The sequence below is a fragment of the Spirillospora sp. NPDC052269 genome (assembly GCF_040679435.1).
Lineage (GTDB): Bacteria > Actinomycetota > Actinomycetes > Streptosporangiales > Streptosporangiaceae > Spirillospora.
In genome coordinates, this window is record NZ_JBFAUU010000006.1 from 429704 (window position 1) to 485663 (window position 55960).

The 55960-nt window shown below is 72.1% G+C and carries 53 protein-coding genes and 1 pseudogene (2 of these 54 cut by a window edge); 21 read left to right on the plus strand and 33 right to left on the minus strand.

From position 1 onward, the window contains the following. The 4 genes from AB0L06_RS15775 to AB0L06_RS15790 form a co-directional block, all read right to left on the minus strand. Positions 1 to 39: the 5' portion of a ribonuclease J gene (locus AB0L06_RS15775; RefSeq protein WP_500231699.1), read on the minus strand. Its footprint begins 1650 nt before the window's first position; only the first 39 of its 1689 coding nucleotides appear in the window; it begins with the start codon at positions 37 to 39; its stop codon lies off the left edge, out of view. After that, positions 36 to 959: a 4-hydroxy-tetrahydrodipicolinate synthase gene (dapA, locus tag AB0L06_RS15780; protein ID WP_500231700.1), complete on the minus strand. Its 924-nt coding sequence runs from the start codon at positions 957 to 959 to the stop codon at positions 36 to 38. The genes AB0L06_RS15775 and dapA overlap by 4 nt, the downstream gene beginning before the upstream one ends. 135 nt (positions 960 to 1094) lie before the next feature. Further along, the gene (locus tag AB0L06_RS15785) at positions 1095 to 1310 is read right to left on the minus strand and encodes a hypothetical protein (RefSeq protein WP_500231701.1); all 216 of its coding nucleotides are present in this window, start codon (positions 1308 to 1310) and stop codon (positions 1095 to 1097) included. 52 nt (positions 1311 to 1362) lie between these two features. Then, entirely contained in the window at positions 1363 to 2466 is a 1104-nt protein-coding gene (locus AB0L06_RS15790) for a hypothetical protein (RefSeq protein WP_500231702.1), read from the minus strand. Between the two features lie 111 nt (positions 2467 to 2577). Here AB0L06_RS15790 and AB0L06_RS15795 point away from each other — a divergent pair, with 111 nt between their 5' ends. Continuing rightward, positions 2578 to 2766: a hypothetical protein gene (locus AB0L06_RS15795; protein ID WP_500231703.1), complete on the plus strand. Its 189-nt coding sequence runs from the start codon at positions 2578 to 2580 to the stop codon at positions 2764 to 2766. On the opposite strand, the gene AB0L06_RS15800 is transcribed toward AB0L06_RS15795, so the two are convergent. Next, positions 2763 to 3734, minus strand: coding sequence for a DMT family transporter (locus AB0L06_RS15800; protein WP_500231704.1), 972 nt, complete (start codon positions 3732 to 3734; stop codon positions 2763 to 2765). The genes AB0L06_RS15795 and AB0L06_RS15800 overlap by 4 nt on opposite strands. Between AB0L06_RS15800 and AB0L06_RS15805 the strand changes: the two genes are divergently transcribed. From AB0L06_RS15805 to AB0L06_RS15825, 5 genes are all read left to right on the plus strand, one after another. Continuing rightward, positions 3733 to 5127, plus strand: coding sequence for an aminotransferase-like domain-containing protein (locus AB0L06_RS15805; protein WP_500231705.1), 1395 nt, complete (start codon positions 3733 to 3735; stop codon positions 5125 to 5127). The two genes, AB0L06_RS15800 and AB0L06_RS15805, sit on opposite strands and share 2 nt — an antisense overlap. Positions 5128 to 5211: 84 nt before the next feature. Then, complete coding sequence (locus tag AB0L06_RS15810; RefSeq protein WP_500231706.1) at positions 5212 to 5829, plus strand: CGNR zinc finger domain-containing protein; 618 nt, start codon at positions 5212 to 5214, stop codon at positions 5827 to 5829. 21 nt (positions 5830 to 5850) lie between these two features. After that, positions 5851 to 6423 carry a GNAT family N-acetyltransferase gene (locus tag AB0L06_RS15815; RefSeq protein ID WP_500231707.1) on the plus strand — a complete coding sequence of 191 codons (573 nt, stop codon included), beginning with the start codon at positions 5851 to 5853 and terminating at the stop codon, positions 6421 to 6423. A gap of 34 nt (positions 6424 to 6457) precedes the next feature. After that, entirely contained in the window at positions 6458 to 8140 is a 1683-nt protein-coding gene (locus tag AB0L06_RS15820; protein WP_500231708.1) for an MFS transporter, read from the plus strand. Between the two features lie 60 nt (positions 8141 to 8200). Continuing rightward, positions 8201 to 9067 carry a 1,4-dihydroxy-2-naphthoate polyprenyltransferase gene (locus AB0L06_RS15825; protein WP_500231709.1) on the plus strand — a complete coding sequence of 289 codons (867 nt, stop codon included), beginning with the start codon at positions 8201 to 8203 and terminating at the stop codon, positions 9065 to 9067. Here the strand turns inward: AB0L06_RS15825 and AB0L06_RS15830 are convergent. Continuing rightward, positions 9031 to 10035 carry a hypothetical protein gene (locus AB0L06_RS15830; RefSeq protein ID WP_500231710.1) on the minus strand — a complete coding sequence of 335 codons (1005 nt, stop codon included), beginning with the start codon at positions 10033 to 10035 and terminating at the stop codon, positions 9031 to 9033. The genes AB0L06_RS15825 and AB0L06_RS15830 overlap by 37 nt on opposite strands. Positions 10036 to 10168: 133 nt before the next feature. Continuing rightward, positions 10169 to 10858, minus strand: a complete 690-nt coding sequence (locus AB0L06_RS15835; protein ID WP_500231711.1) for a uracil-DNA glycosylase — start codon at positions 10856 to 10858, stop codon at positions 10169 to 10171. A gap of 118 nt (positions 10859 to 10976) precedes the next feature. Between AB0L06_RS15835 and modA the strand changes: the two genes are divergently transcribed. The 3 genes from modA (at position 10977) to AB0L06_RS15850 (ending at position 14826) form a co-directional block, all read left to right on the plus strand. Next, positions 10977 to 11756, plus strand: a complete 780-nt coding sequence (gene modA, locus AB0L06_RS15840) for a molybdate ABC transporter substrate-binding protein (RefSeq protein WP_500231712.1) — start codon at positions 10977 to 10979, stop codon at positions 11754 to 11756. 152 nt (positions 11757 to 11908) lie between these two features. After that, on the plus strand, positions 11909 to 14059 hold the full coding sequence (gene ftsH, locus AB0L06_RS15845; protein WP_500231713.1) for an ATP-dependent zinc metalloprotease FtsH: 2151 nt from the start codon (positions 11909 to 11911) through the stop codon (positions 14057 to 14059). A gap of 83 nt (positions 14060 to 14142) precedes the next feature. Beyond that, positions 14143 to 14826, plus strand: coding sequence for a Uma2 family endonuclease (locus AB0L06_RS15850; RefSeq protein ID WP_500231714.1), 684 nt, complete (start codon positions 14143 to 14145; stop codon positions 14824 to 14826). Here the strand turns inward: AB0L06_RS15850 and AB0L06_RS15855 are convergent. The 7 genes from AB0L06_RS15855 to AB0L06_RS15885 form a co-directional block, all read right to left on the minus strand. Then, positions 14823 to 15401 (minus strand): transglutaminase-like domain-containing protein, encoded by a 579-nt coding sequence (locus tag AB0L06_RS15855; RefSeq protein ID WP_500231715.1) that lies wholly within the window; start codon positions 15399 to 15401, stop codon positions 14823 to 14825. The two genes, AB0L06_RS15850 and AB0L06_RS15855, sit on opposite strands and share 4 nt — an antisense overlap. Then, on the minus strand, positions 15398 to 16144 hold the full coding sequence (gene dapB, locus AB0L06_RS15860; protein WP_500231716.1) for a 4-hydroxy-tetrahydrodipicolinate reductase: 747 nt from the start codon (positions 16142 to 16144) through the stop codon (positions 15398 to 15400). Before dapB ends, AB0L06_RS15855 begins: the two co-directional genes overlap by 4 nt. 70 nt (positions 16145 to 16214) lie before the next feature. Then, a complete protein-coding gene (locus AB0L06_RS15865) occupies positions 16215 to 16592 on the minus strand; it encodes a phage holin family protein (protein ID WP_500231717.1) in 378 nt (125 codons plus the stop codon). Between the two features lie 65 nt (positions 16593 to 16657). Continuing rightward, positions 16658 to 17989 carry a M16 family metallopeptidase gene (locus AB0L06_RS15870; protein ID WP_500231718.1) on the minus strand — a complete coding sequence of 444 codons (1332 nt, stop codon included), beginning with the start codon at positions 17987 to 17989 and terminating at the stop codon, positions 16658 to 16660. Between the two features lie 84 nt (positions 17990 to 18073). Continuing rightward, positions 18074 to 20395 carry a polyribonucleotide nucleotidyltransferase gene (locus AB0L06_RS15875; RefSeq protein WP_500231772.1) on the minus strand — a complete coding sequence of 774 codons (2322 nt, stop codon included), beginning with the start codon at positions 20393 to 20395 and terminating at the stop codon, positions 18074 to 18076. A 339-nt stretch (positions 20396 to 20734) separates the two neighbouring features. Continuing rightward, complete coding sequence (gene rpsO, locus AB0L06_RS15880; protein ID WP_500231719.1) at positions 20735 to 21004, minus strand: 30S ribosomal protein S15; 270 nt, start codon at positions 21002 to 21004, stop codon at positions 20735 to 20737. Positions 21005 to 21336: 332 nt separating this feature from the next. Continuing rightward, positions 21337 to 22296 (minus strand): bifunctional riboflavin kinase/FAD synthetase, encoded by a 960-nt coding sequence (locus AB0L06_RS15885; protein WP_500231773.1) that lies wholly within the window; start codon positions 22294 to 22296, stop codon positions 21337 to 21339. A gap of 158 nt (positions 22297 to 22454) precedes the next feature. Here AB0L06_RS15885 and AB0L06_RS15890 point away from each other — a divergent pair, with 158 nt between their 5' ends. Genes AB0L06_RS15890 through AB0L06_RS15900 form a run of 3 tightly spaced genes read left to right on the plus strand, consistent with a single transcriptional unit; the run spans position 22455 to position 25076 of the window. Continuing rightward, a complete protein-coding gene (locus tag AB0L06_RS15890) occupies positions 22455 to 23411 on the plus strand; it encodes an endonuclease/exonuclease/phosphatase family protein (RefSeq protein ID WP_500231720.1) in 957 nt (318 codons plus the stop codon). A gap of 26 nt (positions 23412 to 23437) precedes the next feature. Continuing rightward, the gene (locus AB0L06_RS15895; protein WP_500231721.1) at positions 23438 to 24007 is read left to right on the plus strand and encodes an MFS transporter; all 570 of its coding nucleotides are present in this window, start codon (positions 23438 to 23440) and stop codon (positions 24005 to 24007) included. A gap of 40 nt (positions 24008 to 24047) precedes the next feature. Then, positions 24048 to 25076 (plus strand): SCO family protein, encoded by a 1029-nt coding sequence (locus AB0L06_RS15900; protein WP_500231722.1) that lies wholly within the window; start codon positions 24048 to 24050, stop codon positions 25074 to 25076. A gap of 21 nt (positions 25077 to 25097) precedes the next feature. Here AB0L06_RS15900 and truB read toward each other — a convergent pair whose 3' ends face one another. The 8 genes and pseudogenes from truB to rimP all read right to left on the minus strand — a co-directional run. Continuing rightward, positions 25098 to 25970 (minus strand): tRNA pseudouridine(55) synthase TruB, encoded by an 873-nt coding sequence (gene truB, locus AB0L06_RS15905; RefSeq protein ID WP_500231723.1) that lies wholly within the window; start codon positions 25968 to 25970, stop codon positions 25098 to 25100. Continuing rightward, a complete protein-coding gene (locus AB0L06_RS15910) occupies positions 25967 to 27019 on the minus strand; it encodes a DHH family phosphoesterase (RefSeq protein ID WP_500231724.1) in 1053 nt (350 codons plus the stop codon). The genes truB and AB0L06_RS15910 overlap by 4 nt, the downstream gene beginning before the upstream one ends. Next, positions 27016 to 27489 (minus strand): 30S ribosome-binding factor RbfA, encoded by a 474-nt coding sequence (rbfA, locus tag AB0L06_RS15915; protein WP_500231725.1) that lies wholly within the window; start codon positions 27487 to 27489, stop codon positions 27016 to 27018. The genes AB0L06_RS15910 and rbfA overlap by 4 nt, the downstream gene beginning before the upstream one ends. Before the next feature lie 38 nt (positions 27490 to 27527). Further along, positions 27528 to 27824, minus strand: a complete 297-nt coding sequence (locus AB0L06_RS15920) for a DUF503 domain-containing protein (protein WP_500231774.1) — start codon at positions 27822 to 27824, stop codon at positions 27528 to 27530. Positions 27825 to 28052: 228 nt separating this feature from the next. After that, complete coding sequence (gene infB, locus AB0L06_RS15925; protein ID WP_500231726.1) at positions 28053 to 31160, minus strand: translation initiation factor IF-2; 3108 nt, start codon at positions 31158 to 31160, stop codon at positions 28053 to 28055. Positions 31161 to 31269: 109 nt separating this feature from the next. Continuing rightward, positions 31270 to 31572, minus strand: a complete 303-nt coding sequence (locus AB0L06_RS15930; RefSeq protein ID WP_500231727.1) for a YlxR family protein — start codon at positions 31570 to 31572, stop codon at positions 31270 to 31272. A 4-nt stretch (positions 31573 to 31576) separates the two neighbouring features. Further along, on the minus strand, positions 31577 to 32713 hold the full coding sequence (gene nusA / locus AB0L06_RS15935; protein ID WP_500231775.1) for a transcription termination factor NusA: 1137 nt from the start codon (positions 32711 to 32713) through the stop codon (positions 31577 to 31579). Between the two features lie 208 nt (positions 32714 to 32921). Then, positions 32922 to 33521: pseudogene (rimP, locus tag AB0L06_RS15940) on the minus strand (ribosome maturation factor RimP); the annotation flags it as partial. Between the two features lie 182 nt (positions 33522 to 33703). Between rimP and AB0L06_RS15945 the strand changes: the two are divergent. From AB0L06_RS15945 to AB0L06_RS15955, 3 genes are all read left to right on the plus strand, one after another. Continuing rightward, positions 33704 to 34246, plus strand: a complete 543-nt coding sequence (locus tag AB0L06_RS15945) for a hypothetical protein (protein ID WP_500231728.1) — start codon at positions 33704 to 33706, stop codon at positions 34244 to 34246. Continuing rightward, positions 34243 to 34731, plus strand: coding sequence for a ferritin-like domain-containing protein (locus AB0L06_RS15950; protein ID WP_500231729.1), 489 nt, complete (start codon positions 34243 to 34245; stop codon positions 34729 to 34731). Before AB0L06_RS15945 ends, AB0L06_RS15950 begins: the two co-directional genes overlap by 4 nt. A gap of 98 nt (positions 34732 to 34829) precedes the next feature. Then, a complete protein-coding gene (locus tag AB0L06_RS15955) occupies positions 34830 to 35225 on the plus strand; it encodes a hypothetical protein (RefSeq protein ID WP_500231730.1) in 396 nt (131 codons plus the stop codon). Positions 35226 to 35286: 61 nt separating this feature from the next. Here the strand turns inward: AB0L06_RS15955 and AB0L06_RS15960 are convergent, their stop codons facing one another. Both AB0L06_RS15960 and AB0L06_RS15965 read right to left on the minus strand, forming a co-directional pair. Next, entirely contained in the window at positions 35287 to 35976 is a 690-nt protein-coding gene (locus tag AB0L06_RS15960) for an HAD family hydrolase (protein ID WP_500231731.1), read from the minus strand. 98 nt (positions 35977 to 36074) lie between these two features. Continuing rightward, positions 36075 to 37538 (minus strand): hypothetical protein, encoded by a 1464-nt coding sequence (locus AB0L06_RS15965; RefSeq protein WP_500231732.1) that lies wholly within the window; start codon positions 37536 to 37538, stop codon positions 36075 to 36077. 311 nt (positions 37539 to 37849) lie between these two features. Between AB0L06_RS15965 and AB0L06_RS15970 the strand changes: the two genes are divergently transcribed. The 4 genes from AB0L06_RS15970 (at position 37850) to AB0L06_RS15985 (ending at position 42822) form a co-directional block, all read left to right on the plus strand. Then, a complete protein-coding gene (locus AB0L06_RS15970; RefSeq protein WP_500231733.1) occupies positions 37850 to 39016 on the plus strand; it encodes a lysylphosphatidylglycerol synthase transmembrane domain-containing protein in 1167 nt (388 codons plus the stop codon). A gap of 103 nt (positions 39017 to 39119) precedes the next feature. Then, the gene (locus tag AB0L06_RS15975; RefSeq protein WP_500231734.1) at positions 39120 to 40187 is read left to right on the plus strand and encodes an LLM class flavin-dependent oxidoreductase; all 1068 of its coding nucleotides are present in this window, start codon (positions 39120 to 39122) and stop codon (positions 40185 to 40187) included. Next, complete coding sequence (locus AB0L06_RS15980; protein ID WP_500231735.1) at positions 40184 to 41236, plus strand: hypothetical protein; 1053 nt, start codon at positions 40184 to 40186, stop codon at positions 41234 to 41236. Before AB0L06_RS15975 ends, AB0L06_RS15980 begins: the two co-directional genes overlap by 4 nt. Before the next feature lie 41 nt (positions 41237 to 41277). Then, positions 41278 to 42822 (plus strand): AMP-binding protein, encoded by a 1545-nt coding sequence (locus tag AB0L06_RS15985; protein WP_500231736.1) that lies wholly within the window; start codon positions 41278 to 41280, stop codon positions 42820 to 42822. Between the two features lie 7 nt (positions 42823 to 42829). Here the strand turns inward: AB0L06_RS15985 and AB0L06_RS15990 are convergent, their stop codons facing one another. Continuing rightward, positions 42830 to 46663 carry an nSTAND1 domain-containing NTPase gene (locus tag AB0L06_RS15990; protein WP_500231737.1) on the minus strand — a complete coding sequence of 1278 codons (3834 nt, stop codon included), beginning with the start codon at positions 46661 to 46663 and terminating at the stop codon, positions 42830 to 42832. Positions 46664 to 46940: 277 nt separating this feature from the next. Between AB0L06_RS15990 and AB0L06_RS15995 the strand changes: the two genes are divergently transcribed. Beyond that, positions 46941 to 47405: a hypothetical protein gene (locus AB0L06_RS15995; protein ID WP_500231738.1), complete on the plus strand. Its 465-nt coding sequence runs from the start codon at positions 46941 to 46943 to the stop codon at positions 47403 to 47405. Between the two features lie 68 nt (positions 47406 to 47473). On the opposite strand, the gene AB0L06_RS16000 is transcribed toward AB0L06_RS15995, so the two are convergent. Together AB0L06_RS16000 and AB0L06_RS16005 are read right to left on the minus strand one after the other, a co-directional pair. Next, on the minus strand, positions 47474 to 47872 hold the full coding sequence (locus AB0L06_RS16000; RefSeq protein WP_500231739.1) for a Zn-ribbon domain-containing OB-fold protein: 399 nt from the start codon (positions 47870 to 47872) through the stop codon (positions 47474 to 47476). Continuing rightward, on the minus strand, positions 47869 to 49029 hold the full coding sequence (locus AB0L06_RS16005) for a thiolase C-terminal domain-containing protein (protein ID WP_500231740.1): 1161 nt from the start codon (positions 49027 to 49029) through the stop codon (positions 47869 to 47871). The genes AB0L06_RS16000 and AB0L06_RS16005 overlap by 4 nt, the downstream gene beginning before the upstream one ends. 257 nt (positions 49030 to 49286) lie before the next feature. Here AB0L06_RS16005 and AB0L06_RS16010 point away from each other — a divergent pair, with 257 nt between their 5' ends. Further along, on the plus strand, positions 49287 to 49853 hold the full coding sequence (locus tag AB0L06_RS16010) for a flavin reductase family protein (RefSeq protein ID WP_500231741.1): 567 nt from the start codon (positions 49287 to 49289) through the stop codon (positions 49851 to 49853). Between the two features lie 9 nt (positions 49854 to 49862). Here AB0L06_RS16010 and AB0L06_RS16015 read toward each other — a convergent pair whose 3' ends face one another. From AB0L06_RS16015 to AB0L06_RS16040, 6 genes are all read right to left on the minus strand, one after another. Next, a complete protein-coding gene (locus AB0L06_RS16015; protein WP_500231742.1) occupies positions 49863 to 51101 on the minus strand; it encodes an ROK family transcriptional regulator in 1239 nt (412 codons plus the stop codon). Next, positions 51098 to 51856: an ATP-binding cassette domain-containing protein gene (locus AB0L06_RS16020; RefSeq protein ID WP_500231743.1), complete on the minus strand. Its 759-nt coding sequence runs from the start codon at positions 51854 to 51856 to the stop codon at positions 51098 to 51100. The genes AB0L06_RS16015 and AB0L06_RS16020 overlap by 4 nt, the downstream gene beginning before the upstream one ends. 239 nt (positions 51857 to 52095) lie before the next feature. Further along, positions 52096 to 53358: a sugar ABC transporter permease gene (locus AB0L06_RS16025; RefSeq protein WP_500231744.1), complete on the minus strand. Its 1263-nt coding sequence runs from the start codon at positions 53356 to 53358 to the stop codon at positions 52096 to 52098. An 11-nt stretch (positions 53359 to 53369) separates the two neighbouring features. Then, positions 53370 to 54155 (minus strand): ATP-binding cassette domain-containing protein, encoded by a 786-nt coding sequence (locus AB0L06_RS16030; protein ID WP_500231745.1) that lies wholly within the window; start codon positions 54153 to 54155, stop codon positions 53370 to 53372. Between the two features lie 107 nt (positions 54156 to 54262). Then, positions 54263 to 55345 carry a sugar ABC transporter substrate-binding protein gene (locus AB0L06_RS16035; protein WP_500231746.1) on the minus strand — a complete coding sequence of 361 codons (1083 nt, stop codon included), beginning with the start codon at positions 55343 to 55345 and terminating at the stop codon, positions 54263 to 54265. A 398-nt stretch (positions 55346 to 55743) separates the two neighbouring features. Then, positions 55744 to 55960 carry the 3' portion of a hypothetical protein gene (locus AB0L06_RS16040; RefSeq protein WP_500231747.1) on the minus strand. Its footprint extends 83 nt past the window's final position, so only the last 217 of its 300 coding nucleotides appear in the window; the start codon falls outside the window, past its right edge; it ends in the stop codon at positions 55744 to 55746.

Consider the following 55960-nt stretch of genomic DNA (forward strand, 5'->3'; position numbering starts at 1 on the left):
TGGCGGCGGAGTCGACAGTTCAGGGTGAGGATGGCTCACCTAGTGACCTCCGGCACGTGCACTCCCCCAATCGTGAGGTCCTCTGCGAGGCGCGCTGCGAATTCGGAATCGGCCTCGGCCAACGGGAGCCGCAGCGCGCCACCCCCGGGCAGGCCCAACATCTGCAGGGCGGCCTTGACGGCTATCGCGCCCTGGGTGCGGGTCATGATGGCGGTGATCACGGGCAGCAGGCGCCGGTGGATCTCCAGCGCGCGTCCGTGGTCTCCCGCTCGGTACACGTCGATCATCTCATGCAGGTCGGCGCCCACGACATGCCCGACCACGCTCACGAAGCCGGCCGCGCCCATGGCGAGCCAGGCGAGGTTCAGCGCGTCGTCGCCGGAGTAGAACACCAGGTCGGTGTTCGCCATGACCGTCGAGCCCGCGAACAGGTCGCCCTTGGCGTCCTTCACCGCGACGATCCGCGGGTGGTCGGCGAGCCGGATCAGCGTGTCGGTCGCGATCGGCACCCCGGCCCGGCCGGGGATGTCGTACAGCATCACGGGCAGCCCGGACGTGTCCGCGACCGCCCGGAAGTGCGCCAGCAGGCCCGCCTGCGGCGGCTTGTTGTAGTACGGCGTGACCACGAGCAGCGCGTGGGCCCCGGCGGCCTCGGCCTGCCGGGCCAGGGCGAGGCTGTGCCCGGTGTCGTTGGTGCCGGCACCGGCGACGACGGTGGCGCGGTCGCCCACGGCCTCGACCACGGTCCGCACCAGGCGCTCTTTCTCGGCGTCGCTGGTGGTGGGGGACTCTCCGGTGGTCCCGTTGACGACCAGGCCGTCATGGCGCTGCCGGTCGACCAGGTCGGTCGCCAGGCGGGCGGCGCCGTCGTAGTCGACTCCGCCGTCCGGCAGGAACGGCGTGACCATCGCGGTCAGCATCCGCCCGAACGGCGCGTCACTCGTTGTGCTGGGTGCCATGCACCGAACGGTACCGTTCCGGCCACCCGGCTTTGACCCGCAGGTGGGGAGAAGCCGCCCGCCACACGCTCGGGGGTACATGTGGTGGGCGGCCTCCCCCTCCACATCGCGGCACGCAAATGCCGCGTTACGGGGTCAGTCAGACCAAACGCGTCCTCGTCCGGCGAGTTCGCGCGCGCCGAGTTCCCGCACCCGTCGACGGAGCTCCTCGACGCTCGCCGCCTGGACGAGGTCGTTGCCGCGGACGGCCCACCACCGGCCGGATCCACCCCGGCCGAAGTGCCATCCGTCGAACTCGGAGGTCAACCGGTCCAGCCGGTCGTCGCCGCGCGGGATGTGCTTGTCGCTCATCGGCGCCCCCACTTTCCGTCACCATCCGCCAGTAGGGCGATACGCACGATGACTACCCCGGGGACGCCGCCCTATACAGGGCTTCTGACCTGCGGAAACAGGCGTTTGGGTACGTAGCCCGCGGGGTGGCGGAAGCGTCTACTTTCTCTGTCCCCGGCGTCAGCCAGTTCGCCCTGTAACGCGCCCATTGGGCGGAACTCGTCGTCCAGTCCGCGTAGATCCCGACCCCGAACGGACGGCGCGGGGCCCGGGGCAGGTCCCCCACTCCGCGCCGGACGCCGCGCAGCGCGACCTCCAGGTTCTCCGCCCAGCCGGTCACCGGCCGGTACGTCGGGACGCCCATGAACACGGTCGTCCGGTCGCCGATCAGGCGGAGCACCCGCTCGGTGTGGCGCGCGAAGTGCCATCCGGCGAGGGCCTGGGTGGGCATCTCGGTGTCGTAGGTCATGATCGCGACCTGGTCGGCCAGGTCGGCGACGTCCCGCAGGAACTTCTCGGTCGGACGCGGCGGGTAGTGGCCGAATCCGGTGCGAGGGGCCAGTGCCTTGAAGACGGGCTGGAGACCGTCCGCCAAGGGGGGCTGTTCCAGGGCGGCCGAAACGATCCGTCCGCGGGCGTGGGTCAAATCACGCGTGCGCGCGAGGAGCCGCAGGAACGCGGTGTCGTCCGGGTAGATCGGCTCGAAGTCGTAGTGGATCCCGGCGAATCCGAGGCCGAGGAGCGCGGCGTCCACCTGGAGGATCCGCTCCTGCACGCGCGCGTCGCCGATCTCGATGACGCCGTGCCCCTCGACCATGCGGATCTGCCCCAGGTACGCCTGCGCCCGGACGTCCGGCGCGTACGTCTTCAGGGCCTTGATCAGGGCAGGAGCGTTCTTGTACTTGTCCGGCGGGATCGTCCCGTCGGCCTCGAACGGGCCCGCGTGGAAGTACACGTCGGTGATCCGGTTCTCGTGCAGCAGCCGCGCGAACGCGCGGTACTCGGCGTCGGTGTGCGTCTCCCCGACCCACTGGTGCCGGGCCCACAGGGCGTTGGTCCCCGTGCCGGACGCCTCGGGCTCGCCCTGCCACCAGGCCCAGGCCCCCGCCCCGATCAGCAGGACCAGCCCGAGGGCATAGGCCGCGCACCAACCCGTCCACCGCATGATCCGCCGCATTTCGCCCATCATTCCCGACGGAGGACGACACGGCGCGCCGCTACCACCAAGATCCAGTGACCGGGTGCACACTTCTGGTAGGCGATCGACTCCGCGAAGGAGGCGCAGGTCATGACCACACGATCCACCCGCCGGACCCGCGCCCGCGAGCCCCGCCCCCTGCTCACCACCAGAACCCTGCTCATCCTGGCTCTGGCCGGAGGCGCGGCGGGCATCGCCGCCGCCTTCCCCCACACCGCGGTCCCGCTGACGCTGGCCGCGACGGTCATCACGCTGCTCGCCCAGATCGTCCGCGACTAGCCCGGACGTCCAGGCGCGTGGGACGCCACGGGCCGCCGTCCGACGCGGGCGCGCTGGGTCAGGGCCACACAGACCAGGACGGCGACGGCGGTGAGGCCGGTCAGGGCGTCCACGGACTCGCCGAGAAGCAGGGCCGACCAGGTCAGGTTCAGCAGGGGCTGGGCGAGCTGCACCTGGCTGGCGCGCGCGATCCCGGCGCGGCCGAGGCCCGCGTACCAGGCGAAGAAGGCCAGGTAGGCGGAGAACACCGAGACGTAGGCGAAGCCGCCGATCGTGTCGGTGGTCCAGTGCGGGTGGGTGGTCGCGAGCAGCCAGACGGTCACGGGGACGGAGATGGGCGCGGCGAAGACGAGGCCCCAGGAGATCACGCGCCAGCCCGGCATCTCACGGGCGAGGCGTCCGCCCTCGCAGTATCCGATCGCGGCGGAGACGAGGGCCCCGAACAGCAGAAGGTCGGCGGCGGTGACGCGGCCTCCCGCGCGTTCGAGCGCGAAAGCGGTGATGCACACAAGGCCGGTAGCACTCGCCACCCAGAAGGCCAGAGAGGGTCGCTCCCCCGCTCGCACGACCGCGGCGACGGCGGTCGCGGCCGGCAGCAACCCGATCACCACGGCCGCATGCGACGACGATGCGCCCTGGTGCAGCGCCAACGTGCTCAGCACCGGAAACCCGAAAACGACCCCTGCGGCCACGGCGATCAGCGCGGGAACCTGGCGCGCCGTCGGTAGCCAACGTCCCGAGGTCCGTCCCTTCCTGGTCAGGCGCGGGTGGACGAAGAGGAGGGCGGCGACGGCCAGGACGGTGGCGACGGCGGCGCGGCCGACGCCGAGGAGGTACGGGTCAAGGCCGCGCAGCGCGAATGCCGAACTGGGAAGGGTGAGCGAGAAGCCCAGGACGCCGAGCGCGGCGAGACCGAGGCCTTCGACCGCTATCGACCTGACACTGGTAGCGCTATTCTTATCCTTCATGAATCACGATAGCAGTGCGCTTTCTCTTACCGAAAGGCTGCGGTCCGAGGTGACCGCGCTGCGTCCCGGCCAGCGCCTGCCGTCGAGCCGGAAGCTCGTGGAGAGCCATCGGGTCAGCCCGGTCACGGTGTCGCGGGCGCTCGCGCTCCTGGCGGCGGAAGGGCTGGTCGTCACGCGTCCGGGCAGCGGCGCCTACGTGGCCGAGCGGCCGCAGGCGACGCCCGCGCCCGCCGACTTCGGCTGGCAGGCCGTGGCGCTCGGCGACCGCGCCGTCGACCCGTCCGGGGTGACCTGGCTCCTGACCCCGCCGCCCGAGGGCGCGATAGCGCTCAGCGGCGGATACCTGCATCCGACGCTGCAACCGCTACGCGCACTGTCCACGGCCGCCGCCCGCGCCGCACGGCGCCCGGACGCCTGGGAGATCCCGCCGATCGGCGGGATCCCGGAGCTGCGCGCCTGGTACGCGCGGACGATCGGCGGCTCGGTCGCGCCGTCCGACGTGTTGATCAGCAATGGCGGGGCGCAGTCGCTCACGACCGTCCTGCGCGCGATCGCGCCGCCCGGATCGCCGATCCTGGTCGAGTCTCCGACGTACCTGGGCCTGCTGGCCGTGGCGCGTGCCAGCGGCCTGCACCCGGTGCCCGTCCCGGCGGACGAACACGGCCTGCGCCCCGACCTGCTGGCCGAGGCGTTCGAGCTGACGGGGGCGCGCGTCCTGTACTTCCAGCCCGCCTACCAGAACCCGAGCGGCGCGACGCTGGTGGCCGAGCGGCGCGCGGCGGTCCTGGCGGCGGCCCGGGCGGCGGGCGCGTTCGTCGTCGAGGACGACTACGCCCGCCACCTGGGATTCGGGGCGCCCGCCCCGGCCCCGCTGGTCTGCGATGACCCGGACGGGCACGTCGTGCACATCGCGTCCCTGACCAAGGCGACCGCGCCGAGTCTGCGGATCGCGGCCGTGGTCGCGCGCGGGCCGGTCGCCGAACGGATCCGCGCCACACAGCTCGTCGCGGAGTTCTTCCCGGCACGTCCGCTCCAGGAGACGCTGCTGGAGCTCGTCACCTCCCCCGGCTGGCCCCGCCACCTGCGGACCGTCCAGGCCGCCCTGCGCTCCCGCCGGGACGCCCTCGCCGCCGCCCTCGCCCGCGACCTCCCGGCCCTGGGCCACTCCCGGCCGGACGGCGGCATGCACCTGTGGGTCCGCCTCCCGGACGGCGCCGACGACGAGGCCCTGGCCCGCGACGCGCTGCGCGCGGGCGTCCTGGTCAGCGCCGGACGCCCGTTCTTCCCCGCCGAGCCGCCAGGGCCGTTCCTCCGCGTCAGCTACGGCGCGGCCTCGTCCGAGGCCGAACTGTCCGAGGGCGTCCGGCGTCTGGCGACCGTCCTGCGCCCCTGATCACGCGGCCCTGAGCGTCGCAACCGGTGATCCCGGGACGGCGGTGTCGGCGCTGGTACTCTGCGTGAGAAGGCAGGAGACCCGATGACCGACACTTCCCGCGACGCGGCCGCGCTCCTGCGGGACTTCGTGAACACGCTGGACGTCGAGACCGGCGCCGACGAGATCGAGACGCCCGGACGGCTCGCCGCCTGGCTGGACGAGAACGGCCTCACGCAGGCCCTCCCGGCGGTCCAGGCCGCGACGGCAACCGGCGACGATCTCGTTCTCGCTCGTGACCTGCGCGAAGGACTGCGCGCGGCGATGCACGACCACCACGGTCCGTCCGATCCGTCCGGTCCCCGGTTCCCGCCGGGGCTCGAGGACGCGCTCACCGCCCTCCCTCTGCGGGTCACCCTGGACGGCGGGCGGCCCCGGCTCGTCCCGCTCGGCTCGACGGCCGTCCGCGAGGGGCTGGCCCGGATCGCCGCGGCGATCATGGACGCCGTCGCGGACGGCTCCTGGCCCCGCCTCAAGGTCTGCCAGGAGAGCACCTGCCGCTGGGCCTTCCTCGACACGTCCAAGAACCGCTCGCGGGCCTGGTGCTCGATGCGGGTCTGCGGGAACCGGACCAAGACCCGCGCCTACCGGGCCCGGCTCCGCACGCCCGACCACGCCGACCCCGGCCACCGCGAAAATGATCAAACCGCCCGGGAGCACTAGGCTGCTGGGCGGAGGTGGCGGATGGCTGACGTCGGGGTACGTCCGGCACGGCGCGCGGACGCCGGGGCCGTGGCCGACATCCAGGTGCGGGCCTGGAGGCGGGGATACGCGGAGCTGCTGCCCGCGCCCGTCCTGGAGCAGGTGACGAGCCCGCAGGCCCTGGACGCCTGGCGGGAGAGCTGGACCCAGGCGGTCGTCTCGCCGCCGAGCCCCCGGCACCGGCTGCTGGTCGCGGTGGCGTCCGACCTGGTCGTCGGGTTCGCGGCGCACGGCCCGGCCGAGGACGGCGACCTCGACACCGCGACGACCGCCGAGTTGCTGACCCTGCTGGTCGATCCCGTCCACGCGCGGGAGGGGCACGGCAGCCGGCTGCTCGCCGCGACCGTCGACCTGCTCCGTGAGGACGGCTTCCAGACCCTGGTGTCCTGGGCGTTCGAGGGCGACGAGGTGCTGCGGCGGTTCCTGGGCTCGGCGGGCTGGGCCCCCGACGGGACGGCCCGGGACCTCGACATGGGCGAGCCGGTCCGCCAGATCCGGCTGCACACCGACATCACGCCCGCCGAGGACGAGGCGTCCACGAGCCGGGGCGGGTGAAGGGCACCCCGGCGGCGGGCATATTTTTGAACCCGTGCCCCGACTCGCCCCCATGACGCCGCCGCTCGCCCCGGCCGCGGACGCCGGAACCGCGCGCCGCGCGATGTTCGCCGCGGTCGTCATCAGCCTCGGCGTCTCGCTGATCGTGGTGGACGCCACGATCGTCGGCGTGCTGCTCCCGCAGCTGGTCGCCGACCTGGGGCTGAGCACCGCGAGCGCGGAGTGGGTGACCTCGGTCTACGCGCTGGTGTTCGCGGCGCTGCTGATCCCGTTCGGGCGCGCGGGCGACCTGTTCGGACGGCGCCGGATGATCGTCCTCGGCGTGGCGGTGTTCACCGTCGCGAGCGTCCTGGCCGCGCTGTCGACCGACTCGACGACGCTGATCGGCGCGCGGGCGCTGCAGGGCGTCGGCGCGTCCATGGTGATGCCCGCCACACTCTCGACGCTGAACGCGATGTTCACCGGCAAGGAGCGCGCCCACGCCTTCGGGATCTGGGGCGCGACGATCGCCGGGATGTCCGCGCTCGGCCCGCTGGTCGGCGGCGCGCTCGCGTCCGGCGGGACGTGGCGCTGGGCGTTCGGCGTGAACCTGTTCTTCGGCGCGGTGCTGATCTGGGGCGTCCTGAAGGTCGTCCCGGAGACCCGCGCGGCGGAGGCGGGCGGGCGGCTCGGCATCGACTGGCCCGGCGCGGCGCTGTCCGCGGCGGCGTTCGGCCTGCTGGTCTGCGGGATCATCGAGGGCCCCACGTTCGGCTGGTGGACGGCCACCCGGCACGTCGCGGTCGGCGGGCTCTCGCCGATCCCGCTCATGATCGCCGCCGGCCTGGCGCTGCTGGTCGCGCTGGCCGTGGTCGAGCGGGCCCGCGCCGCCGCCGGACGGCCCGTCATGCTCGACCTGACGCTGTTCTCCATCCCGAACTTCCGGAACGGCAACCTGTCCTCGGCGCTGATCAACGTCGGTGAGCTGGGGCTGCTGTTCGTCCTGCCGCTGTTCCTGCTCGGAGTGCACGGCAGCGCGCCGCTGGAGATCAGCCTGGCGATCCTGCCTCTGGCCGCCGGGGCGTTCGGCTCCGGGGCGGTCGCGCACGTGCTCGCCAACCGGTACGGGCCGCACCGGGTCGTCCAGGGCGGGATGGTGCTGGAGGTCCTCGCCGTCCTCGCGCTCGCGGCCGCCCTGTCCCCCACGACCGGCGGGCTCGGGCTCGCGCCGTGGATGCTGCTGTACGGCCTCGGCCTCGGCCTGACCTCCGCGCAGCTCACCAACGTCTCCCTCGCCGACGTCCCGCCGGACCGCGCCGGGCAGGCGTCCGGCACCCAGTCGACGGCCCGCCAGATCGGCGCGGCGCTCGGCGTCGCGGTGATCGGGACGGTGTTCGCGACCACGCTCGGGCACGCCATGTCCGGACGCCTCGACGGCGACGGCCTGCCCGCCGCGCAACGCGACGCGATCACCCACGACCTGCGGCACAGCGCCGGGACCTACGCCCGCGACCTGCACCGGACGTCCGGCATGGACGAGGTCGCGCACGCCGCCGACGCGAGCCTCGCCGACGCGTCCCGGGCGGGCGCGCTCGCCACGGCGATCATCCTCGCCGGGGGGCTGCTGCTCTCCCTGCGGCTGCGTCCGGCGGGCGCCTCCCGGACCTCCTCGGACGACGAAACCGCAGCTCAGGAGCCCTTGGCCGGACACGCCCAGGCGGCGGCGCCCGAGCATTGATCTTCATCGGCGAGAATCGACTACCGTCCCCTTGCACCCTCGAGAACTAGCGGTATCACTGTGGCCACGCTCTCCCAATGGGTCGCCGGGTCCCGGCCCCGCACCCTTCCCACCTCGCTCGTGCCCGTCGTCGTCGGAACCGGCGTGGCGATCGGCGCGGGACACGCCGTGTGGTGGCGTGCCCTGCTGGCCGCCGTCGTGGCGCTCGTCCTGCAGATCGGGGTGAACTACTCCAACGACTACAGCGACGGCGTGCGCGGCACCGACGAGGTCCGCGTCGGGCCGCTCCGCCTGGTCGGGTCGAAGGTCGCCAAGCCGAAGCAGGTGCTCGCCGCGGCGCTCGGCAGCTTCGCGGTCGCGGCCGTCGCGGGCCTGGTGCTCGCCGCCGTGTCGTCCTGGTGGCTGCTGCTGGTCGGCGCGTTCGCGATCCTCGCCGCCTGGTTCTACACCGGGGGCAAGAACCCGTACGGGTACCGGGCGCTCGGCGAGATCTCGGTGTTCGTGTTCTTCGGGCTGGTCGCGGTCGTCGGCACCGTGTACGTCCAAACCGAGACGCTGCCCTGGGAGGCGTGGGCGGCCGCCGTCCCGATCGGGCTGCTGGCCTGCGCGCTGCTCGTCGTCAACAACCTGCGGGACCTCCCGAACGACAAGGAGTCCGGCAAGCGGACCCTCGCTGTCGTCCTCGGCGGCCCCTGGACGCGCATCCTCTACGCGGCGTGCTGCGCGGTGCCGTTCATGATGGTCCTCGCTCTCGCGGCCCCGCACCCGTGGGTGCTGATCGCACTGCTGGCCGCGCCGTTCTCGGTGCCGCCGACGCAGAAGGTCGTCCAGGGCGCCAAGGGCAAGGACCTCATCCCGGTGCTGGGCATGACCGCCCGCCTCCAGATCGTCTACGGCGTCCTGCTGGCGGTCGGGCTCGCGCTCTGACCGTCCGCCCCCGCCCCGGCGGCGCGTTCCGCGATCAGGGACGCGCCGGCCAGGGCGATCACCAGGCCACCGAGCAGGCCCGCCAGCGCGTCCAGGTTCTCCAGGGTGGTCGTGTCCGGGTCCACGGCCATCGTGGACGTGAGCAGGCCGTAGCCGAAGCCCGCGCCGCCGCCGATCCACGTCGCGACCAGCGGGACGAGCAGCCGCCCGCGCCGCCGCTGGACGAGCGCCAGCGCCCCTACGGCCCCGGCGAGCGCGATGGCGGCGTCCACGAACTGGATCACCTGCTGCGTGGTGCTGAGGTCGGCCGTGCGGCCGCCGTCGCCGCCGAACGCCCAGTAGAGGTCCACGACCGCGACGAAGGCCATCGGGACCGCCGCCGCCCAGGCGAGGAACCGGCGCATGACGTCGGTCGGCCCCGCCGGGACGTCCCGCGCGGTCAGCCTGAACACCTCGGGCCAGCGTGCCTTCGCGTAGAAGAGGAACGCGACCGTCAGCCCCACGGCCTGCGTGATGAAACCGCCGTAGACCACGACGAACACCCACGGATCAAGGGCGGACGCGCCCGCGCTCGACGTCGGTGAGCCCTCGCCCATCGCGAACTGCACGATCGTGCCCAGCGGAAGGCCCAGCGCGAGCGGGGCCAGCAGCCCCGTTCCGACCCAGATCGGGACCACGACCAGCCAGGACGGCAGACGCCGGCCCCACCCGTAGGTGAACGCGAACGCGATCAGGATGGTCGTGGTGTCCAGCGCGAAGGTGATCGCGTTGACGACCACCACCGCGGTGCTGTGCATTCCCTCGGTGTCGTTGACGCCGAGGTTCCCGCCGAACATCCAGATCGCCTTCAGCACGATGTACGGAACGCACGCCGCGCAGGTCAGGTACGCGATGGCCAGGCGCAGCGCGCCTGGTGACCCGTGCCGTCCCCCCGGGGCGGACGGCACGGGCTGAGCGATGGTCGTCATGGCTCCGAGCATCGCGAAGGCCGCCCTGCCGCACCTCCCGCCCGCAGGGGAACCGCTTCCCCCGGACGGGGGAAACGATCACCCGTCGCCGCCCCGAAGGGGGCACCAAGGCCTCGAGGGGCCGCTCAGGGCGTCAGGAGGCGGAGCCGAGGTCCCAGTCGATCTCGGGCTCGCCCGCGTCCGCGAGGGCCTTGTTGACGGCGCTGAACGGCTTGGTGCCCCAGAACTTCTTGGCGCTGAGCGGGCTCGGGTGCGCCGACTCGATCACGACGTGCTGGTCGCCCGTGACAAGGCGGGCCTTCTTGCGCGCGTACGCGCCCCACAGCACGAACACGACCCGCTCGGACTTGTCGTTCAGCGCGCGGATGGCCGCGTCGGTGAACTCCTCCCAGCCCTTGTTCGCGTGCGACCCGGCGTCCGCGGCGCGGACGGTCAGGACCGCGTTGAGGAGCAGGACGCCCTGGTCGGCCCACGGCGTCAGGTCGCCCTGCGTGTTGACCGGGACGTCGAGGTCGCTCGCCAGCTCCTTGTAGATGTTGCGCAGCGACGGCGGCGGCTTCACGCCCGGCTTCACGCTGAAGGACAGGCCGTGCGCCTGGCCGGGGCCGTGGTACGGGTCCTGCCCGAGGATGAGCACCCGGGCCCGGTCGTACGGGCAGTGCCGGAAGGCGTTGAACAGGTCCTCACGCGGCGGGTAGATCGTCTGCTCCTCGTACTCGCCGGCCACGAACTCGCCGAGCGCGGCGGTCCTGGCCGGGTCGAGCAGGGGGTCGAGGCGCCCCCGCCAGTCGCCGGGCAGCTGCTCCATCAGGTCGAACGTCATCGGGGGACTCTCCAGCCGGGTTTCGCGAGGATCACTGGGCAGAACCCTAGTCCGGGGCACTGACACGCCCGGCGCGAATCACCGGGGCGAAGCGGAACCGACCCTAGGATGACGGCATATGCCCGACTCCCCCCGTTGGCGGAGGCTCCTCGCCGGTCCGTCCCTGATCGCCGCGCTCGCCACCCTCCTGTCGGGTTGCGGCGGCTCGTCCGGCCCGGTGACGCTGACCGTCCTGGCCGCGTCCTCGCTGACCGGCGTGCTGGACGAACTGGGCGGCACCTACCACCAGACGCACCCGTCCGTGCGGTTCCGGACGGCCTACGGCGGCTCCCAGGAGATGACCGCGAAGGTCGCCGACCACCAGCACGCCGACGTCCTGGTCACCGCGGACGAGGCGTCCCTCAAGGACGCGGAGGTCGCGCCGCGGCTGGCGGGCCGTCCGCGGATCGTCGCCGGGAACTCGCTGGCCATCGCCGTCCAGCCCGGGAACCCGAAGAAGCTGCGCTCGCCGTTCGACCTGGTCAGGCCGGGTCTGCGGGTGGTCACGGGCGGGCCGATCGTCCCGGTCGGACGGTACGCGCAGCAGTTGTTCGCGCATGCCGGGCTGACCGTCCGGACGTCGTCGCAGGAGATCAGCTCACGGGCCGTGCTGGACCGGATCCGCACCGGTGAGGCGGACGCGGGCGTGGTGTATGTCACCGATCTCCGTTCCGCCGGCGTGGCGGCCGGGATCGTGCCGATTCCGGCGGCGATGAACGTCACGGCGTCCTATCCGGCGGTGGCGGTGCGCGGTGGACACACGAAGCAGTCGGAGGCGTTCATCACATGGCTGACATCTGCGACCGCTCGTTCGTTGTTCCAGAAGTACGGGTTCGCCGCTCCGGCGGCGAGCGGGTGACATCCCGGCGGACGCCGGTGCGCGCCCGCTCGCGACGGCGCGCCGGGCCCGTTCCGACGGCCTCCGGTCCGGGTTTTCCGGGTCGCTGACCAGGGAAGATCTTGTTCCGCCCCCCGGGTTCGGGGCGCGCTGAGGATGCTAGGGGAGCAAAGGTGCCGTCCAATCCAGCGGAGACGCCGCCGGGCCGGCCGGAGAGGGCTCGTCCGGACGGACGGCCCGAGCGAAGGCAGCCCGACCGGAGGCAGGCCGTTCCGCCCCGCGACAAGCCCGACCAGCCCTGGCGGGCCGAGGGCGTCAAGCACCGGCCCGAGAACAAGAACGGCGACGCCGGGGACGGCAAGGGCGGCGGCGGGGGCGGGGGCGGTTTCCGGCCGGGCCGCAACACGATGATCTTCTGGGGCCTGCTCCTGCTGGTGTTCGCGCTGAGCTACACCTCCATGAACATCGCGGGCCAGAAGGAACGCGCCGACATCCCCTACACCGCGTTCACCCAGCAGGTCGCGTCGGGCAACGTCAAGGACGTCTACACCAAGGGCCTGGAGATCCAGGGCAAGCTGAAGCAGGCCCAGCAGATCCCCGGCCAGGGCGACAAGAGCAAGACCTACTCCGACTTCAAGACGCTCCGCCCCGAGTTCGCCAACGACAACATCTTCGGCGAGATGGTGAGCAAGGGCGTGGTCGTCGAGGCCAAGCCCGTCACCGAGGGCCGCGGGCTCCTGGCGAACCTGCTGCTGTCGCTGCTGCCCACGCTGCTGTTCGTCGGCCTGTGGATCGGCGCGATGATCTGGCTGCAGCGCCGCATGGGCGCCGGCGGACGCGGCGGAGGCATGCTCGGCGGCTTCGGCCGCTCCCCCAAACCCGTCACACCGGACGAGAAGCGCGCCACGTTCGCCGACGTCGCCGGGATCGACGAGGTCGAGGCCGAGCTCGAGGAGATCGTCGACTTCCTCAGGGACCCCGACAAGTACCGCCGGATGGGCGCCCGCGCCCCGCGCGGCGTGCTGCTGACGGGCTCGCCCGGCACCGGCAAGACGCTGCTCGCGCGCGCCGTCGCGGGCGAGGCCGACGTGCCGTTCTACTCGGCGGCGGCGTCGGAGTTCATCGAGATGGTCGTCGGCGTCGGCGCGGCCCGGGTGCGCGAGCTGTTCACCGAGGCCCGCAAGACCGCGCCGTCCATCATCTTCATCGACGAGATCGACACGATCGGCCGCACCCGCAGTTCCAGCGCCAGCATGGGCGGACATGACGAGCGGGAGCAGACCCTCAACCAGATCCTCACCGAGATGGACGGGTTCTCCGGCTCCGAGGGCGTCGTGGTGATCGCCGCGACCAACCGTCCGGACATCCTCGACCCGGCGCTGCTGCGCCCCGGACGGTTCGACCGGCAGATCACCGTGTCCCCGCCCGACCTGGACGGCCGCGTCGCGATCCTCAAGGTGCACACCCGGGACGTCCCGATCGCCGCCGAGGTCGACCTCACCGAGCTCGCCAAGATGACCCCCGGCATGACCGGCGCCGAGCTGGCGAACCTGGTGAACGAGGCGGCCCTGATGGCGGTCAAGCGCGGCCACACCGCCACCGACAACGCCGACTTCCACACCGCGCTGGAGAAGATCCAGCTCGGCACCCGCCGCTCGCTGGTGATGCCCGAGGAGGAGCGCCGCCGCACGTCCTTCCACGAGTCCGGCCACGCGCTGCTCGGCATGCTCTACCCGGGCGCCGACCCCGTCCGCAAGATCACGATCGTCCCGCACGGCCGCGCCCTCGGCGTCACCGTCTCCACCCCGGAGAGCGACCGCTACGCCTACGACGAGCGGTACCTGCGCGGCCGCATCATCGGCGCGCTCGGCGGCATGGCGGCCGAGGAGCTGGTGTTCGGCGTGATCACCACCGGCGCGGAGAGCGACCTCCAGCAGGTCACCCAGATCGCCCGCGGCATGGTCGGCCGCTGGGGCATGTCGAGCCGCATCGGCCCGCTCTCGGTCCTCCCCCCGGACGGCGGCGACCCCATGAACCAGTACGCGTCCCAGGGCACCCTCGACGCCGTCGACGAGGAGGCCCGCCGCATCGTCGACGAGTGCTACCAGGAGGCGCTCCGCACCCTCAGCGACAACCGCGACAAGCTGGACGCCCTGGCGCTCGCCCTCCTCGAGGCCGAGACCCTCGACGAGGCGGGCGCCTACGCCGCCGCGGGCGTCCCGCGCGCCTCCGACCGCCCCGCCCTGTCCGGCGTTGGCACGCCGCCCGGAACCCCGCTCCCCGGCACCAGTGACACCGAGGACCTCGGCCACCCGACCAACTGACCCCACCCGCGCGGCCAACGGAGCTGATCTAGCAAAATGGGTACGCTCGGTGACAACCGCCCCTCCGATGACGGGAGCCCAGCGTGAGGGAGGAAGCACCCCGAGTGAGCGTCATGGCTGTCGTGCACCGTCATCAGCAGTTCCCTGGAGACCCTTACGAACTCTGGCTTCGCGACGAACTCGACGAGCTTCTCGACCTCCCCCACGACGGGACCCGTGTCGAGATCATCGATGGGGAGATCGTCGTGTCACCTGCCCCCTCTTTTCCGCACAACGCGATCATTCGCGACATCCAGGAAGGACTCACGCTCGCCAAGGCCGCCGACTCCGGATTCCCCTGGACCTATATCGCCACGCAGGACCTCAACCTCCGCGAGATCCGCGACGGGTACATCCCCGACCTCTGCGTGTTGGACCGGGAGACCGACAGAAAAGCCCGGGCGGAGCACTACCGAAAGCTGCTTCCGGAACACCTGACCATGGCCGTCGAGGTCACCTCATCCTCGAACGCATCCGACGACCGCCCGCCCGGAGATCGTCGTCGGCTTCCCACGAAGTGGAACGGATACGCCCGCGTCGGCCTCCCCTTCTATCTTCTGATCGATCGCGCCCCGGAAGCCGCGGCCGTCACGCTCTACAGCGATCCGATCAGCAGCGGCGAGGGCAGGTACCGCCGCAACTTCACCTGGGAGTTCGGTGACGTCATCCAACTACCCGAACCACTCGGGTTCTCATTCTCGACCGACGAGTGGGAGCCTTGGGGCTAGAGTTCTGAGGGCAGGAGGGCGTCGCGGATCAGGGCGAGGGCGTCCGAGTCGCTCTGCAGCGCGCTGAGGACGACCTCCGGGGGCGACGCGTAGACCGTCAGATAGTCGAGCTCACCCGCGGCCGAATCCACCTCATAGGCGAGACGGTCATCGGAGGCGGAGAACTCGAGGTCGACCCCGCGCGGGTCGAGGCGAACCCAGCAGTCATCGGCGAGCACAGCGGTCAGCCCGTGAAGGAAGAACCGGTCGCCGTCACGCAGCCGCTGGTAGCACAGCCCCGCCTGGATGCCGCCGGCACGCAGCAGCGCGGTCAGGGCGTGGGCCTGCGCGTAGCAGAAGCCCGTGCCCTGCTCCAGGACGTCCGAGGCCCGCCAGGTGACCCGCGGATCCGGGACGTCGGCAGGGTGGCTCACGTTGTCCCGGACGTACTCGAACGCGAGCCGCGCGTACGTCAGGTCGTCCCCCGTCCTCAGCTCGGACGCGATCGCCTGGACGAGCGGATGCTCGACGTCGACGGCCTCGTCCGCGCCGAGGTACTCCCAGGGTTCGGCCGCGAAGACCGGGGAGAACCTCACAGGCCGAGCAGGGACTCGATGCCGACGGTGAGCCGCTCCGGCAGCCCGCCGACCTTGCGGACGCCCAGCAGGACGCCCGGCATGAACGACTCGCGGTTCATCGAGTCGTGCCGGATCGTGAAGGTCTCGCCGTGCCCGCCGAGCAGCACCTCCTGGTGCGCGATCAGCCCGGACAGCCGGACGGCGTGCACCCGGACGCCCTCGACGTCCGCGCCGCGCGCGCCCGGGATCTCCTGGCTGGTGGCGTCCGGCGAGGGGGCCGCGCCGGCCTCGGCGCGCGCGGCGGCGACCAGCTCGGCGGTGCGGCGCGCGGTGCCGGACGGCGCGTCCGCCTTGTTCGGGTGGTGCAGCTCGACGATCTCGACCGACTCGAAGAACGGCGCGGCCTTGGCCGCGAAGTGCATCATCAGCACCGCGCCGATGCCGAAGTTCGGCGCGATGAGGACCCTGCCGCCGGGCGTCGCCGCCTGCCAGGACCGAACGGTGTCCAGTCGCTCGGCGTCGAACCCGGTCGTGCCGACCACGGCGTGGATGCCGTGCTCGGTCAGGTAGCGGAGGTTGTCCATGACCACGTCGGGGTGGGTGAAGTCGACGACGGCCTCGGCGCCCGCCTTGGCGAGCCCGTCGAGCGCGTCGCCCTGGTCGAGCGCCGCGACCAGTTCCAGGTCGTCCGCGCCCTCGACGGCCCGGCACACCTCGCTGCCCATCCGGCCGCGCGCGCCGAGCACCCCAACCCTGATCACGATGTTCCTCCAGGTCTGCGTAGGTCCGCCCGAGCCTATCGCGGGGCCTGAGCAGCCCGAGCGGGGCCGTTCAGTCGCGCTGCTTGACGACGAACATGTTGAGCAGCCAGCTGACGATCCCGACGACGATCGCGCCCCAGAACGCCGACCAGAAGCCGTCCACGTGGAACGGCAGGCTCAGCTGCTTGGCCAGCCAGCTCGTCAGCATGAACAGCAGCGCGTTCACCACCAGCGCGAACAGGCCGAGGGTCAGCACGTAGAACGCGCAGCCGAGCACCTGGATGACCGGCTTGATGAACGCGTTCACCAGACCGAAGATCACCGCGACGCCCAGCAGGGTGAAGCCCTGCTTGGTGGCGTTGGCCGCGGTCACCTCGATCCCGTGCACCAGCGCGGTCGCGACCCACAGCGCGACCGCGCATATCACGGTCCTGAGCAGAAATCTCATGCCGGGTCTCTACCCGATCATGAACGCAGGGTAACGGGCCACTGCCGCCACGTGACGGCCGTGGGTCAGAGCGTGAAGTCGGCGTTCTCGAACGGGCCGATGACGGTGAGGGCCTGCGGCCGTCCGAGCACCTCCGCCGCGATCTCCCGGATGTCGTCGGGCGTGACCGCCTCGATCCGCGCGAGCACCTCGTCCACCGCCAGCAGCGACTCGTACACCAGCTCGCTCTTGCCGATCCGGGACATCCGGGACCCGGTGTCCTCCAGGCCGAGCACCATGCCGCCGCGCAGCTGGCCCTTGCCGCGCTCCAGCTCCTCGTCGGTGAGCCCGCCGTCCAGCACGCGGGCGATCTCCTCGCGGCAGATCGCCAGCACCTCCTCGGCCTTGCCGGGCTGGCAGCCCGCGTACACGCCGAAGATCCCGCTGTCGGCGTACTGCGAGGTGAAGCTGTACACCGAGTACGCCAGGCCGCGCTTCTCCCGGATCTCCTGGAACAGCCGGGACGACATACCGCCGCCGAGCGCCGCGTTCAGCACGCCGAGCGCGAACCGGCGGTCGTCGGTGCGGCGGACGCCCTCGCAGCCGAGCACGATGTGCGCCTGCTCGGTGTCCTTGTCCAGCACCCGGACGGTCGGGTCGACCGGAACGTCCGGGCCGCCGACGCGCGGCGCGGCCGGCGACGGCGCGCCGATGTCGGACAGGTACGGCGCCCACGCCGACTCGACCAGCCGGACGACCTCGTCGTGGTCGATGTTGCCCGCGACCGACACCACCAGGTCGGACGGCTTGTAGTGCTCGCGGTAGTAGCCGTGGATCCGGTCCCGCGACAGCGCGTTGATCGACTCCTCGGTGCCGAGGATCGGCCGGCCCAGCGGGACGTCGCCGTACAGCGCGAGCGAGAACTCGTCGTGGATCAGGTCACCGGGGTCGTCGTCGCGCATGTGGATCTCTTCGAGGATCACCCCGCGCTCGGCCTCGACGTCCTCGTCCCGGTTCACCGACGCCGCGACCATGTCGGACACCACGTCCACCGCCAGCGGCAGGTCGCTGTCCAGCACCCGCGCGTAGTAGCAGGTGTACTCCTTGGCCGTGAAGGCGTTCAGATCGCCGCCGACCGCGTCCACCGCCGCCGAGATCTCCAGCGCCGAGCGCTTCCGCGTGCCCTTGAACAGCACGTGCTCGAGGTAGTGGCTGGCGCCGGCGTCGGCGACGGCCTCGTCCCTCGAGCCGACCCCGGCCCAGATGCCGAACGCCGCCGAGCGGACCGTCGGCAGCGTCTCGGTGACGACCCGCAGTCCGCCGGGGAGCACGGTGCGCCGGACGGCGCCCTCCCCTTCGGACACGGTGTCGGGCTGGCCGCTCCGGGGGCTGCGGCCGGGCTGCTGCGGGCTGGTCACGGGGTGGATCTCCAGGGGTTGGACGGACCGACGGCCCGTCCCGTCAGCTGACGGGACGGGCCGATCGGAACGGCGGTGATGTGATCAGGAGTTGCGGCTGTCGTCGCCGGCCGGGCGACGGGTGCGGCGGCGGCGCGGAGCGCGCTTCTCGCCGTCCTCGTCGTCGTCGACCGGACGCGCGGCCTCGGCCTCCGGCGCCTGGTGCGCCTCGCCCGCGGCCTCCTTGCCGGCGGCCTCGCGCTCGACGACCTCGACCGGGACCAGCGACAGCTTGCCGCGCTGGTCGATCTCGGTGACCTCGACCTGGATCTTCTCGCCGACCGAGATGACGTCCTCGACGTTCTCGATCCGCTGGCCGCCGTGCAGCTTGCGGATCTGCGAGACGTGCAGCAGGCCGTCCTTGCCGGGCAGCAGCGACACGAACGCGCCGAACGTCGTGGTCTTCACGACCGTGCCGAGGAACCGCTCGCCGACCTCGGGCATGTGCGGGTTGGCGATCGCGTTGATCGCCTGCCGCGCCGCCTCGGCCGACGGGCCGTCGGTCGCGCCGACGTAGATGGTGCCGTCGTCCTCGATCGTGATGTCCGCGCCGGTGTCGTCCTGGATCGAGTTGATCATCTTGCCCTTCGGGCCGATGACCTCGCCGATCTTGTCGACCGGGACCTTGATGGTGATGATCCGCGGAGCGAACGGGGACATCTCGGCCGGACCCTCGATGGCCTCGGCCATGACGTCCAGGATCGCCAGCCGCGCGCCCTTGGCCTGCTTCAGCGCCGCGGCCAGGACCGAGGCGGGGATGCCGTCCAGCTTGGTGTCGAGCTGGAGCGCGGTGATGAGGTCACGGGTGCCGGCGACCTTGAAGTCCATGTCGCCGAACGCGTCCTCGGCGCCGAGGATGTCGGTCAGGGTGACGTACTCGCCGCCCTCGTGGATCAGGCCCATCGCGATGCCCGCGACCATCTGCTTCAGCGGGACGCCCGCGTCGAGCAGCGCCATCGTGGACGCGCAGACCGAGCCCATCGAGGTGGAGCCGTTGGAGCCGAGCGCCTCCGACACCTGCCGGATGGCGTACGGGAACTCCTCGCGCGTCGGCAGCACCGGGAGCAGGGCGCGCTCGGCGAGCGCGCCGTGCCCGATCTCGCGCCGCTTCGGCGAGCCCACCCGGCCGGTCTCACCGGTGGAGTAGGGCGGGAAGTTGTAGTTGTGCATGTAGCGCTTGGTGCGCTCGGGGTTCAGCGTGTCGATCATCTGCTCCATGCGGAGCATGTTCAGCGTGGTCACGCCCAGGATCTGGGTCTCGCCGCGCTCGAACAGCGCCGAGCCGTGCACCCGCGGGATCACGTGCGCCTCGGCCGACAGCTGCCGGATGTCCTTCACGCCACGGCCGTCGATGCGCAGGCCGTCGCTGATGACCCGCTCGCGGACGACCTTCTTGGTGACGGCGCGGAAGGCGGCGGAGATCTCCTTCTCACGGCCCTCGAAGTCGGCGCCGAGCTTCTCGGCGGCGCCCGCCTTGATCTCGTCCAGGCGGGACTCGCGGGTCTGCTTGTCGGCGATCGTCAGCGCCTCGCCCAGCTCCTGGCTGACGGCGGCGGTGACGGCCTCGAGCACGTCGTCCTGGTAGTCCAGGAAGATCGGGTACTCGGCGGTCGGCTTGGCGGCGGTCGCGGCCAGCGCGCTCTGCGCCTCGCACAGGACCTTGATGAACGGCTTGGCGGCCTCGAGGCCCTGCGCCACCGTCTCCTCGGTCGGGGCGGTCGCGCCCTCGCCGACCAGCTTCAGCGTGCCGACGGTGGACTCGGCCTCGACCATCATGATCGCGACGTCGCCGTCCTCCAGCAGCCGGCCCGCGACGACCATGTCGAAGGTCGCGCGCTCGAGCTCGGAGTGCCGCGGGAAGCCGACCCACTGGCCGTCGATCAGCGCGACGCGGACGCCGCCGATCGGGCCCGAGAAGGGCAGCCCGGCGAGCTGGGTGGACAGGGACGCGGCGTTGATCGCGACGACGTCGTACAGGTCGTCGGGGTTCAGCGCGAGGATCGTGCCGACGACCTGGATCTCGTTGCGCAGGCCCTTCTTGAAGGACGGGCGCAGCGGACGGTCGATGAGGCGGCAGGTGAGGATCGCGTCCTCGGACGGCCGGCCCTCGCGGCGGAAGAACGAGCCGGGGATGCGCCCGGCGGCGTACATCCGCTCCTCGATGTCCACGGTGAGCGGGAAGAAGTCCAGGTTGTCCTTGGGCTTCTTCGACGCGGTGGTGGCCGACAGGACCATGGTCTCGTCGTCCAGGTAGGCGACGGCGGTGCCGGCGGCCTGACGGGCCAGCCGGCCCGTCTCGAAGCGGATGGTCCGCTTGCCGAACGAGCCGTTGTCGATCACGGCCTCGGCACTGGTCGCGCCCTCGATGCGCGGAGCTTCGGTCACGGGAAACCTCCTGTTTCCGGTTGACGTCGCCTCGCGGTCGTTTCCCGTTGTGCTGACAGGCGGTGCCGGTCTTCGATCGAAGCGCCCGGATCGGGGCCGTCTTCCGGCGGCGATCCGGAGGCCACTACCGAGGACCGGCCGCAGCAGCGGTGTCCGCGAGGCTTTCTTCGGTGGCCGGCCCTGAGGCCGGCCTGTCCGGCCGGTCGGACGACCGGCCGGGTGCCCCCGGGAACTGTCATGCCCAGGAACCGGGGGTCGTATGGGGGTTGTTCTATGCGAGGAGGGAGTGGCCCGATCCGGACCACTCCCCCTCTGTCACCGCTAGCGGCGAAGGCCGAGTCGCTCGATGAGCGAGCGGTAGCGGCTGATGTCCTTGTTCTGCAGGTACTTCAGCAGACGGCGGCGACGGCCGACCAGGAGCAGCAGACCACGGCGGCTGTGGTGGTCGTGCTTGTGCTCCTTGAGGTGCTCGGTCAGGTCGTTGATCCGCTTGGTCAGCAGCGCGACCTGGACCTCCGGGGAACCGGTGTCACCCTCAGTGGTCGCGTACTCGGAGATGATCTTGTTCTTGGTGGCGGTGTCGAGCGACACGTGGCTCCTTCTGTGTTCTCGTCATCCGCAGGCCCCGGCCGCCCGGGGTCCGCATGATGCGTCAGGGATGCGTTCGCGGGCCGCATGAGGGTGCAGCCCGCCGCGCCGGGACCTCGTCCCGACGACTATCCACCGTACCACGCCCCCTGGACGCGGCTGTCACGGAGCGGCGGCGCACCGTGATCACTCCGCCCGGGCCCCGTCCGCGCACGGAATCCGCCGTCCCCACCGTCCGGGAGGCACGGATTCCGCCGCTCTGGGACCGCACGGACTCCGCCGTTCTCCGGCCCCAGGGCGGGCAGGACTCGGCGGAGGTCAGGACCCAGTGGGGATCAGGAGTCGGTGGAGGTGAGGTCGCGAGCGCGGGCGACGTCGCGGTGCATCTCCTCGATCAGGTCCTCGATCGAGTCGAACTTCAGGGTGTCGCGGATGCGGGCCAGGAAGTCGACGGCCATGTGCTCGCCGTAGAGGTCCAGATCGTCGCGGTCGAGGGCGTAGGCCTCGACGGTGCGCTCGGCGCCCTCGAAGGTCGGGTTGGTGCCGATGGAGATCGCGGCGGGCCACCGGAAGGCGGGGAAGCGGTCGGTGTCGGCGATCAGCCAGCCCGCGTACACGCCGTCCCTGGGGATGGCCGAGTGGGCCGGGGTCTCCAGGTTGGCGGTCGGGAAGCCGAGCGCGCGGCCGCGCTGGTGGCCCCGCACGACGACGCCCTCCACGCGGTGCGGGCGGCCGAGCGCCCGGGCCGCGGCCTCGACGTCCCCGGCGTCCAGGTCGGCACGGACCCGGGTGGAGGTGATGGTGTCGGCGCCTGCGCCCGAGTCGGCCACCAGCGGTATCCCTTCAGCGGTGAAGTCGTATTTGTCGCCCAGTTCGGTGAGCAGCCGGAGATCGCCGCGGGCGCCGTGGCCGAAGCGGAAGTCCGCCCCGACGATCACGTGTTCCGCGTGCAGGGCGTCCACCAGGACCCGGCGGACGAACTCGTCGGCGGGCTCCCGGGACTGCTCGGGGGTGAACGGGATCACCAGGACCGCGTCCGCCCCGAGCTCCTCGAGGAGTTCGGCGCGACGGCGCGCGGTGGTCAGCATCGGCGGGTGGGGCCCCGGCGTGGTGATCTCGTCCGGGTGCGGCTCGAAGGCGACCACGACCGAGCGCAGACCGCGCTCGCGGGCACGGTCGACGACGGCGCGGACGATCCGCGCGTGCCCCCGGTGCACCCCGTCGAACACGCCGACGGTCACCACCGACCGTCCCCGGTCGGCGGGGACCTCGTCGAGGCCCTGCCAGCGCCGCACCATGCACTCCCTGCGTCGGATCCTGCGGCCGTCACGCCGCTTTCCGTCTCCCGCCCAAGGGTGCCATGCGCGGCGGGGTGCGCGGTCCGGCGGGGGCGGCGGAATCCCGGCGTGTGAACGGTCTGCGGCATCTGATCACTCCGGGTAGCGTCTGCAGGGTGAGCGTCCAGAGCCGAAGCGGCACGCGGAACGCCCGGAGCGGGGGCATCTCCCTGTCCGGTACGCGTCCGCGCGGGCCCGTGATCGCGCTGCTCTCGCTGGTGGTGGCCGCGCTGCTGGCGGGGCACCGGGCCGTCCCGGGCGCGGCCGGGACACTCCTCGACACGGCCCTGCCGTGGATCGGGCTGCCGATTCCGCCGCTCCTCGCGTTCGGCCTTTACCGGAAGGCGTGGACGGGCCTGGCCCTCGCGCTCGTCCCGGCGGTCATATGGGCGTTCCAGTTCGGCGGCGCCTTCCTGCCCGGAGCCTCCTCCGCTCGGCACGACCTGCGCGTCGTCAGCCAGAACCTGTACGCCGACAACAAGGACCCGCGCGCCACCGTCGAGCGGCTGATCCGCACGAACGCGGACCTGATCGCGATCCAGGAGTTCCGAGACGGCGCGTTCACCCGCAGGCTGGACGCGCTGTACCCGTTCAGCGCACGGCGCGGAACCGTGGCCCTGTGGGGCAAGTTCCCGCTGCGCGAGAGCCAGGTCGTCGATCTCGGCCTGGGCTGGCCGCGCGCCCTCCGGGTCCGCGCCGAGAGCCCCGGTGGGGAGGTCGCGGTCTATGTGGCGCATGCCGGGTCGGCGCGTCCGGGCGCGACGCACAAGCGGGACATGAGCGTGAACCGGCTCTCCGACGCGATCCGGGCGGACGGGTCGAAACGAATCGTCCTGCTGGGTGATCTCAACACCGCCACCACCGACCGCGAGCTCGGCAAGCTGGTGCCGATGCTGCGTGAGGCCCAGCTCACAGCCGGGAAGGGACTCGGCTTCACCTGGCCGTCCTCCTTCCCGATCACCCGTCCCGACCATGTGCTGTACCGGGGCGTGAAGGCCGAGGCCGCGACGACCCTGCGCACCCCCGGCAGCGACCACAGGGCCGTTCAGGCGGACTTCAGCGTCGGCTCGTGAACGGGCATGGGACGATGAATCCAGCCATGTCCGATTCCACACTGCCTGACCGGCTTATCTCCCGCTCCGCCCGCGCGGTGGTCTTCGCGACGGTCTGCCTGACGCTGACCGCCGCCGGACACGCGTTCTCGGCGGGCGCGGCCGTGCCGGCGGCCGGAATCGGCCTCGGATTCCTCTTCGTCGCCGGGGTCGCCGCACTGCTCGCGGGGACGGAACGGTCGTACCCGACGATCCTCGGCGGGTTGCTGGGGGCGCAGTTCGGGCTGCACGTGCTGTTCGTCCAGATATCGGACGGGACCGTCCACCACGGGCTGCCGCACACCGGCCACGCGCATGGCGGCGCGGTCATGACGCTCGCCCACACGCTGGCCGCGCTGATCGCGGCCTGGTGGCTGCGGCGCGGCGAGGCGGCCGCCTGGTCGCTGGCCCGCCGGATCGCCGCCGCCGCGCGCCCGCCCCGGCCGATGCTGCCGGACGTCACGGTGCCCGCGCGGACGATCGTCCGTCCGGCGGCCCGCATCCTGCCCGCGCGGACGGCTTCGCTCCGCCACTCGGTCTCGCGGCGCGGCCCGCCGCGGGCGCTCTCCCTCGTCTGATCATTCCTTCGTTTCACCAGTTCACGTGGAGAGTTCTCGCATGCGCGCAATCGTTGCGCTCGGGCTGGCCGGGGTCCTGCTGGGCGCGGCCGCCTGTTCCGGCTCCGGCGGATCGGACGCCCCGGCGGCGGCCGAGCGGCCCATGTCCCAGGGCCCGTACAAGTCCACCGCGCTGCCCGCGTCCTACAAGATCCCGGACGTCCGGCTGACCGACCAGAACGGCCGTCCGTACGACCTCGCGGCCCAGGCCGGCGGCAAGGTCACGATGCTGTTCTTCGGCTACACCCACTGCCCCGACATCTGCCCGACCACCATGGCGGACGCGGCGGGCGCGATGAGCCTGCTGTCCCCCGCCGAGAGGGCCCGCACCCGCGTGCTGTTCGTCACCGCCGACCCCGCGCGGGACAAGCCGAGCGCGCTCAAGGGCTTCCTCGGCAGGTTCGATCCGTCGTTCGTCGGCCTGACCGGCCCCTACGCCGAGATCAAGAAGGCCGCCGCGGCCGCCAGGACGTCGATCAGCCCGCCGCCCGCGGACGCCAAGGGCAACTACGCCGTGTCGCACGGCAGCAACGTCATGGTCTACGGACCGAACGGCTCGGGCGCGCTCATGTTCCCGTACCAGTTCGGCAGCGCGGACATGGCGCACGACCTCAAGGCCCTGCTGTCCGCGCCCGCCTCGGCGTCGGCGTCGCCGTCCGCCGGGACGTCCGACTCGATCAAGGTCACCGGCGCGCGGGTGCGGACACCGTCCTCACCGGACGTCACCGCCGGATACATGACGATCACCAACAGCGGGCAGCCCGACACCCTCACCGGCGTGGACTCCCCCGCCGCCGGGACCGTCGAGATGCACCGGATGGTGATGAACGGCGCCAACGGCATGAAGATGGAGCAGATCATGACCGTCCCGATCGGCAAGGGGACGGTCGAGTTCGCCAAGGGCAGCCTGCACCTGATGCTGATGAAGCCGCACGACCTCAAGCTCGGCCAGGACGTCCCGCTGACCCTGCACTTCGCCAAGGCGGGCGACGTCGCCGTGACGGCGAAGGTCGTCCCGGTGAACGGCTAGGACCGCGGGAGCGAACGCGGGCTAGGACGCGAAGACGGCGAGGGGCTTGGCCGCGTGGCCCTGCTCCTCGACCAGCGCCAGAAGGGTCCCGTCGGGTGCGAACACGCCGACGGGGCCCGGCCCGAGACCGGCGGCGGGCAGCTTGCCGCCGTGCGTCACCTTGCGGGCGTCGTCGGCCGACACGTCCCGGCGGGGGAACGCCGCCGCGACCGCGTCGCCGATCGGCAGGATCTCCACGTTCTCGGTGAGCTGCTCGATCGTGCGGGCCATGCTCAGGTCGTACGGGCCGACGCGGGTGCGCCGCAGGTAGGTCAGGTGGCCGCCGCAGCCGAGCGCGGCGCCGAGGTCGCGGGCCAGCGCCCGGATGTAGGTCCCGGACGAGCAGGTCACCGACGCGTCCACGTCGACGAAGTCGCCCTCGCGGCGGATGGCGGTCACCTCGAAGGCGTGCACCGTCACCGGACGCGCCTTGAGCTCGACCTCCTCGCCCTTGCGGGCGATCTTGTACGCCCGCTCCCCGTTCACCTTGATCGCGCTGACCTGCGGCGGGACCTGGCTGATCGGCCCGGTCAGCGGCGCGATCCCCGCCATGACCATGGCGTCGGTCACGTGCCCGGTGGACGCGGACGCGGTGATCTCGCCCTCCGCGTCGTCGGTGTTGGTGGTCTGGCCGAGCCGGATCGTCGCGTCGTACTGCTTCTCGGTCAGCGCGAGGTGGCCGAGCAGCCGGGTCGCCTTCTCCACGCCGACGACCAGCACGCCGGTGGCCATCGGGTCGAGCGTGCCCGCGTGCCCGACGCGGCGGGTCTTGGCGAGCCGCCGCATCTTGCCGACGACGTCGTGCGACGTCCAGTCGGCGGGCTTGTCGACGATGACGAGTCCAGAGGTGGTCACGCGATGCGCTCCGAGTCGGTGGTGAAGCGGGAATCTGTCTCCTCGACCGCGCACAGGGCGTCGCGCAGGCGGTCGATGATCTCGGCGGGCTCGCCCGCCGCGTTGAAGGCGGCGGCCGCGCGGTGCCCGCCGCCGCCGAGCAGCGCGCAGGCCCGGCCCACGTCCACGCCGCCCTTGGAGCGGGTGGAGACGTACCAGTCGCCCGCGTCGGTCTGCTTGCAGACCACCGCGACCTCGGCCTCCTCGGTGCGGCGCAGCTGGTCGATGACCCCTTCGAGCTGCTCGTAGGTGACGCCGCAGACGGACCGGTCACCGGCCTGGACGGTCGTCCAGACCAGGCCGCGGCCACCGGCGGCGGAACGCTCCAGCCGGGCCCGGGCGAGCGCGCCCGACAGCACCTGCAGGTAGCCGAACGGGGCGCGGTCCCACAGCTCGCGGCTGACCTTCTCCGGCCGCACGCCCGCCTCCAGCAGGCGGCGCGCCAGGTCGTGGACCTGCGGGGTCGTGCAGGGGTACTTGAAGGACCCGGTGTCGCTGGCCAGGCCCGCGTAGAGGCCCTGCGCGACGTCCGGGGTGAGCGGGACGCCGAGTCGCCGGATCAGCTCGTCCGCGAGGACGGCCGTCGCGGCGGCCTCGGCGTCGGCCAGCATCACGGTCTCGCCGTCGCGTCCGGCGGCGAAGGACCCGCCGGACGCGTGATGGTCAAGGACGATCAGCGCGTCGGCGCGGGCCGCGGCCGCGGCGAGCGAACCGAGCCGGTCCGGGCCCGCCGCGTCCAGCGTGATCATCAGGGCCGGACGGGCCGGCAGCCCGCCCGGCCCGGTCAGCAGCTCCATGCCGGGCAGGAAGCGCAGGCTCGACGGGACCGTGAACGGCTCGCCGAACGAGGCCGCCACGGACTTGCCGAGCCCCCGCAGCACCTGCGCGACCGCGAGCATCGAGCCCAGGGCGTCGCCGTCCGGCCCGATGTGACACACCAGCGCGACCTCGTCGGCCGCGTCGATCAGCTCGAGGGCCCGGTCCCAGTCGAGTCCGGCCCCGGTGTTCACGAGGAGGCTCTGGCGACGCCGTCGTCGCCGCTGTCGTCGTCCTCGTCCTCGTCCGCGTCCTCCTTGTAGGGGTTCGCGTCACCGGCGTGCGTCGCACCCGCGGCCGCCGCGGCGACCTCGGCGTCCGACCTGCGCGCCTTGGCGAGCAGGTCGTCGATGTGCGCGGCGTTCTCCATGAGGGAGTCGAGCTTGAACGTCAGGCTCGGCGTGTGCCGCACGCCGGTCTGCCGCCCGACCTCCGTCCGGATGGTCCCCTTCGCGCTCTCCAGCGCGGCGGCGGTCCCGGCCCGCTCCTCCTCCGTGCCGTACACCGTGTAGAACACGGTCGCGTCGCGCAGGTCGTTGGTGATCCGGGTGTCGGTCACGGTCACGAAGCCGAGCCGCGGATCCTTGATCCGCCGCTCCAGCATCTCGGCCACGATCTGCTGGATGCGGTCGGCGAGCTTACGCGCCCGGGCTGCGTCCACCATGATCGCACTCCCTTTCCACGGCGCCCCCGGAAGGGCGCCTAGTCCTCGTCGTTGAAGAGCCGCCGTCTGACCGACAGCAGCTCGATCTCGGGGCGACCGGCCACCAGCCGTTCGCACTGTTCCAGCACGTGTGCGCAGTTGTCGGCGGCCCCGGACACCACCGCCACTCCGATCTCCGCCCGGCGGTACAGGTCGTTGTCGCCGGTCTCGGCGACCGCCACCCCGGGGAAGTGCTTGCGCACCTCCGCGATGATCGGACGTACCACCGCCCGTTTCTGCTTCAGCGACCGCACGTCTCCGAGCAGCAGATCGAGCCTCAAAGCGCCTACGTACAGGACGACCACCCCGGTTTCCCTAGTGTGAACGACGGCGGCCTCATCGGCTGTTCCCCTGATCGCGTCCCGCGAACACCGGAACCTCCGAAAGACGACCACCCATGTGGAGAGCGCCAGGCTAGTTGATCAGCCTGACGCTCTCACCTGCTTTAACACACTTCACCCCACCCGGATCGGGCAGGGGTAGGGCGCCCCCCTCACGGAAGGGGGCGCCCAGTGCCTACGGCATCAGTCGCGCGGCTTCTCGCGCATCTCGAAGCACTCGACGACGTCGCCGAGCTTGATGTCGTTGTAGCCGACACCGATACCGCACTCGAAGCCCTCGCGGACCTCGGTGGCGTCGTCCTTGAAGCGGCGCAGCGACGACACCGTGAGGTTGTCGGCGACCACGACGCCGTCGCGGACCAGGCGCGCCTTGGCGTTGCGCTGGATGATGCCCGAGGTGACCATCGAACCACCGATGTTCCCGATCCGCGGGACCTTGAAGATCTCGCGAATCTCGGCGGTGCCGAGCTGGTGCTCCTCGAACTCCGGCTTGAGCATGCCCTTGAGGGCCGCCTCGACTTCCTCGATCGCCTGGTAGATGACCGAGTAGTACCGGATGTCCACGCCCTCGCGGTCGGCCAGATCCTGCGCGTTCCGCTCGGGACGCACGTTGAATCCGATGATGACCGCGCCGTCCGAGGCGAGCGACAGGTTGACGTCGTCCTGGGTGATGGCGCCGACGCCGCGGCGGATGACCCGGAGGGACACCTCGTCGCCGACATCGATCTTGAGGAGCGAGTCCTCCAGAGCCTCCACCGAACCGGACACGTCGCCCTTGAGGATGAGCAGCAGCTCTTCCCGCTCGCCGCGCTCCAGGTCCTTGAACAGCTCCTCGAGGGAGCTGCTCTTGCGGGAGCGCAGGAGCTCGGCGTTGCGCTTGCGCGCGGTGCGCTTGTCGGCGATCTGGCGCGCGACCCGCTCGTCCTCGACGACCAGGAAGTTGTCACCCGCGCCGGGCACGGCGTTGAGGCCGAGCACCATCACCGGACGGGACGGCGTCGCCACTTCGACGGTGTTGCCGTTCTCGTCCAGCATCGCCCGGACGCGGCCGTGGGCCACACCACAGACGATCGAGTCGCCGATCCGCAGCGTGCCGCGCTGGACCAGCACCGTCGCCACCGAACCGCGGCCCTTGTCCAGGTGGGCCTCGATGGCCGTTCCCTGGGCGGGCATGTCCGGGTTGGCGGTGAGCTCCAGCTCGGCGTCCGCGGTCAGCACGACGGCCTCGAGCAGACCCTCGATGTTCGTGCCCTGCTTGGCGGACACGTCCACGAACTGGGTCGAGCCACCGAACTCCTCGGCCACCAGGCCGTACTCGGTGAGCTGCGCCCGGACCTTGGTCGGGTCCGCGCCCTCGACGTCGATCTTGTTGACCGCGACCACGATCGGGACACCCGCCGCGGTGGCGTGGTCGATCGCCTCGGTGGTCTGCGGCTTGACGCCGTCGTCCGCGGCGACCACCAGCACCACCAGGTCGGTGGTGTCGGCGCCACGGGCACGCATGGCGGTGAACGCCTCGTGACCCGGGGTGTCGATGAAGGTGATCTTGCGGTCCTCGCCGTCCACCGTGGTCTGGACCTGGTAGGCGCCGATGTGCTGGGTGATGCCGCCGGCCTCGCCCGCCTGGACGTCGGCGTGCCGGATGGCGTCCAGCAGCTTGGTCTTACCGTGGTCGACGTGACCCATGACGGTCACGACCGGCGGACGCGGCTGCAGGTTCTCCTCGCCGCCCTCGTCCTCGCCGAACTCGATGTCGAACGACTCCAGCAGCGCGCGGTCCTCGTCCTCGGGGGACACGACCTGCACGTCGAAGTCGAGGTCGGCACCGAGCAGCTGCAGGTCCTCGGGGTCGACGGACTGCGTGGCGGTCACCATCTTGCCGAGGTGCATCATGATCTGCACCAGCGACGCCGGGTTCGCGCCGATCTTCTCGGCGAAGTCGGTCAGCGACGCGCCCTGCGGCAGCCGGATGGTCTTGCCGTGGCCGCGCGGGGCCAGCACGCCACCGGTCGACGGGGCCTGCATCGCCTCGAACTCTTGACGACGCGCCCGCTTCGACTTACGGCCGCGCGCCGGGCGTCCGCCCGGACGGCCGAACGCGCCCTGCGTGCCGCCGCGACCGCGACCGCCGCCGCCCGGACGGGGGCCGAAGCCGCCGCCACCGGGACGACCCGGAGCGCCGCCGCCGCCACCGCCGGCGCGGGGGCCACCGAAGCCGCCACCGCCACCGGGACGGCCACCGCCGCCACCGGGACGACCGCCACCGCCACCGGGACGGCCACCGCCGCCACCGGGACGACCGCCGCCGCCACCCGGTCCGCCGCGACCGGGAGCACCGGCCGGACGGGAGGAGGGCATGTTCATCGGGCTCGGACGCGGACCGCCGCCACCGGCCGGACGCGGGGGCATCCCCGTCGGGCTGGGACGCGGACCGCCGGCGCCGGGAGCGCCACCCGGACGACCGCCGCCACCGGGACGCGGGCCGCCGGGACGGTCGCCGCCGCGCGGGCGGTCACCGTCCGGACGCGGTCCGGGACGCGGGCCGGGCTTGGGCGCCTGGCCCATGCCGGAGTTGGTCGAGCTGAACGGGTTGTTGCCCGGACGCGGAGCGCCGGGACGGCCACCGCCGCCGGCTGCACGCGGACCCGGACGCGGACCCGGCTTCGGGCCGGCGCCCTGGCCGCCACCCTGCTGGCGCGGACCCGGACGGGCGCCACCGCGCTCGCCACGGTCGCCGCGCTCGGGACGGTCGCCGCGCTCGGGACGGGCGGGACGCTGCTCGCCACGAACCTGCTCACCACGGACCTGCTCGCCACCGCTCGCCGCGGGGGCGGCGGGCATCGGCGCAGCGGGCGCGGCGGGCGCGGGAGCGGGGGTGCCGCCACCGGGCATGCCGGGAGCGGGCGGAACCGGACCCGGACGCGGGCCCGGCTTCGGCGCGCCGCCACCCTGCTGGCCGCCACCCTGCGGGCGCGGAGCGGGGGCCGGACGCGGACCGGGACGCGGTCCCGGAGCGGGACGGGCCTCACCCGTCGGGGCAGGAGCGCCCGCGCCGTTGCCCGAGGGGCTCGGCTTGGGCGGAGTCGGACGGGGAGCCTGCTTCTTCCCGGCCTTGGGGCCGGGCTTGCCGGACCCCTGATTGAAAGCTTCTGCGAGCCTGCGAACAACCGGCGCCTCAATCGTTGAGGACGCCGACCGTACGAACTCGCCCATCTCCTGGAGCTTGGCCATGACGACCTTGCTCTCTACACCGAACTCCTTGGCGAGTTCGTAAACCCGGACCTTCGCCACTGCACTCCCTACCTCGGTCCGGGGGTGCGGCCTCCGGACCGTCGTTACCTTGCCGTACTCATCGCGGCGTGCTCATCGAGCGCTCATAGCAATCTCGACCTGCTTCCGACTAGACGTCGCCTACCGTTCGGCCATCCTGCTGCTGCGCGGCGTGTGCCGCAAGTGCGGATTCCAGCCCGCTGTGATCGAGCGGCCCCTGGACGCGAAAGGCCCGGGGGAACGCCCGACGCTTGACGGCGAGCTGGAGGCACTTCGGATCAGGGTGCAGGTGAGCACCCCGGCCCGGAAGCCGCCCCTGCGGATCGAGGACGATCACATCGTCCCGGACCACCAGGCGCAACAGGTCGGACTTGGCCGTGCGAACCCGGCAGCCCACGCACGTTCGTGCGGGGACCGCCCGGTCACCACCCATCAGTCTACCGTGCCGAGGCGTCTGCGGGACCTGCGGCCGGGGCCGCGGACGAAGAAGGCCCGTTTTCGCCCGATTCGTCGCCCTGCCGAGGGGTGTCCTCGGAGGGGTTCCGGGACCCGCCGGCCGCACCGGCGCCGCCCTCGGAGCGTCCGCCGGACTGCCCCGCCTGGCCCGCCGGACCGCCCGCCGACTCGGTGTCGGAGCGGATGTCGATCTTCCAGCCGGTCAGCCGCGCGGCGAGCCGGGCGTTCTGCCCCTCCTTGCCGATGGCCAGGGAGAGCTGGTAGTCCGGCACCACCACGCGGGCGGTGCGGGCGGCCTCGTCCACCACGGTCACACTGTTGACCCGGGCGGGTGAGAGCGCGTTTCCGACGAACTCGGCCGGGTCGTCCGACCAGTCCACGATGTCGATCTTCTCGCCGTGCAGCTCGGCCATCACATTACGGACACGGCTGCCCAGCGGGCCGATGCAGGCGCCCTTGGCGTTCACGCCGGGCTTGCGCGAGCGCACCGCGATCTTGGTGCGGTGGCCGGCCTCGCGGGCGATCGCGGCGATCTCGACGGTGCCGTCGGCGATCTCCGGGACCTCCAGCGCGAAGAGCTTCTTCACCAGGTTCGGGTGGGTGCGCGACAGCTGCACCGACGGGCCGCGGTGGCCCTTGCGGACCTGCACCACGTAGGCGCGCAGGCGCTCGCCGTGCTCGTACCGCTCACCGGGGACCTGCTCCTGCGGCTGCAGGATCGCCTCGAGCTTGCCGAGGTCGACCAGCACGTTCCGCGGGTCCTTGCCCTGCTGGATGACCCCGGAGACGATGTCGCCCTCGCGCTCGGCGAACTCGCCCAGGGTCAGCTCGTCCTCGGCGTCGCGCAGCTTCTGCAGGATGACCTGCTTGGCCGTCGTCGCCGCGATGCGCGAGAAGTCGTCCGGGGTGTCGTCGAACTCCCGGACGGCCGTGCCCTCCTCGTCGGTCTCGGTCGCCCACACGGTGACGTGCCCGGTCGAGCGGTCGAGCTCGACGCGCGCGCGGGTGGCCGCGTCCTCGCCCCGGTGGTAGGCGATCAGCAGAGCGTCTTCGATCGCCTTGATCGCGACGTCCAGCGAGATGTCCTTCTCGCTCTCCAGCAGCCGCAGGGCTGTCATGTCGATGTCCACGAGGCTCCCCCCTCTATTCCGGCTCGGCCGGAGAACGTGTTTCCTCGGCCTCGCCCGCGAGGTCGTCCACGGGCTCCTCGTCGCCGTGCTCGTCCGCAGCGGCGTCGATCTCGGCTTCACTGTCCTGGTCGGCGTCCAGGTCCGCGTCGTCGTCGGCGGTGTCGGCGTCCGCGCCCTTGCCGGCGGTGATGTCCGCGTCGGAGCGGAACTCGACCTGGACGCGGCCCGGGCCGAGGTCGGCGAGCGCGAACTCGCGCCGCACCGGCTTGACCGGACGGCCCTTGGCGCCCTTCTTGCCCTTGGCGGGCAGGACGTCGATGACGACGGTCTCGTCGTCGGCGGAGACCACGCGGCCCTCGATCTGGCCGGCCTCGTCACCCGCCAGGGGCACCTCGACCAGCCGCCCGGCGGCGCGCCGCCAGTGCCGGGCCTCGGTGAGCGGGCGGTCGACGCCCGGCGAGGTGACCTCCAGCACGTACGGGGCGGCGCCCATCACGTCGGAGGCGTCCAGCAGCTCCGAGGCCGCATGGCTGATGTCGGCGACGTCGTCGAGGCTGACCCCGTCGTCGCCGTCCACGACGATCTTGACGAGCCGGCGGCGTCCGGCCGGACGCACCTCGACCGCCTCCAGATCGAACCCGGCGCCCGCCACCTCGGGCGTGAGCAGCCGGATCAGCTCGGCGGCCGTCTCGTCGCGGGGCCGCTTGGCCCCGGCCTGCGCGGCCGGGCCCCCGGTCGGGGCGGCCTCGTCGGCACGGCCCCGGTGAGCGCTGCCGCCACGGGACTCGACGCTCATGGGACCTCCTCCTGTTGTGCGGTTTCCACCGTGTGTCCGGTGACCCCTCAAGACTATCGACAGCCGGACACCTCAGCGGCCTTTCGGACAGCTCACCGGCGTGCCGCCGGGCCGCCGCCACCGCCGGGATGTGGGATGCTTGGGCACTCCACCCACCATCATGATCCGGTGAGGAGTCGCGCGTGCCCGAGGCCGGGGCCGGGAAGGGCCTGTCCACGCTTCCCGGGGCGCTGTCGCGCCGGTCGCTGCTCGGCGGTTCCGCCGCCCTCACCCTGCCCGCGTTGCCGCTGCTCGGCGGCTGCAGGGCGGTCCGGCCCACGAAGGCCGACACCTCCGCGCTGCCCGTCCTGGTGACGGCGATCACCGCCGAACAGGACCTGGTGGCCCGCTACCAGGCGGCGCGCTCGGCGCACGCCGGTCTGGCCTGGCTGCTCGATCCGGTCCTCGCCCACCACCGCTCGCACCTGGCCGTCCTGCGCCGCCACTACGTCCCGGGGTCGGGACGGCGGGCCGGCGAGGGTGGCAAGATTCCGCCATCTCCGCAGGTCACAGCCCCTTCCGGTGGCGCCGCGGCGGTGCTGGCCGATCTTCGGCGGGCCGAGACGGGAGCGGCGGCGCGGCTGGCGGCGGACGTCGCGAAGGTGGACGCGGGGCTGGCGCAGGTGCTGGCGAGCATCGGCGCGTGTGAGGCCGGGCACGTCGAGGCGCTGGGGAGGGCGTCGTGAGTGAGGTGACGGCGGTCTCGGCGCTCCAGGAGGCGCTGAAGGCCGAGCACGCCGCCGTGTACGGGTACGGGGTGCTCGGGGCCAGGCTTCGCGGGGCCACGCAGGACACCGCCCGCACGATCTGGGACGACCACCGGGCCCAGCGCGACGACCTGATCACGCGACTGGCGGCGCGGGGCGTCCGGGCCGTGGCGGCCTCCCCCGTCTACAAGCTGCCGGTGCGTCCGGTGTCGGGGCGGACGGCGGCGCAGCTCGCGGCGGCGCTGGAGCGCGCTCTGGTGACGGCGTACACGGGGCTGGCGGGGACGCCCGATCCGGCGCTGCGGACGATCGCGGCACGTGAGATGCAGCAGGCCATGGCGCGTTCGGTGCGCTGGCAGGCGATGTCGGGGGCGGGGCGGGTGACCGGGCCGTCCAGCGCGTTCCCGGGGCTGCCGGACTCGGCGCTGGCCCCCGCCCCCGAGCCGGGAGGCTCCGGCGGCTGATCCTTCGGACGGTCCTATTCTGGGAACTGCGAGGCTTTAGTTCTCGTTAGTCCGCTTTGCAGGTACTGGGGCCATCGGGGGAAGGAATCCAGACCGTCATGTCCGGGATGCATGAGAAATCCACGTCCGCGGCGCCGGTGACGGCGTCCTCGTCGGCGAAGTCCTCGCTCGACGAGCTGAAGGCGGCCTACCAGGCGCAGCTGGCGCACCTGGCGTCCGAGCGCGACGAGGCCAGGCGCCAGGCGCGCCGGGCCAAGGCCGAGGCGGACGTGGCGCGCGCGAACCTGGCCAGTCTCCAGGCGCGGGTCGACCGGCTGCTCGGGTCCGTCCGCGACCAGCTCGGCCTCCCGCTCGGGACCGACGCCGACCTCGCCCAGAAGGACGCGGGCAAGGCCACCGGCAAGGCCGGGGACGCCTCGACGGAGGCGGGTGCGGAGCCCTCGACCAAGGCCGAGAAGGCCAAGAAGTCAGAGAAGGGCGAGAAGGCCCGGTAGGGCGTCGGCAGAGTTGTTCGGCCGCTGGGGGGCGGGGCCTTGGGCCCCGCCCCTTCGCGTGTCAGGCGGACCAGTGGTCGATGTGCGGAAGCAGGTCGGCCAGGCCGCCGTGCAGGACGGCGTCCGGCTCGGTCCGCCAGGTCGGGACGGTGCTGTTCGGCATGAGGGCGGCGCGCATCCCGGCCGATTTGGCCCCGTGGATGTCGTCGAAGGGGCGGTCGCCGACGAAAACGCACGTGGACGGGTCGTCCACGTCGATGGCGGTCATCGCGGCGCGGAACGCCTCGGCGTGCGGCTTGGTCCACGGGATCTCGCTGGAGTAGACCGCGCCGTCGAGCAGGCCGAGCACGTCGTCGCGGGCGAAGATGCGCTCGTGCCAGTCGCGCGTCCACATGGTGTTGGACAGCACACCGACCTTCACGCCGCGCGCCCGCAGCTCGCGCAGGAGGCCGGGGGCGGCGGGGTCGATGAGGGTGTGCGGGGCCCACAGCTCGTAGATGGCGGTGAGCAGGGTCTCGCTGGGGTCGACGCCCGCGGTCGCGAAGACCTCGTCCAGGGTGGCGCTGCGGTGCTCGTCCCTGCCGCGCCGCCACAGCTCGTCCTCGGCGGCGTGCAGGCGGGCGGCCGCGTCCGCGGCCAGGTCCGGGTCCAGGCCGGTGGCGCAGACCTCCCGCCACATGCGGGCGATGTCGATGTCGTGCCAGGGGGTCAGCGTGCCGCCCCAGTCGAAGATCACGGCCTTGACGCTCATGTCCGGAATCGTAGCCACGGGCGGTGACGTTCGCCTCCCGGCTCGTGACACGGGTCGGGGGCGCCCCGCATGGCGGAACGCCCCCGGAGGGGGGTGGATCAGCGGTCGCCCTTGGGCTGCAGGTCCTTGCGGTAGGCCCAGTAGACCATCCGCTTGCCGGCGTGCTCGGTGACGCCGTAGATGCGGTCGCCGCCCGCGTAGGGGTCGAAGGCGAAGGACTCGCCGCCGATCACCCCGGTGAGCGTGTACGGGTCGCGGCCCGCGCGGTCACTGATGATCTTGCCGGGACGGGTCGTCCCGCCGCCGCTGACCGAGTAGTAGATCGTCGTGCCCTGCCCCGACTTGTAGAAGGCCGCGGCGCCCTGGATGTTCGGCGTGACCGTCCCGTAGACGGCCTTGGACGTGACCACGCCGCCGCTCGCGGCCAGCATCCCGCTCGAGGCGAGCGGCCACCGGACCATGCGGGCCGGACGGGCCGAGCTGAGCCCGCCGGAGAGCTTGTACTCGGCGGTCACCAGGCTCGGCGTCGGGTAGGTCGGGTCGTAGGAGACCGTGCTGAAGCAGAGCTGCTTGTTCAGCGCGCCCGGCTTCACGGTCCAGGCCGGGCAGCTGCCGAACGCCGTCCGGTCGAACTGGTAGCGGCCGACCTCGAACAGGACGTAGCGCTCCCCGTGCGCGTGGAACTTGCCGTCGGAGCCGACGCCCAAACCGCCGCCCGGCGTCACCTTGTAGGTGCGACGCAGGTCGTAGACCCGCAGGCCGTTGGCGGTGTCGGCGAGGTAGGCGTAGTTCCCGACGATCGACACGCCGCCCGCATGCTGCGGGGCCTCGGCGACGCCCTGGGCGCTCATGCCGCCCCCCGCGCCTCCGAGGTCGACGCTCACGTCCTTGGCCGCGACCTTGCCGGACGCGTCGCGGGTCGGGATGGCGAGCTGGACGGAGTGGTACCCGCCCGTCTTGCTCACCTCGGGACGCCTGCCGACGCTCAGCCGCGCCATGTCGGTGACGGGGCTCGCCGCCTTCGGGTCCTTGACGTGGTACCAGCTGAGCGCGAGGCCGTCGAACTGGCTCGTCCGGCTGGTGGCGACACCCTGCGGGATCCAGTTCGGCGTGCCCTCGTCGTTCTTGCCGGTGCGGAAGTCCGGGCACCACGCGCCGACCTTGACCTTGGCGTTCAGCGCGGAGACGGCCGACTGAGCGGTCTTGCCGCAGCCGGACTTCCAGGTGAGGCGGCGCAGGTCGGTGGTGTCGGCGGCCACGTCGCGGAAGGACACGGCCTTCATCGCGGTGCGCTTGTCGGCGACCACGCGGTCCAGCGCGGTCATCGCCGCCGGATCTGTGGGTTTCCATTTCAGTTGGAACGAGACCCCGGACAGTGTCGACGTCTGGCCCGGTGTCGTGGAGATCGCCGCGCGCGGTGCGGCGGAGACCGTGTCCCCGGAATCGTTCGTGGCGGCGATCCCGGTGGCGACCAGGCCGGTGGCCACGGCGCCGGCGGCGACGCCGAGCACGATCGAGACGCGCCTGGAGGGCAGGCGGAGGCTGGGCATGCTGGGGGGCATGGAGGGTCCTTCCCGGAAGGGTTCGGCCCGCGGTGACCGGGGGGTTGGCCCGATGACGGACCGAAGATCAACAAAAGCGTATGGAATCCGGCAATTCCGTGCAGGATGGACACTCCCAAGCATGGGTCCCGTGTGATGGGACTCACTTTGCGATTTCGTGACCAGTGACGGGGAACACTCTTACTGATCGCGGGGTTGCCCCAGCTGAGCGAGTTTGCGAGGTGACCGTGGGCACGACGCCTTCCGTCGCTGCGCCCGTCTCCGCGGAGGACGACGCGTCCTCCGCCGTCGGCGTTTCGGACGCAACGGAAGTGGCGCGGTCAGCGGGCCCGGAGGGGCCGGATCTGCCGCTCGGCGCGTCGAGGGACCCGCGCTCGCGGCGTGCGCGGCGGATCGGCGCACTGGTGCAGTGGGGGCTCGTCCTGGTGGCGCTCGGCTCGCTGGCCCTGTTCGGCGACAAGCTCCCCGACTTCGGCGCGATGTGGAAGGCCACGCTCGACGCCGACCGCCTGTGGCTGGTGGTCGTCGTCCTCGCCGAGGCGCTGTCGATGGGCGCGTTCGCCCGGCTCCAGCGGCGGCTGCTGCGGATCGGCGGGCACCGGATGCCGGTGCGCCGCGCGTTCGCGATCACCTATGCGGGCAACGCGCTGTCCACCACGCTCCCGGCCGGTCCGGCGGTGAGCGTGGTCTTCACCTTCCAGCAGTTCCGGCGGTCCGGGGCGTCCGCGCGGGTGGCCACGGCGGTGATCGTGGTCGGCGGCGTGATCACGACCGGCACGTACACGCTGATCGGGCTGCTGGCGCTGCTCACCGACCCGATCGCGCGCGGCCCGGCGCTGACCGCGCTGTCCTATCCGGCCGGAGCGGCGCTGGTGCTCGCGCCGATGCTGCTGGTGCGTCCGCTGCGGGTGCGGCTGGCCGTCCCGTTCCGGTGGGCGCACCGCCGGCTGACCGCGCACCCGAAGGTCGCGCCGTGGGCCGACAAGCTGCTGGACGCGGCGCTCCTGCTGCGTCCCCGCGTGCGCGACGTCGGCGTCCTCGCGGTGTTCGCCGTCATGAACTGGGTCTGCGACATCCTCGCGCTGTTCGCGGCGGCCCGCGCTGTCGGCCTCGACCTCGACCCGACCGGCGTGACGCTCGCCTATTTCGCCGCTCAGGCGGCGGGCAGCCTGCTCCCGCTGCTGCCGGGCGGCATCGGCGCGATCGAGTCGAGCATGGCGGCCTCACTGGTCGCGCTCGGCGCGGCCGTCGCCCCGGCGGCCGCCGCCGTGGGCCTCTACCGGCTGGTCTCCTACTGGGGCGTCGTGGGGGTGGGCTGGGTCGCCTGGCTGGCCCTTCAGGAGCGCGCCGGGGCTCGTGCGCGCGCGGTCCTCAAGCGGGCCGGACGTGTCGCCGCCGAAGGATGCGCGAGCTTCGCGCCCCTGACCCCGTACCCGCCCGTCCAGATGCCCCGCTCCGCCGAGCAACCCCGTAGCTGACGTCCGCGTGTGACGCGCTTCCGGGCGCCACCGTGACTAGCGTCCCAAGCGAGCGCTTGGTTATCTTGTCTCTGACAGCACTGCGGAACCGCTCGGAGGCTTCATGACGTCGCTACGGGTCAGCCTTGGTTACGAACTCGAGGTGCGCGGCCGCTCCCGCGAGGTGGAGCGGCAGGCGTTCCACAACGTCATGGAGCAGGTGGTGCTGGCCGACCGGCTCGGCTACGACACCGCGTGGTTCGTCGAGCACCACTTCACCCGGGGCTTCTCCCACTCGTCCGCGCCGGATCTGGTGCTGGCCGGGATCTCGCAGCGGACGGAGCGGATCCACCTGGGGCTGGGCGTGGTGCTCCTGCCGTTCCAGTCGCCCATCCGGACCGCCGAACGGGTCGCCACGCTGGACGTGATCTCGAACGGACGGGTCGAGTTCGGCACGGGGCGCGGCGCGTCCCCGCTGGAGTACCAGGCGTTCCAGCGGCCGTTCGAGCAGTCGCGCAAGCTGTGGGAAGAGCACCTGGAGGCCGTCCTGGCGATCTGGGAGGCGGACGGGCGTCCGGTGAGCCGCAGCGGCGAGTTCTTCGAGATCCCGGACGTGGGGGTCTATCCGCGTCCGGTGCAGGAGCCGCATCCGCCGGTCTGGGTCGCCTCCACGTCCCTGGACGGCTATCTCGCCGCGGCGAAGCAGGGCTACAACCTGCTCGGCATGACGATGCTCAAGGGCCTGGACGACGTCGCCGAGGACATCGCGAAGTACAAGCAATGCCTCGCCGACAACGGCTTCGATCCGGACTCGCGCCGGATCGCGCTGATGATCCCCTGGTACGTCGCGCCGACCCAGCAGGAGGCCGTGGACACCGCCGCGGACGCCGTCCTGTGGTACCTGCGCCGGCAGATCAACCTGGTCGCGCCGCCCGGCTACACCGACGCGCGGCACGCCACCCACCGCGTCCTCGGCCAGCAGGCCGTAGGGATGCCGCCGGACGAGGCGATGGCCGTGCTGCGCGAGCAGACCATGGTCGTCATCGACGACGTCGCGGGCTCGCGGAAGGCCGTCGAGGCGCTCGAGGCGGCCGGCGCCACCGACCTGATCCTGCAGGCGCAGGTCGGCGGGCTCGCGCACGAGCACGTCTGCGACTCGATGAAGCTCTTCATGCAGGAGGTCGCGCAGTGAGCCGCTGGCTGACCAGGCACGGGTTCCCTGCCGGGACGGGCGCGCGGGGGCCGCTCGCGGTCTCCTCCGAGGGCGACCTGGTCGTCCCGCTGCCGGACGACGCGGTCGAGATCGCCGCCGAGACGTTGCGCGCGGCGGGGGTCGGGCCGTCCGACCGGGTGGTGGTCGCGCTGAACGACGACGGCGAGCCGAGCGGATCGCTGATCGCGCGGGCGGCGGCGTCCTTCGCGGCGGCCTCCGTGTCGGTGGGGGCGCGGGGGCGGATGCGGCTGCACTCGGCGCTGGAGGCCGTCGGGGCGACGACGCTGGTCATCACCCCGACGGGCGCGATGGATCTGCTCGCGCGGCTGCATCTGGAGTTCCTGCTCGACCCGCTCGACCTGGAATTGGAACGCGTTCTGCTGGTGGGTGAGATCCCTTCGGCCAATACGGCTGCGCAACTCGCTGCTGAGTTCGAGGCGGAGGTTCTGGAGCTTTATGTCGATCCGTTCCTTGGGGTTCCGATCGCGTGGAAGCGGCCGTCCGATGCGGTGCTGACGGCGGTGCGGGACGGACTGCTCGGGCTCGCGCCCGCGGACAAGGACGCTCTTTTGGAGGCTCCTTTTGATGCGGGGGTCGCCGAGCTGGTCGTGTTCGCCGGTGACGAGGTGCGGCGGACGGGGCATGCGGTGCGGCTCTCGGGCGGGGAGGACGGCGTGCCCTCCCCCGCGCACACGCTGGGTGAACACGTGCTGGTCAGGGGGCGCTGGATCTCCGTCCCGAAGCTGGAGGCGGCGCTGTCGAAGATCGACGGCGTGGCGCACTGGGACCTGCGGATCGCCCGTGAGGGCACCCTCGACGCCGCCGCGCTGCACGTCTGGTTCAACCGCGACACGCTCGTGCGGAACCCCATGTGGAAGGGCCGCATCACGCAGGCCCTGTACGCGCTGACCCCGGTGTCCATCGAGGTCGTGGTGGCGGACGAGGTCGTCGAGTCGCGCCGTCCGGGCACCGTCACCGACACCCGCGGCCACCACCTCGGCCGCGACCGGTCCGCGCTGGGGGTGTGATGGATCTCGAGGCCGTCCCCGCGTGGGGGACGATCCCGCGCATGCTCCGATCCCAGGCGGCCCACCATCCGGACGTCCTGGCCGTCGTCGCCGGGGACGTCCGCCTTTCCCTCGCGGAGTTGGCCTCGCGCGCGTCGGAGGTGGCGCGGTCGCTGATCGCGCTCGGCGTCCAGCCGGGCGACCGGGTGGCCGTCTGGGCCCCGAACCGCCCGGACTGGGTCGTCGCCGCCTACGGCGTCTGGGACGTCGGCGCGATCATCGCGCCGGTGTCCACCCGGTTCAAGGGGCTGGAGGCGGCCGGGCTGCTCGGCAAGGTCGGCGCGTCCGTGCTGCTCGCCGCCGAGGGCTTCATGGGGACGTCCTACCTCGACATGATCGCGGACGCCGACCTGCCCGAGCTGCGGCACCGGGTCGTCCTGGGGACTGGCGCGCCTCCCTCAGGGGCCCTGAGCTGGGATGACTTCCTTGCGCTGGGAGAGAAGACGTCCCCCTCGGAGGCGACGGAGCGGGCGCTCTCGGTCGGCCGGGACGACATCGCCTCGATCATGGCGACGTCCGGCACGACCGGCGCCCCCAAGGGCGTCATGCTGCACCACTCCCAGCTGCTGCGCGGCTACTGGGACTGGGCGGAGATCGTCACCCTGCGCGAGGGCGACCGCTATCCGGTCATCGCACCGTTCTCGCACGGCTTCGGCATCAACGCCGGGCTGCTCGCGTGCGTCCTGCGGGGCGCGACGATGATGCCGATCGCGCGGTTCGACCCGTCCGGCCTGCTCGACCTGATCGAGGAGAACCGGGTCAGCGTCCTGGCGGGCGCGCCGCCGGTGTTCTTCAGGATCCTGGACGAGCTGGACGGCCGCGACGTGTCGTCCCTGCGCGTCCTGATCTGCGGCGCGGCCGCCGTCCCGCCCGAGCTGATCCGCCGCCTGGTGGACCGCGTCGGGATCGAGCGCATGATCAATGCCTATGGCCTGATGGAGGGCACGGTCGTCTCGATGACCCGTCCGGAGGACCCGGTCGAGGTGATCGCCGGCTCGACGGGGCGTCCGGTGCCGGGCGTCTCGGTGCGCGTGGTGGACGACGACAGCCGCGATCTGGCCCCTGGTTCGCCGGGCGAGATCCTGGTCGGCGGCTACGGCGTCATGCGCGGCTACTGGAACGACCCGGAACGCACCGCCGAGGCGGTGGACTCCGAGGGCTGGCTCCACACCGGCGACATCGGTGTCGTGGACGACGCGGGCAACGTCTCGATCGTGGACCGCAAGAAGGAGATGTTCATCGTCTCCGGCTTCAACGCCTATCCGGCCGAGATCGAGGGGCTGTTGCTGGCCTGCCCGGACGTCTCCCAGGTGGCGGTGATCGGCGTCCCGGACGAGCGGCAGGGCGAGGTGGGCTGGGCTTTTGTCGTCCCGCCCCCGGGGCGGGAGGTCGTCCCGGACGCCGTCATCGCGTGGGCCCGGGACAACATGTCGAACTACAAGGTCCCTCGCCGGGTCATCCTGGTGGACGCCTTGCCGGTCAACGCCAACGGCAAAATCGACAAGCCCACCCTGCACGCCCGCGCTGCCGCCGAGCGAGCGAGTTGAGCCCGGCTCAGCGCTGAGGGCGGGGTCCGGCGGCGGTGGGGCAGGTCTGCCGGTAGGGGACGTCCGGGATGAGGCGCTTCCACTCGGCTGGGGTCAGGCCGCCTGCTGCGCGTTGGCAGACAGCGGTCCGGGCGCTTTCAGGATCGATGCGGTAGCGCTCCAGCGGTACCCGTTTGCCCGAGACGTAGAGGGTGTCGCCATCGGCGCTGAACGCCAGAGCCAGTGGGGTATCGCCGGGAACCGGCAGCGGAGAACCGATGGGCCGGTGCGAGCGGGTGTCCCATAGACGAACGGTGCCCGCCCGGGTGGCGACCGCCAACGCCCGGCCGTCCGAGGAGAAGGCCAGGGCCCAGACGCCGCCGGTCTCGGATTCGCCTCCGGCGAGTTCGCCGAGACGCCTGGTGGCGGCACCGTTCCACAGGCCGACCCGGCCCGCCGCGTCGCCGACGGCGAGCATGCCGCCGTCCTGGCTGAAGGCCATGACCAGGACCTCGCCAGGTCCGTCCCCCGAGGGCCGAGGCCGTCCCGAGGGAAGCTCGTACGCCAAGGACCGGTCGGTGACGAGCAGGCGGCCGTCAGGGTGCAGGGCCACGGCCGGCACACCGCCGCCGTCTCCCGTGTCGGGAACCGGCATGGTCGCGACGGTGGCCCGGCGGCGGGAATCCCAGAGCCGGACGACGGCCGTGGCCCCCTTTCCCTCGGTGAGTTCCGAGAGGATCAGCGCCCCGTCCCCCGGGCCGAACGCGACGTTCGCGATGGTCCTGTCACTCAGGCCCGTCAACGGCGTGGCGCTCTGCCGACGCATGTCCCAGAAAGTCAGGTTGTTCCGGCCTGGGCCGCTTCCCAAGCCGCTGGCGCCGAAGAGGAGTGAGTTTCCATCGCCGCTGAAGGCGAGCAGCGGAAGGCACTGCGGTGCGGGTGGCTCTGGGGGAGAGTAACCCGTCCGGCATGGAACCGGCGGCAGCTCACCGAGAGTCCGTCCTGTATCCGGCCGGGAAAGCTGGACCTGGAGGGTATGGCCGTCCGGGCCAGGCCGCATGTCGGCCAGCGCGGTTCCGTTGCGGGCGAAGACCGCCGCAGTGGCGGGGGCCTTCTGCCAGCGGGCTCCGGGGTTCCCGAGGGTGAGGGTGTAGACCGTCCGCTCCGCGTTCGGGGGGCCGCCTATGTACCGGATGCGCCCCGCGCGGGGGTCGACCCGGAGGTCGGTGGCCTGTCGGCCGGTGAGCGAGTACCGGAAGACGGGCGTACCGGGCTGGTCGAGCCTCCACAGCAGGATCTCTGCTCCGTCGGTCGCGACCAGATGAGTGCCGTCCTGGCTGAAGGCCGCTTCTTTCAGTGCGGTGTGGGTGACGCCGGCGGTCTGGCGCCCGGACGCGATGTCCCAAACGCGCATGCCGTCGTCGTCGACGAGAGCGAGTCCCTTGCTGTCAGGGGTGAACAGGACGTGCTCCCTCAAGCACTCGTTACCCGCTGTTCGCGGAGCCCAGGGCGTGGACAGGCGTCGTCCACTCCGAACGTCCCAGATCCGGATCCGTTCGCCCGAGACGCACACCGCGAGGCGGCCGCCGTCGGGGCTGAGCGTCGCGTCCGGGTAGGCGACATCGCTCAAAGAACCGTAGCGGTGATCGCGCATGAGCCGCCGGTCGAGGGAGTACCCCTCGAACGCGTCGCCGGACGGTTCGATGACCTTGTCACGATCGCGCGGGAAGCTCAGCTCGAGCAGCCGACGGCGACCGACCACATCCCACAGCCGGACCACGAACGCGTCGGAGTACCAGGGGTACTCGATGACCCGATCACCGCCCGGCCCCACCTCCACGCCCACACCCGCGTCGCCGGGGAACTCCGCCGTGGCTCGGCCCGTGGCAGGGTCGCGCAGGAAGAACGTGCCGTTGAACCACTTCTTGGTGAACACCGGGACGACCGGGGCGTCCGAGCGCAGGGTCCCCGCCTGTTCGGCGTCCTTCCCCAGACCGGGCCAGAGTCCAACGCGTTGGCCGGTGTCCAGGTCCCATCGGGTCGTCTGGTCGGCGCCGATGCTGGTCAGCGTCCGTCCGTCGGTGCTGAGCCTGCGTATCACCGTGGGGCCGCTGGTGGGATCGGTGAAGGCGGCCTGTTCGGGTTGCCAGGCGGCGGCCAGCAAAGCCGAGCGGGTCTCGGGAAGGTCGGCGATCCCGGCGGCGGCCAGGGACAACCGCATCGCCGTGGTCGGGTTGGAGGAGCGCAGGCTCTCCACGACGTCGGCGGCGCGGCGGGCGGCGGCCTCGGTACGCCGCCGGTCGCCGACCCGGTTCTGTTGCCAGGCCACGAGTGACGCCAGGACGGCGACGGCCAGCAGCGCCGACAGGACGACGGTTCGCGCGCGACGCCGGCGCCGGGTGCTCTCGCGCGCGGCGACGGATCGGTCCAGGAACGTCCGCTCCAGCGGGGTCAGCCCGTCCCGGCCGCCATGGAAGCTCCGCTCGGCCACGGCCAGGTTCACGCCCCGGTAGAGCGCGCCGGGGTCGCGGCTGAGGGCGTCCCAGCCGTCGGCGGCCTCCGTCATCCGCTGCTGGACGCGAATCCGGTCCCGGTCCTGATCGATCCATTCGCGCAGCCGGGGCCAGGCCGTCAGCAGCGCCTCGTGCGCCAGGTCGGCCGTGCCCTCGTCGAGGGTGACCAGCCGGGCGGCGACGAGCCGTTCGAGCACGGCGCCGGCCTCGTCCCCCTCACCGACGTCGAGTTCCGCGACGGCGGTGGGACGGCGCGTGTCCTCGGTCCCCCGGCCCGGGCTGACCAGGCGCAGCAACAGGAGCCGGGCCACCTCCCGTTGCCGGACGGTCAGCTCGTCGTGGAGTTCCTCGGCGGTGCGGGCGATCGAGCCCCGGATGCCGCCCGCCGCCTCGTAGGCGGCCTCGGTCAGCGTCCGGCCGCGGCGCCGCCGCCAGGTCTCCTGCAGGGTGTGCGACATCAGCGGGAGCCCGCCGGGTTCCCGCGCGACCTCGTCGACGATCCGGGCGGTCAGGGACCGTTCCACCACCAGTCCCGTGGTGGCGGCCGGTTTGACGACGGCCTCGCGCAGCTCGTCCGGTCCCATGGGCGGCACCAGGACGGCGCCGTCCCCGATGGCCTCGGCGAGCCCGCGGTGCTGTGCGCAGTGCCCGAGGAAGTCCGCGCGCACGGCGAGGACGACGCGTGCACCGTCGCCCGCGTGGGCGAACTCCAGGAGGGCGTCGATGGAGTGCGCCCGCTCGTCCGGGTCGGCGCAGAGCGTGAAGACCTCCTCGAACTGGTCCACGATGAGGACGCCGTCCGTGCCCGGTGGATCGATGCGATCGCTCCACGGTCCGCGTCCGGGGGTGATGATCCGCACTGCGGAACCCGCGTCCTCCAGAAGCGGTGCCAGCCCGGCCCGCAGCAGGGAGGATTTTCCGCTCCCGGACGGTCCGACCACGACGCTGACCGTCCGGCTCTCGACGAGGGCGGCGAGCTGTTCCACGATCCGGTCACGTCCGAAGAAGCGGTCGCGGTCCGCGGTTTCGAAGCGCGCCAGTCCCGGATAGGGGCAGACGAGCCCGTCGTCGCAGGGCCGCTCCGCGACCTCGTCCGCGACCTCTTCCCAGCGCCCGGCCCACAGCTCGGGGTCGCCCCCGCACGCCGTGACGTAAGCCAAGGCCACCTCGCGGGACGGGAGCCGACGTCCCGCGGCCGCGTCGGCGAGGGTCGCGGTGGAGTAGTGCGCCTGGGCCGCCATAGCCCGGTAGGTGATCCCGCCCGCCTCGTCCCGCAGCTTGCGGAGTTCGAGTGCGAACCGTGCGACAGGTCCGTCCGTTGGATCCAGCGGTTTCTCGCGACGCCCCAATGCCCGTCCCTCGCTTCGTTTCCCCGGTTCGTGCCGCGCCGCCACGCCCTGGCCGCGCGCCCACATCTTGATCAAGACGCGGCGGGGCGTCCATCCGGGAAAACGCCTACTTCGCGATCACGGGGTGCGTCCGCCCAGATTGTCTGGAGTGACAAACGGGGCTCGCCAGACAACCCGGTGGCTGACAGAACTGGGGAAGCCGCAGCTCGGAGGGGAAACGCGCAAAGCGGCGACCGCCTTCACAAGTCAGACCGAACGAAAGGAACACCGGACACCCATGAAACACATCCGCCTTACCGGCGCGGCCTCAGTCGTCGCCGCCATGAGCCTCGGCCTGGCCTCCCTCGCCTCCGTGGCCACCGCGCCGGCCGCGTCCGCCACGGTGGCGGACTGCGCCGACTGGCCGTGGCCGTCCTCCCTGCCGCACGGCAGCGTCGAGCAGCAGCGGACGCTGCCCGGCGGGGACGGCAAGTCCATCAAGCTGGTGGTCGGCACCATCAACGGCCGCCAGGCGGGCTGGGCGGTGATCGGCGGCATCACCACCAGTGATGATCTGTTCTGGCTCGACGTCTCCGACGACGGCGGCAAATCGAACATGCAGTGCGGGCCGTTCTGGAGCGGCGGCCCCAGCCAGCGCTGGTGGACGCCCGCGAACTACAGCAGCTCCCAGGCGAGCCACGTGTTCCGCGCGTGTGGCCGGGTTAAGGGCGTGGGCTTCGACGTCTGCACCAGCTGGTGGTAGGCGATTGACTGGCGCGGTTCCTCTCCGGAACGAGGTGCGGAGCTCGGACGGTCGGAGAGGGGCCGCGCTCAGCGGCGGTCGTGGAGGGGCCGCCAGTTCACGAGGGTCTCGTCGTCGTGGTCGGTGAAGACCGCCTCGACGGCGAGACCGTCGTGCACCTCGGCGGGTTCCGCCAGGTTGCCGTACATGAGGAGGTCTTCGCCTTCGTCCAGGCGGACGGCGAGGATGGTGATCGGGTCCGTCATGGACGGGGCGAAGCGCTGGTGGTTGACGATCCAGGAGTAGACGTGGCCGCGGCCTGAGACGGGGGTCCAGGCCGAGGCGCGGGAGCGGCAGGCGTTGCAGATGGTGCGGGCCGGGAAGCGGAGTCGGCCGCAGTCGGCGCACTGCTGGACGGTCAGTTCGTGGCGGCGGACGGCCTCCCACCAGGGGCGGGAGTCGCGGTCGGGCTCGGGGCGGACGATCACTGGTCGCTCCGGAGGATGAGGGCCGAGGTTCCGGCGAGGACGTAGCCGGGCTGGGCGGTCGAGAGGGCGACTCGGGCACCTTGTACTTGTCTGTCGCCGGCGTCGCCGCGTAGTTGGGAGACCGCTTCGGCGATGTGGTTGATGCCGTGGACGTAGCCCTCGGAGAGGAAGCCTCCGTGGGTGTTGACGGGTGGGCCCTCGTTGGATTCGACGTAGGGGCCGCCTTCGCCCTTGGCGCAGAAGCCGTAGTCCTCCAACTGGACGAGGACCGAGTAGGTGAAGCAGTCGTAGAGCTCGGCCACGTCGATGTCGGACGGGGTGACGTCGGCCATCTTGTAGAGGCGCGGGGCCAGGCGGGCGGCTTCGGTGACCGTCCAGTCGGTGCCGGACGGGGTGGAGCCCGCGCCGGAGAACATGCTGTCGCCTCCGCCCCAGGCCGCGCCTGAGATGAGGACGGGTTCGCGGCGGAGGTCTCGTGCGCGTGCGCGGGAGGTGACGACGATGGCGCAGGCGCCGTCGGTCTCCAGGCAGCAGTCGAGGAGGCGGAGGGGTTCGGCTATCCAGCGGGACGCGAGGTAGTCGTCCAGGGTGATCGGGTCGCGTTTCAGGGCTCGGGGGTTCTTCGCCGCGTTCTCGCGTTGGCGGACGGCGATGCGGCCCAGTTGTTCGTGGGTGGTTCCGTACCGGCTCATGTGCGCGCGTGTGTACATCGCGAACTGCTGCGGTGGGGCGAAGTAGCCATAGGGGGCCTGGTACTGGACGTCGAAGATGGGCGCCGGGGCGCGTCCTGTGCCGCCCATGCGGAACTCTGAGCGGGCGTTGATGGCGCGGTAGCAGACGACGGTCTCGGCCATGCCGGACGCGACGGCCATGGCGGCCTGGGCGACGACGGAGTGGGAGACGCTGCCGCCGCCGAACTGGTCGAGGTACCAGGTGACCTCGGGGACGCCGAGGGCCGGGGCGACGACCCACGGGGGCGTGCTGTCGCCGACGCGGTGGGTGGCGATGCCGTCCACGTCGTCCACGGTGAGGCCGGCGTCGGCGAGGGCGGCGGTGATCGCGTCCACGGCGAGGGTGAGCGTGGAGACGCCGGAGTCCTTGCTGAACGGCGTGTAGCCGACCCCGGCGATCGCGGTCCGGTCACGGAATCCCGGCACGGGCGTCCTCCTCGAGACAGACAAGCAAGCGCTTGTGTGACTTTACCATCCGGTGCGGTTGATCTTTCTGTCCGGAGAGGTCCGGATACGGGAAGAAGGCCGGAAGGGGCGCGCTTGACAGTATCGAGAGGGCCCGCCTATCGTCCAAGCAAGCGCTTGGCTAAGAGAAGGGAACGGGTGTGATGGCCGAACACGCCACCGCGCTCCCGGCGACCGGGTCGGCCGAGCGACGCCACGGACCGGGAGTGGAACGCCGTATGCACGGATCCCCGAACGGGCACACGGCCAACGGTTCGGCGCCCGGAGCGGGCGGGACGGGCGCCGCCCGGCCGGACGGCGCGGTCACCGACATCGACAGCGCCCGGTTCCGCTCCGTCCTGGGACGGTTCGCGACCGGCGTCGTCGCGATCACCGGCATCGACGCGGCGACGGACCGTCCGACCGGCCTGGCCGCCAACTCCTTCACCTCGGTCTCGCTCGACCCGCCGCTGGTGGCGTTCTGCGTCGCCCACACCAGCACGACCTGGCCGCGGCTGCGCGACGCCGAGCGGCTGTGCATCAACATCCTCAGCGAGCCGCAGCTCGAGGTCTGCAAGCGGCTGGCGCTGAAGGGCGGCGACAAGTTCGCCGACATCACCTGGACGGGCTCCCCCGGCGGCAGCCCGGTCATCGAGGGCGCGCTCGCCTGGATCGAGGTCTCGGTCGAGAACGAGCACGTCGCGGGCGACCACGTCATCGTCGTCGCGCGCGTCCACCACCTGGACAAGCACCACGAGGGTGAGCCGCTGCTGTTCTACAAGGGGTCCTACGGCAGCTTCGCCTGACCCCGGGGGCTACGAGCCGACCGGCTCCCCTTCCGGGTCGCGCAGGCGCGCGAGGACGTGCAGGGGGTCGTTCAGGACGTCGGCGAACGCGAACTCGGCGGCGCCGACGAGCGTGGTGTCGTCGCCGAGCTGGGCCGTCCGCAGCCGGACGCTCTCGCGCGGCGCGGCCATCCCCTCCGTCGCCAGGACGCTGCGGACCTGCGCGGCCGAGCCGAGATAGACGTCCCGCAGCGTCCCGCCGAAGACGACCAGGCCCGGGTTGAAGATGTTGACCAGGTTCGCGACGCCGCGGCCGAGCCACGTGCCGACCTGGTGGAGCGCGTCGCGCGCGACGACGTCGCCGCGGTCGGCGGCGTCCACGATGGTGCGGACGGCCTCGCGGCTGGTCATCCCGGTCAGGTCGGCGCGTCCCGCGAGCGTCAGCAGGGTCCGCTCCCCCACCTCCGACTCCAGACAGCCGCGCGCGCCGCACGAGCACGTGCGTCCGCCCGGGTTGACACCCATGTGGCCGACCTCGCCGCCGTAGCCGTCCTGGCCGCCGAGCAGCCGCCCGCCGACGATGATGCCGCCGCCGACGCCGACGTCCCCGTGCAGGTAGACCATGTCGTCGTAGCCGACGCCCGCGCCGCGCTCGTGCTCGGCGAGCGCGCCGAGGTTGGCGTCGTTGGCGACGGCGACCGGGACGCCGAGCGCGAGCCGCCGGGACAGCATCTCGCCGAGCGTCACGTCCCCGACCCGCAGGTTCGGGCCGAACCGGATCACGTCGTCGCCGCGCCGGACGATGCCGGGGAACGCCAGGGCCGCGCCGACGCACACGGCGTCCCGCCCGGCCTTGCGGACGAGCGAGCGGGCCAGCCCCGCGAGCGTTCCGACGAGCTCGGCCGGCTCCACGGGACCGCGTCCCTCGTGCGGTGACTCGCGCCGGTCGAGGATGACCCCGCCGAGTCCGACGCGCGCGACGGCGAGCCGGTCCACGCCGACGTCGAACGCCAGGACGTACACGCGCGTGGACTCGGGACGGACCACGAGCGACGGGCGTCCGGCACGGCGTCCGGGGCTGCGCGGCAGCTCCTCCCGGACGAGCCCGGCCGCGGTGAGGTCCGCGGTCAGCGCCATGATCGTGCTGCGGTTCAGGCCGAGGGACTCGGCGAGCGTCGCCCGCGACGCCGGGCCGCGGACATGGACGTACCGCAGCAGCGTGCCGAGGTTGTGCCGCCGGATGTCCTCCTGTGACGGTCCCGCCTTCATCCGCGGATCCCCAGCGACTCGCTGCGGCCGGCCGTGATCAGCTCGACGACCTGGGCGTGCGTGACGTCGGCGGTGCGCACCTGCGCGACCGTCCGGCCCAGGTAGAGCGCGGCGACCCGGTCCGACACCGCGAACACGTCGTTCATGTTGTGCGAGATCAGCACGACGGCCAGGCCCTGGTCGGCGAGCCGCCGGACGATCTCCAGCACCTGCTGGGTCTGCGCGACGCCGAGCGCGGCGGACGGCTCGTCCAGCACGACCACGCGCGAGTCCCACAGCACCGCGCGGGCTATCGCGACGGTCTGCCGCTGCCCGCCGGACAGTTCCGACACCTTCCGCCGCACGGACCCGATCGTCCGCACCGACAGCTCGGCGAGCGTCTTGCGCGCGAGCTCCTCCATCGCCGGCTCGTCCAGCAGGAGGCCCCGGCGGCGCTCGCGGCCGAGGAACATGTTCTGGACGATGTCCAGGTTGTCGGCGAGCGCGAGGTCCTGGTGGACGACCTCGATGCCGAGCCCGGCGGCCTCGCGCGGGCTGGACGGACGCACCGGACGGCCGTCGAAGAGGTACTCGCCGCCGTCGATCGGGTGAATGCCGCCGATGCACTTCACCAGCGTCGTCTTGCCCGCGCCGTTGTCGCCGACGAGCGCGGTCACCTCACCCGCGTACGCGGTGAAGTCGACCTGCTGAAGGACTCGGACCGGCCCGAAGCTCTTGTCGATGCCGCGCAGGTCCAACACAGGGGTCTGTGACATTCCGGGGGGCTCCCACCAAGCCGCGCCGCCCGCGCGCGTGGAGCGGCCGTGGCCGCTGAGCGTAGCAGCCGCGCCGTCCCGGCCCACAACCGCGTCCGGCCCGTCCCATGGGCCGTTTCCGGCCGCGGTGAGGCCCGCCGGGACGGCCGTGGAGGAGGCCCGTGTGGGGACGGGCGCGCCCCGGGGCCCCGCGTCGGCGGGGTCCCCGGGGCGCGACCGGAAGCGCACCTGACGTCCCGCTATCGCCCGGCGGCCGACCGGCGCCGGCGCGAGAGCGCGTCGATGCCCGCCGCCACCAGCAGGACGCCGCCGGTGATGAGGAAGTTGGCGTAGGCGTCCATGCCGAGCAGGCCGAGGCCGTTGTCGATGGTCGCGATGACCAGGCCGCCGAGGATCGCGTCCCGGGCCCGGCCGCGTCCGCCGAACAGGCTCGTCCCGCCGATGACGGCCGCGCCGACCGCGTACAGCAGCGTGTTGCCCGCGCCGGAGTCCGTCGCGACCGAGTTCAGCCGGGACGCCGCGACGATGCCGGACACCGCGGCCATGCCGGAGGCGATCATGAAGACCGACACCCGGATCCGGGTGACGTTGATGCCCGCGCGGCGGGCCGCCTCGGCGCTGCCGCCGACCGCGTACAGGTGCCGTCCGTAGGCGGTGCGGTCCAGCACGAACGTCGCGATGATGAGCAGGACGGCGACCAGCGGCACGCCCCACGGGATGCCCGCGAGGGTGACCAGCGGGCTCGGCGCGCGGTCCAGGCTGAGCACGAACGTCCCGACCAGCAGGATCGCGGCGACGATCAGCACCCGCGCGGCGACCAGCTGCACGGGCTTGCCGTGCAGGCCGCGGCGCCGCTGCCGGTTCCAGCGCAGCAGCTGGCTGGCGGCGTAGCCGAGCGACACCAGGACGGCGAGCGTCCAGCCGAGCCAGAGCGGCATGTTCTTGTTCGCGAGAGCGACGATGACGTCGTCCCGGACCGGGACGGTGCCGCCCTTGCCGATCAGCTTCAGGGTGATGCCCTGCAGGCCGAGGAACAGCGCGAGCGTCACCACGAACGACGGGATCCGGATGACCGAGACCAGCCATCCGATCGCGGTGCCGATGACGACGCCGGTCGCGATCGCGGCGATGACCGCGACGTACCAGGGCTGCCCGGACTCGACGATGAGCTTGGCCATGACCGCGCCGCAGACGCCGCTCGCCACGCCCGCCGACAGGTCGATCTCGCCCAGGAGCAGGACGAACACCAGCCCCATCGCGAGGATCGTCACCGGCAGCGCCTGGGTGAACAGGTTCGCCACGTTGCCCTTGGACAGGAACGTGTCCGGGCGCAGGCCGGTGAACAGCACGAACAGGAACGCCAGGGCCAGGATCGCCGGGATCGCGCCCAGCTCGCCCGCGCGCACCCGCGCCCAGTAGTCGGAGACCGCGGAGCGCACGTCGAGCTGCCGGCGGTCGGCGGCGAAGTCAGCGTCCGCCAGCCTGGGGATGTCGGTGGACATCGCTTCCCCTATCAGATGGTCTCGGCGGCGGACGCGGGAGCGAGACCGAGGTCGCCGGAGCGGCCCCCGGTGATCAGCTCCACGACCTGGCCGTGGGTGACGTCGGTGCGCTTGACCTCCGCCGCGACCCGGCCGAGGTACAGGGTGGTGATGCGGTCGGCGACCTCGAACACGTCGTTCATGTTGTGCGAGATCAGCACGACCGCGTGGCCGGTGTCGGCGAGCCTGCGGACCAGGTCGAGGACCTGCCGGGTCTGCGCGACGCCGAGCGCGGCGGTCGGCTCGTCCAGCACGACCACCTTGGAGTCCCACAGGGCGGCCTTGGCGATGGCGACGGTCTGCCGCTGCCCGCCGGACAGGCTCGACACCTGCTGCCGGACGGACTTGACGGTGCGGACCGACAGCCGCGCGAGCGTCTCGCGGGCCTTCTGCTCCATCGCGTCCTCGTCGAGGACGATGCCCTTGCGCTGCTCGCGTCCGAGGAACATGTTCTGCACGATGTCGAGATTGTCAGCGAGCGCGAGATCCTGGTAGACGATCTCGATACCGAGATCGGCGGCGTCGCGCGGCCCGGAGACCTTGACCTCGCGGCCCTCGAACTCGATGGCGCCGGAGTCGATCGGGTGGATCCCGGCGATGCACTTGATGAGGGTGGACTTGCCGGCGCCGTTGTCGCCGACCAGGGCCATCACCTCACCCTGGCGGAGCGTGAAGTCCACGTCGTGCAGGACGTGCACCGGGCCGAAGCTCTTGTTGACACCGACCAGGCGCAGGACGGGTTCGCCGTTTTCTGCCACGTCATTCCCTTCGGGTTCGCCGTGCGCTCCGGCGCGCCCGGCCCGGGGCCCGCCGCGTGGCGGATCCGCGGGCCGGGCGCGTGCCGGTGCCGCTCAGCGGTCGGTCGTCACTGGATGCCGGCGGCCGTGCACTTGGCCGCGTAGGCGCCCTTGCACAGCTCGTCCTTCTTGACGAAGCCGTCGGTCACGACCTGCTTGACGTTGTCCTTGGAGATGCCGATCGGGGTCAGCAGCACCGAGGGGACGTCGCGCTTGCCCTGCGCGTCGTTCGTGGTGCCGTTGGTCTCGCCCTTCTGGCCCTTCATGACGTCGATGGCGAGCTTGGCGACCGCGTCGGCCTCCTGCTTCACCGGCTTGTAGACCGTCATGCACTGGGTGCCGTCCAGGATGTTCTGGAGGCCCTGCACCGTCGCGTCCTGGCCGGTCACCGGGACCTTGCCGGCCTGCGAGTTCTTCTTCAGGATCGAGATGGCGGCGTTGCCGACGCCGTCGTTGGCGGCGAGCACGCCGTCGATCTTGCCGCCCTGCTGGGTCAGCATCTGCTCGAAGATCGTGGCGGCCTTCTGGTTGTCCCAGTCCGGGACGGCCTGCTCGGCGACCTTCTTGTAGGTGGCGACCTTGTCCAGGACGCTGTGCGCGCCCTGCGCGAACAGGGTCGCGTTGTTGTCGGTCGGCGCGCCGTTCAGGTAGGCGATGTTGGCCTGCTTGTCCCCCAGGCACTTCTGCAGGCCCTTGCCGAGCTCCTCGCCGACCTTCACGTTGTCGAAGGAGACGTAGTAGTCGGACACGCCGCCGAGGGTGAGGCGGTCGTAGTCGATGGTCTTGACGCCCTGCTGCTGCGCCTTGCGCTGCACGGCGGCGGCCGAGTTGGAGTCCAGGCCGTCCACGATCAGCACGGTCACGCCGCCGGTGATCATCTGGTCGGCGATGGTCTGGAACCGCTGGGTGGAGCCCTCGGCGTTCTGGATGTCGTACTTGACTCCGGCGGCCTTGAACGACTGCTCCAGGAACGGGCGGTCGAAGCTCTCGTACCGGACCGAGGACTTGGTGTCGGGCAGGATCACGCCGATCTTGCCCTTGGCCGCGGCGTCGCCGCCGGACGCGCCGTCCTTCTTGTCGTCCCCGCAGGCGGTGAGGGTGAGGGCCGCCGCGGCGGTGAACGCCGCGAGGCCGATGATCCCCTTGCGCATGTGCCCGGGTCCTTTCTGGGGGCGGCCGCGTCGCTGCGGCCGGTATTCGGGGGTGGGATGCGCGCGGACGGTTGTCCGGGGCTCCCCCCGCCGTCGCGCGAAATGTTGTGCCCCGCAACTTATGTCGGGTTCGACGGTAATGCCACCCCCGGGGCCGGGTGAATTTGTTGTGAGCAGTAACAATCAAGTAACGCCAGCTCAGCGCGGATGAAGCGGCCCCTGCCAGGACGGACTCCGACGCCCCCGCCACCCCATCAAGATCGCGAAATAGTTCGCCGCCCCAACATAAGCCGGGATCCGGCGGCACGGGCGGGCGGGCGCGGACGGCCATGCGGGTCGGCATGGCCGTCGCGCTCGGCGGCTCTCGTGCGCGTGCGGTGGGCTTGGCCCGTGCGCGTTCAGTCCAGCGCGGCGAGGACGCGCTGGACGAGGTCGGCCGCGTCCGCGACCGAACCGGCCGGGGCGAGGCGCTCGCCCCAGGACCACCGGTACCACCAGCCGTCCGCGTCCTCCCCGGCCAGGATGTTCTCCGTCAGGACGGACGCGTCCGGGTTCGTCACGTGCAGGCTGGGCGACTGCTCCTGCGCCATGGTGAGCCGCACCCGCAACCCACGC

What these genes read in the sequence shown, in the direction of transcription:
- dapA (WP_500231700.1), bottom strand. Translation starts at nt 959, where the DNA reads ATGGCACCCAGCACAACGAGTGACGCGCCGTTCGGGCGGATGCTGACC.
- AB0L06_RS15785 (WP_500231701.1), bottom strand. Translation starts at nt 1,310, where the DNA reads ATGAGCGACAAGCACATCCCGCGCGGCGACGACCGGCTGGACCGGTTG.
- AB0L06_RS15790 (WP_500231702.1), bottom strand. Translation starts at nt 2,466, where the DNA reads ATGCGGCGGATCATGCGGTGGACGGGTTGGTGCGCGGCCTATGCCCTC.
- AB0L06_RS15795 (WP_500231703.1), top strand. Translation starts at nt 2,578, where the DNA reads ATGACCACACGATCCACCCGCCGGACCCGCGCCCGCGAGCCCCGCCCC.
- AB0L06_RS15805 (WP_500231705.1), top strand. Translation starts at nt 3,733, where the DNA reads ATGAATCACGATAGCAGTGCGCTTTCTCTTACCGAAAGGCTGCGGTCC.
- AB0L06_RS15800 (WP_500231704.1), bottom strand. Translation starts at nt 3,734, where the DNA reads ATGAAGGATAAGAATAGCGCTACCAGTGTCAGGTCGATAGCGGTCGAA.
- AB0L06_RS15810 (WP_500231706.1), top strand. Translation starts at nt 5,212, where the DNA reads ATGACCGACACTTCCCGCGACGCGGCCGCGCTCCTGCGGGACTTCGTG.
- AB0L06_RS15815 (WP_500231707.1), top strand. Translation starts at nt 5,851, where the DNA reads ATGGCTGACGTCGGGGTACGTCCGGCACGGCGCGCGGACGCCGGGGCC.
- AB0L06_RS15830 (WP_500231710.1), bottom strand. Translation starts at nt 10,035, where the DNA reads ATGACGACCATCGCTCAGCCCGTGCCGTCCGCCCCGGGGGGACGGCAC.
- AB0L06_RS15835 (WP_500231711.1), bottom strand. Translation starts at nt 10,858, where the DNA reads ATGACGTTCGACCTGATGGAGCAGCTGCCCGGCGACTGGCGGGGGCGC.
- modA (WP_500231712.1), top strand. Translation starts at nt 10,977, where the DNA reads ATGCCCGACTCCCCCCGTTGGCGGAGGCTCCTCGCCGGTCCGTCCCTG.
- AB0L06_RS15865 (WP_500231717.1), bottom strand. Translation starts at nt 16,592, where the DNA reads ATGAGATTTCTGCTCAGGACCGTGATATGCGCGGTCGCGCTGTGGGTC.
- AB0L06_RS15895 (WP_500231721.1), top strand. Translation starts at nt 23,438, where the DNA reads ATGTCCGATTCCACACTGCCTGACCGGCTTATCTCCCGCTCCGCCCGC.
- AB0L06_RS15900 (WP_500231722.1), top strand. Translation starts at nt 24,048, where the DNA reads ATGCGCGCAATCGTTGCGCTCGGGCTGGCCGGGGTCCTGCTGGGCGCG.
- rbfA (WP_500231725.1), bottom strand. Translation starts at nt 27,489, where the DNA reads ATGGTGGACGCAGCCCGGGCGCGTAAGCTCGCCGACCGCATCCAGCAG.
- AB0L06_RS15930 (WP_500231727.1), bottom strand. Translation starts at nt 31,572, where the DNA reads ATGGGTGGTGACCGGGCGGTCCCCGCACGAACGTGCGTGGGCTGCCGG.
- nusA (WP_500231775.1), bottom strand. Translation starts at nt 32,713, where the DNA reads ATGACAGCCCTGCGGCTGCTGGAGAGCGAGAAGGACATCTCGCTGGAC.
- AB0L06_RS15955 (WP_500231730.1), top strand. Translation starts at nt 34,830, where the DNA reads ATGTCCGGGATGCATGAGAAATCCACGTCCGCGGCGCCGGTGACGGCG.
- AB0L06_RS15960 (WP_500231731.1), bottom strand. Translation starts at nt 35,976, where the DNA reads ATGAGCGTCAAGGCCGTGATCTTCGACTGGGGCGGCACGCTGACCCCC.
- AB0L06_RS15965 (WP_500231732.1), bottom strand. Translation starts at nt 37,538, where the DNA reads ATGCCCCCCAGCATGCCCAGCCTCCGCCTGCCCTCCAGGCGCGTCTCG.
- AB0L06_RS15975 (WP_500231734.1), top strand. Translation starts at nt 39,120, where the DNA reads ATGACGTCGCTACGGGTCAGCCTTGGTTACGAACTCGAGGTGCGCGGC.
- AB0L06_RS15985 (WP_500231736.1), top strand. Translation starts at nt 41,278, where the DNA reads ATGCTCCGATCCCAGGCGGCCCACCATCCGGACGTCCTGGCCGTCGTC.
- AB0L06_RS15995 (WP_500231738.1), top strand. Translation starts at nt 46,941, where the DNA reads ATGAAACACATCCGCCTTACCGGCGCGGCCTCAGTCGTCGCCGCCATG.
- AB0L06_RS16010 (WP_500231741.1), top strand. Translation starts at nt 49,287, where the DNA reads ATGCACGGATCCCCGAACGGGCACACGGCCAACGGTTCGGCGCCCGGA.
- AB0L06_RS16015 (WP_500231742.1), bottom strand. Translation starts at nt 51,101, where the DNA reads ATGAAGGCGGGACCGTCACAGGAGGACATCCGGCGGCACAACCTCGGC.
- AB0L06_RS16020 (WP_500231743.1), bottom strand. Translation starts at nt 51,856, where the DNA reads ATGTCACAGACCCCTGTGTTGGACCTGCGCGGCATCGACAAGAGCTTC.
- AB0L06_RS16025 (WP_500231744.1), bottom strand. Translation starts at nt 53,358, where the DNA reads ATGTCCACCGACATCCCCAGGCTGGCGGACGCTGACTTCGCCGCCGAC.
- AB0L06_RS16035 (WP_500231746.1), bottom strand. Translation starts at nt 55,345, where the DNA reads ATGCGCAAGGGGATCATCGGCCTCGCGGCGTTCACCGCCGCGGCGGCC.